Here is a 54457-nt window from a genome sequence, read left to right as displayed (position 1 = left end):
CCCACGCGTCCAGAAGCCGCGGCCCAACCCGCTGGATCAAGCGAAGATCACGTACATCGACTACAAGGACACGGAGTTGCTGCGCAAGTTCATCTCGGACCGGGGAAAGATCCGCTCACGGCGGGTCACCCGGGTCAGCGCCCAGCAGCAGCGACTCCTTGCCCGCGCGATCAAGAATGCGAGGGAGATGGCGTTGCTGCCGTACGGCTCGGCCCGCTGAAGCGTGCCGTCCCGAGAGACAGATCAGTAGGACGTCCCTGTTCACTCCACGGGGGACGTCCTACTTCTCGTTGTGCGGGCGCAGGACCAGATCCATCCGGCCCATTACCTGAACGTTGGAACACAAAGGGCGCGGTGTGCGTCCTTTCTTAGTACGTGAGCTATGTACGCGAGCCAAGTGCGCGAGCCAAGTGCGCGAGCTAAGTACGCGAACTTGGTGCGCCTACTTGGCTGGCTGGCTCGCGAAGCTTCGACCCAAAGGACACGCTCGACGACCCGTCCGACGACCCGTTCGCATGTCATGCGGGGACCTGGGCAGGTGCTGCCCGGGATGCTGACAGAACTGTAATCAAGGGAACACCCGGCGTGCACGTGCATCTGCCCATGCATCGGCATGTGAACACAGCTATGATCCGAGACAGTTGACCACTGCATCTAAGGCCACCACATCAGGCACTGCACCATCGGGGAGCGACTGTGCACCACGTGTTTAACGGCATGGCCGCCACGGAGCTTCACGGGGTGGTCTGGCAGAAGAGCAGTCACAGCAACTCGCAGGGAGCCTGCGTGGAGTTCGCGAAACTGCCGGGCGGCGACGTCGCCGTACGCAACTCGCGGTTCCCCGACGGTCCGGCGCTCGTCTACACGCGCGCCGAGATAGAGGCGATGCTGCTCGGGATGAAGGACGGGGATTTCGACCACCTGATAGGTGGTTGACGCCCGACGGCAGTTGGCCTGCCCCGCTGCTAAGCCAGCTGGAACAACGCCCACACGACCTTGCCCCGCAGCGCGCCCGCGAGCGGGTGCCAGCCCCAGCTGTCGCTGAACGAGTCCACCAGGAACAGACCGCGGCCCGACTCGGCGGAGAAGTCGTCGTCCGTCTCGCGTGCGACCGGACTGTCGTCACTGGGGTCGCGCACCGCGCACACCAGACGCGAGGTCCAGCGCATCAAGTGCAGCCGCACCGGCGGGCCCTGATTGCGCGGAGTGTCCGACGGCAGGGCATGCCGCAGGGCGTTGGTGACCAGTTCGGAGACGACGAGGGCGGTGTCGTCGAAGCGCTCTTCCAGTTCCCACTGGCACAGCGTCGAGCGGGTGAACTGCCGTGCGCTGCTCACCGCTTCATAGCGGGCGGGCAGGGAACAGGACGCCGCGCTGGAGACCGCTGAGGGGTCGAGTGGGGGAAGCCCCTGCCGTAACGGCTCGAGCATGGTTGATCCATTCGTCCCCATGCGAGGCACTCCCCGGTTTCGCGGTACATAGCGATGGAGCGGTGGTGCGGTGCAGCAGTGGTGCGGATCGAGCGGTGGTGCAAGTGGCGCAAGTGGTGCTGATGGTGCGGTCGGTCAGCAACGCCGCGTCGCATCGTTACAGCTCGTTCGGATCGATACAGCTCGGTCCGACGGTGATACAGCAACGTCGTGCAGGCCATGGTTCCGAATGCGTACAGCAGATGCAAGGGCAGATGCACGTGCACGCGCCGGACTTGCTAGTTCCCGTGCTACTTCTTGCCCATTTCTTCCTACGACTTCTTGTGGAGGACTTCCGAACTCTTTCCGTTTCTGTAACCGAACGAGTACCCCCTGAAGCGTTTAATGGCAGACTGCTGGCTTCCAAGTGATGGGGAGGGTTGAGCGAAGTGACCGCAGGGGAGTCGAGCGGCTCGGTCGTACGGCGCATGCTCCTTGGCTCGCAACTCAGGCGCCTGAGGGAATCGCGCGGCATTACCCGTGAAGCGGCCGGCTACTCGATCCGCGCATCCGAATCGAAGATCAGCCGCATGGAGTTGGGACGGGTGAGCTTCAAGTCCAGGGACGTCGAGGACCTGTTGACGCTGTACGGCGTCACCGACGATGCCGAGCGGGTCGCGCTGCTCTCGCTCGCCAGAGAGGCCAACCTCACGGGCTGGTGGCACAGTTATTCGGATGTCCTGCCCGGCTGGTTCCAAACATACGTGGGGCTCGAAGGCGCCGCCTCGCTCATCCGCGTCTACGAAGTCCAGTTCGTCAACGGCCTGTTGCAGACCGAGGCGTACGCGCACGCGGTCGTCTCGCGCGGCATGAAGGACGCGAGCAAGGCCGACATCGAGCGCCGCGTCGCCCTGCGCCTCGAACGCCAGAAGCTGCTCATCTCCGAGCGCGCGCCCGGCTTCCACTGTGTACTCGACGAAGCCGCGCTCCGACGTCCTTATGGAGACCGGGAAGTGATGCGCGGTCAGATTCAGCATCTGATCGACATCTCGGAACGGCCGAATGTCACCCTTCAGATCATGCCGTTCAGCTTCGGTGGGCACTCGGGCGAGAGCGGAGCGTTCACCATGCTGCGCTTCCCGGAATCGGACCTCTCGGACGTCGTGTACGTGGAACAGCTGACGGGAGCCCTGTACCTCGACAAGGCCGAGGAAGTCGGCCAGTACGAGCGGGTGGTCGGCGAGCTGCAGAGCGACAGCCCTAATCCGGCCGATAGTCGCGACCTTCTCCGTGGGCTGCTCCAACTCATCTGAGACGTCAGTACGATGACGAGAATTCTGATGTCTGCACAGACTGCGGCAAGGGGTCTCATGTCCTTCTTCACTGACCTGGCTCACCAATACATCGACGGTGAGTGGAAGGCCGGTACCGGCTCCTGGGACATCATCAACTTCAATCCGTACAACGGAGAGAAGCTGGCGTCGATCACCGTGGCGACGGCGGACGAGGTGGACCAGGCCTACCGAGCGGCCGACCGCGCGCAGAAGGAGTGGGGCAGGACCAGCCCTTACTCCCGCCGCGGAGTCTTCGAGCGTGCCCTGCGCATCATCGAGGACCGTGAGGAAGAGATAGCCGAGGCCATCGTCGCCGAGCTGGGCGGCACCCGGGTCAAGGCCGCCTTCGAGATCCACCTCACCAAGGAATTCCTGCGCGAGGCGGTCAACTTCGCGCTGCTTCCCGAGGGCCGCATCCTGCCGTCGCCCGGCGAGGGCAAGGAGAACCGTCTCTTCCGTGAGCCGGTGGGCGTGGTCGGGGTCATCAGCCCCTTCAACTTCCCGCTCCTCCTCTCCACCAAGACGATCGCCCCGGCGATCGCCCTCGGCAACGCGGTGGTGCTCAAGCCCCACCAGAACGCGCCGGTGACGGGCGGTGGCCTCCTTGCGAAGGTGTTCGAGGACGCGGGCCTTCCGGCCGGCGTGCTCAACGTGGTCGTCACCGACATCGCCGAGATCGGTGACGCGTTCATCGAGCACCCGGTGCCCAGCGTCATCTCCTTCACCGGCTCCGACCGCGTGGGCCGCCATGTCGCCACGGTCTGCGCCTCGCAGTTCAAGCGGTCGATCCTGGAACTCGGCGGCAACAGCGCCCTTGTCGTCCTGGACGACGCGGACGTCGACTACGCCGTGGACGCGGCGGTCTTCAGCCGCTTCGTGCACCAGGGCCAGGTCTGCATGGCCGCCAACCGCATCCTCGTGGACCGGTCCCTCGAGGCGGAGTTCACCGAGAAGTTCGTCGCCAAGATCGCGTCCCTGAATGTCGGCGACCCGGCGGACCCGGCGACCCACATCGGCCCGCTGATCAACTCCTCGCAGGCGGACGCGGTGACGAAGGTCGTCGACCAGGCGGTGGCCGGGGGCGCGAAGGCCCTCCTGCACGGCCGCACCAAGGGCAACCTGGTGGCGCCCACCGTCCTGACGGACCTGCCCGCCGACTCCCCGGCCCTGCGCCAGGAGATCTTCGGTCCGGTGGCGCTGGTCATGCCCTTCGACGGCGAGGAAGACGCCGTACGCATCACCAACGACACCCCGTACGGGCTCAGCGGCGCCGTCCACACCGCCGATGTCGAGCGCGGCGTGCGGTTCGCGCGGCGGATCAACAGCGGCATGTTCCACGTGAACGACGGCACCGTGCACGACGAGCCGATCGTGCCCTTCGGCGGCGAGAAGCACTCGGGCATCGGACGCCTCAACGGCGAGTCGACGGTGGAGGCGTTCACCACGCAGAAGTGGATCTCGGTGCAGCACGGACGCTCCCAGTTCCCCTTCTGAGCCTCCCGGACTCTCCCCGCCTCTCCGGACCCTTGCGGACAGAAGCTGACCGCAAGGGTCCGTAACGTCAGCGGTGTCGAAAAGCCGGAGAGCCGGAAAGCCCGGCAGGCTCCAGAGGCTCGGAGAGGCGGACCCCATGGTCACCCACGTCAACGCAGAGGCCCCCGGCGACGAGCGCGGCGCGCTGCTCGCCTTCCTCGACGCCGAGCGCGGCGGCATCCGGCGTGCCCTGCTCGGCCTGACCGACGAGCAGGCGGCCACCAAGCCGAGCGCCAGCGAGCTCTCGCTCTCCGGGCTGCTCAAGCATGTCGCGGAGGTCGAGGAGAGCTGGATCTCGCGGGCGAAGGGCGTCGATCCCGCGGTCGAGCGCACCGAGGCGAACTGGGACGAGTGCTTCCGCCTTGTCGGGGGCGAGGCGGTCGAGTCGGTCCTCGCGTACTGGGGTCAAGTGGCCGACCGTACCGAGGAGTTCATCCGCTCCCTGTCGACGCTCGACGAGACCTTCGCGCTCCCCGATCAGCCGTGGTTCCCGAAGGAGGACGTGTCGATGCGGTGGGTGCTGCTCCGCCTGATCTCCGAGATGTCCCGGCACTCGGGCCACGCCGACATCATCCGCGAGTCCCTCGACGGCAAGACGGCCTTCGAGCTGGTGGCCCTGGAGCGCGGCGAGAGCTGGGGTTAGGCCTGGTCCTGGGCCTGGTCCTGGGCCTGGGGCTGAAGCTCCTCGCCCAGCTGCGCGGCCATCTCCGCCCGCAGGGCGTGCAGCTCCTGGAGCTGTACGGGGGTGGGGGTGCCGTCGGCCGCGAGCGCGCGGTCGATGATGCGGAGGGCCGCGGCGTGGTCCTGCTTGGACTCGCCGAGGAGGGTGGCCTGGTGCAGGGCGCGCGCGTACCTCTCCCTCGGCACCGGCGCGTGCTCGAAGGAATCGGCGATGGGCTGCCCGATGCGGACGCAGTTGCCCGCCGGGTCCGTCATCAGGAACTGCCGCACCCCGTAACTCATGTCCTTCACGGTGCCTATCCGGGGCAGGCCGCGGGTCGGTATCCGCCCGAGCGTCTCCCGGAGTCCGGCCCGGAAGGCCTCGTGGAGGGTGTCCACGTCGTCGGTCACGACGTAACAGGTGCTGTAGGAGGCCTGTGGGTCGTATCCCTTGATCCGGAAGAACTGCAGCTCCATGTCGCCGCGCCGGACCACGGCGTACGGATTGGGTGCCTTCTGGTAGAAGGTCACCTCGAAGCCCAGGGCTTTGTAGAAGTCGAGGGTCTCGTCGAGTTCGTGGCAGGGGAACAGGGGGATCATTGTCTCGGCCATACCGACTACTCTAATCAAAGTTGATTAGAAGGAGGTGGCTTTTATGTCGGCGATCCGACTCCTCGTCCTCGGCGCCGTCCGTCAGCACGGACGGGCCCACGGCTATCAGGTGCGCAACGACCTGGAGTACTGGGGCGCCCATGAGTGGTCCAACGCGAAGCCCGGCTCGATCTACCACGCGCTGAAACAGATGGCCAAGCAAGGCCTGCTGCTCGCGCACGAGATCGCCCCGTCGACGGCGGGCGGCCCGCCGCGCACGGAGTACGAGATCACGGAGGCGGGCACCGGGGAGTTCCTGGACCTGCTCCGGTCCAACCTGGTCTCGTACGACCAGCGGCCGGACATGCTCACGGCGGCCATCGGGTTCATCGTCGAACTGCCCCGCGACGAGGTGATCGATCTGCTGAAGCAGCGGGTGCGGAGCATCGAGGACTGGCGCGGGTCCGTCACGGAGCACTACATCCCCGAGGACGGCCCGGAGCAGCTCGGGCACATCGGCGAGATCATGAACTACTGGGTGCACACGGCCGACGGGGGCGTGGAGTGGGCGCACGGCCTGATCCGGCGGATCGAGGGCGGGGCGTACACGTTCGCGGGGGAGGGTGATCCGTTCGTGGGGGTCCTCGCCGAGGGGGAGGAGAACCCGTATGCGACCGGGGAACCGCACGCGGAGGATGACCACTGAGGCGACCACTGACGCGATCGCTGATCAAGCGGTACGGCCACTGATCAAGTTTGACTAAAGCTGGATTCGGGGATACCTTCCTTCGCGTCGCCTCTGTAGTCAAGTTTGATTACAGAGATACAGGGCGGCAGCGGCTCGGAGGGGAGACGGATGACGGACGCGATCGTCGTCGAGGGCGCACGGAAGAGGTACGGCGAGAAGTGGGCGCTCGACGGTCTCGACCTGGCGGTCGGGCGCGGCACGGTGCACGGCGTGCTCGGCCCGAACGGCGCGGGCAAGACCACCGCGGTGCGGGTGCTCGCCACACTGCTGCGGGCGGACGAGGGACGGGTGGAGGTCGCCGGGTACGACGTGCGGCGCCAACCGGACGAGGTGCGCAAACGCATCGGACTGCTCGGCCAGCACGCGGCCCTGGACGAGGAGTTGAGCGGGCGGCAGAACCTGGACATGTTCGGGCGGCTCCACCACCTGGGTGCCCGGCGCGCGGGCGTGCGGGCCGATGAGCTCCTGGAGCGATTCGGGCTCGGGGACACCGGGCGCAAGGCGGTCAAGCAGTACAGCGGCGGCATGCGGCGCCGCCTCGACCTCGCCGCCTCGCTCATCACGGAACCCGCTGTGCTGTTCCTCGACGAGCCGACGACGGGCCTCGACCCGAGGGGCCGCACGGAGGTCTGGGACGCGGTGCGCTCACTGGTCGACGGCGGTACGACGGTGCTGCTCACCACGCAGTACCTCGAAGAGGCGGACCAGCTCGCCCACCGCATCTCGGTGATCGACAGGGGCCGGGTCATCGCGGACGGCACGGCGGACGAGCTGAAGTCGAAGACCGGCGGTGACCGGATCGACGTGGTGGTGCGGGACGCGGCCCAACTGGAGCTCGTGGCACGCCTGCTGCCCGGCGAGGCCACGCTGGACGCGGACCGGCGCCTGGCCAGCGCACCGGTGACGGACCGGATGGAGGCGCTCACCGAGGTCGTACAGGCCCTGCGGGACGCCGGTGTCGAGGCGGAGGACATCGCGGTGCGCAGGCCGACCCTGGACGAGGTGTTCCTGCGCCTGACGGGCCCCGCGGAGGACCGGACGGGCCGTGCCGAGGATCAGGAACGTACGAAGGAGACCGTGTGAGCACGATGACGACCAGTCCCGCGCCGGTGGCCGGCGGCAGGCCCGTCAAGTGGGCCGCGGTCGACTCCTGGACCATGACGCGCCGCGAACTCGCGCACTGGGCGCGGCAGCCCGTGCAGGTACTCGTCGGCCTGGTCTTCCCGGTGATGCTCCTTCTGATGTTCAACTACCTGATCGGCGGCGGAAAGGGCATCGCGGGCGACTACGCCGAGTTCCTGGTGCCCGGCATGTTCGCGCTGACCATGGCCTTCGGCCTCGACGCGACGATGGTCGCCGTCACGCAGGACCTCAACAAGGGCGTGGTCGACCGCTTCAGGTCCATGCCGATGACCAACGGGGCGGTCCTGGTGGGACGTTCGGTCGCGGACATGCTCCAGTCGCTCGCCTCGCTCCTCGTCATGATCGGCGTCGGGCTCGCGATCGGCTGGCGCTGGCACGGCTCGCTCGGTGCGGCCGTCGGCGCGGTCGGCCTGCTGCTCCTGCTGCGGTTCGCGATGCTGTGGATCGGCATCTACCTGGCCATGGTCGCGGGCAGGCCGGAGCTCGTCGTGACCGTGCAGATCCTGGTCTGGCCGGTCGGCTTCCTCTCCAACGCCTTCACGGTCCCGCAGAACATGCCGGGCTGGCTCGGCGCCACGGTCGAGTGGAACCCGATGTCGGCGACGGCCACGGCGGTACGCGACCTGTTCGGCAACGACCCCGGGGTGGTCGGCACTTCGTGGGCCGCCGAGCACGCGGGTCTGATGGCCGTGGTGTGGCCCGTGGTCCTTGTGGGGGCGTTCTTGCCGCTGGCGGTGCGGAGGTTCGGGGCGCTCAGTAAGTAATGACGCCACTGGGGCCCAGGGCCTCAGTGGTGGAACCCCGTCGCCGCGTCCTTGTCCCGGGTCATCGGGTGCGGCTGGTGGCGCAGTTCGGGCAGCAGGCTGCTCAGATCCGCCAGGAAGAGCTCCGCGAGGTCCGCCGTGAAGCCGTTGCGGCAGACCACGCGGAGGACCGCCAGATCCTCGCGATGGGCCGGGAAGGTGTACGCGGGCACCAGCCAGCCCCGCTCGCGAAGCCGCCGGGACACGTCGAAGACGTCGTACGCCTTCACGTCCTCCAGCGTCGTGAACGCGAACACCGGCAGCTCGTCGCCCCGGGTGATCAGCCGGAAGTCGCCAAGCGCCTCGATGCGTTCCGCGAGGCCGCGGGCGACGTTCCGTGCGGCCTGCTGGACGGCGCGGTAGCCCTCGCGGCCCAGGCGCAGGAACGTGTAGTACTGCGCGACGACCTGCGCGCCGGGCCGGGAGAAGTTCAGCGCGAACGTCGGCATGTCACCGCCGAGGTAGTTCACCCGGAAGACCAGCTCCTCCGGCAGCGCCTCCGCGTCCCGCCACAGCGCCCAGCCGACACCCGGATAGACCAGGCCGTACTTGTGGCCCGACGTGTTGATCGACGCCACCCTCGGAAGGCGGAAGTCCCACTCCAGGTCCTCGTCGAGGAAGGGCGCCACCATCGCGCCGGACGCGCCGTCGACGTGCACGGGGATGTCGAGCCCTGTGTGCTCCTGGAGGTCGTCGAGGGCCGCGCAGAGCTCGGCCACCGGCTCGTACGACCCGTCGAACGTGGAGCCGAGCACGGCCACGACACCGATCGTGTTCTCGTCGCAGAGCTCGGCGGCGGCCGCCGGGTCGAGGTGGAACCGGTCACCCTCCATGGGGACCTGGCGCGCCTCGACCTCCCAGAAGTTGCAGAACTTCTCCCAGCAGACCTGGACGTTGACGCCCATGACGAGGTTGGGGCGCGCGGTGGGCGACGGATAGCGGTCGATGTTCCGCTTGGCATTGGTCCAGCGGCGCTTGAGCGCCATCCCGGCGAGCATGCACGCCTCGCTCGACCCGGTCGTCGAACAGCCGACGGCGCCCGTCGGGTCCGGCGCGTGCCACAGGTCGGCGAGCATGGCCACACAGCGCCGCTCCAGCTCGGCGGTGTGCGGATACTCGTCCTTGTCGATCATGTTCTTGTCCCGGCACTCGGCCATGAGGACGCCGGCCTGCGGCTCCATCCACGTCGTGACGAAGGTCGCGAGGTTGAGGCGTGAGTTGCCGTCCAGCATCAGCTCGTCGTGCACCAGCTGGTACGCGGTCATGGGCGGCAGCGGCCCGTCGGGGAGGTGGTGCCTGGGCGGCGCCTCGGTCATGCCGCTGACCGGGTTGGCCTCCCCGTAGAAGGGGTTCACCGAGAGGGTGCGCTCGGTCGGCTGATCGGGGCCGGGGTGTTGGCGGGGCATGGGCGGTCTCCTCGTGGCTGAGGTTTTCTGTCCCTGTGTGTCCCTGTCCGTTCCTGTCTGGCTCTGTCCTTGCTGACGCGCACTCCGTGCCTGCTCCGTACTTACTGCGTACCTGCTGGCGAGAATATGGCCGGTCGCCGGGATCTGCACTTGCACCTCACGTGGCGTGAGGAATCAGGCTGAAACGCGTACCGAGAGAGAGGGCGGGAGCCATGAGCTACTCCGTGGGGCAGGTCGCCGGTTTCGCCGGAGTGACGGTGCGCACGCTGCACCACTACGACGAGATCGGCCTGCTCGTGCCCAGCGAGCGCAGCCACGCGGGCCACCGGCGCTACAGCGACGGAGACCTGGACAGGCTGCAGCAGATCCTGTTCTACCGGGAGCTCGGCTTCCCCCTCGACGAGGTGGCGGCCCTCCTGGACGACCCGGATGCGGACCCGCGCGCGCACCTGCGCCGCCAGCACGAGCTGCTGACCGCCCGGATCACGAAGCTCCAGGAGATGGCCGCCGCCGTCGAGACCGCCATGGAGGCGAAGAAGATGGGCATCAACCTCACGCCCGAGGAGAAGTTCGAGGTCTTCGGGGACCACGACCCCGACCAGTACGCGGAGGAGGTCGAGCGGCGCTGGGGCGACACCGACGCCTACAAGGAGTCGCAGCGCAAGGCCGCCTCGTACACCAAGGAGGACTGGCAGCGGATCAACGACGAGTTCACCGCCGTGCACGCGCGCATGGGCGACGCGCTCGCCCGGGGCCTGCCCGCGGACTCCGAGGAGGCGATGGACGTCGCGGAGGAACACCGCCTCTTCATCACGCGCTTCCACTACGCCTGCTCGCACGAGCTGCACAGCTGCCTCGGCGAGATGTACGTGGCGGACGAGCGGTTCACGGTCACCTACGAGTCCATCCGGCCCGGGCTCGCCGTCTACATGCGGGACGCGATCCTTGCGAACGCGGTGCGGAACAGCTGAGCGGTAGGGGAGCCGACCGGTAAGGGGCACCCGGCGATGGCGGGTGCCCCTTACTTTCGCCGAGCTGGCTGCCCAAGTGCCGGGAGCACACGGTGAGGCCGAAGACTTCACCGATAACCTGTTGTACGCGGCACACCCATGGCACACAGCTTTGTCCCAGATCCCGCACAGTGCACCCTGGGAAGGACAGTGGAACCTGGGCACGTCACCTCGCGTTGATAGCTTTGAGCGGCCGTCCCCGCCGCATCGCCCTCTTACCCTCAGGAGCCCGGAACCGTGACGACGCTTGCGCTCGGACCAAGCTGGCTGGACCCGGATTACCTCCTGAACACGTTCGGGGTCTGGGGTCTGCTCGCGATCGTCTTCGCCGAGTCCGGCCTGCTCATCGGCTTCTTCCTGCCGGGCGACTCGCTGCTGTTCACGACGGGTCTGCTGATCACGACGAAGCAGCTGGACTTCCCGCTCTGGCTCTGTGTGGTCCTCATCTGCATCGCAGCGATCCTCGGCGACCAGGCGGGCTATCTCTTCGGCAAGAAGGTCGGCCCCTCGCTCTTCAACCGCCCGGACTCCAAGCTGTTCAAGCAGGAGAACGTGGTCAAGGCGCACGAGTTCTTCGAGAAGTACGGCCCGAAGTCCCTGGTCCTGGCCCGCTTCGTGCCCATCGTGCGGACGTTCACGCCGATCATCGCGGGCGTCAGCGGCATGCGGTACCGCTCGTTCATCACGTTCAACATCATCGGCGGCGTCCTGTGGGGCGCGGGCGTGACGATGCTCGGCGCGTGGCTGGGCAACATCGACTTCGTGCACAAGAACATCGAGGCGATCCTCATCCTGATCGTCCTGATCTCGGTGGTGCCGATCGCGATCGAGTTCCTGCGGGCGCGCAGCAAGTCCAAGAAGGCCGCGGCGGCCGAGGGCGACGCCCCCGGTGGGGCCTCGGCGTCGCGCGGTCGGCACGCCAAGCGGTAGTTCGTTCTCCGGTCCGCGGTAGACCTCGGGTCCTCGGGCCCGGGGTCAGAACCCTCGGGTCCGCTTGGCCGCGCGGCGGTTCGCCGCCGTGGTGGCGCCCGGCACCTTGAGGATCAGGCGCGAGACCTCGCTGCCCAGGTTCACGCCGATCGCGATGGCCAGTGCCGTCGCCGCCGCCTTGGTGAGCGAGTTGATGCCCGTCGTCATGTCGTTCTGGGCGAGGGCGAGCAGGCCGAAGTACGTCGCGCTACCGGGCAGCAGCGGGCCGATGGCCGCGGTGACGTACGGCAGTGAAGAGGCGAAGCGGTAGCGCGAGAAGAGCTGCCCGAACAGACCCACGAGCCCGGCCGCGATGGCCGTCGACGCGACCGGCGAGAGCGCGAGCGACGTCTGCGCGAGTGCGCCGTACATGACCCAGGCGACGCCGCCGTTGAGGGTCACGATGAGCACGGTGTGACGTTCCTGCTGGAGCAGTATCGCGAAGGCGAGGCTCAGCGCCATCGACGCCAGGATCTGGATCACCGGGCGCGAGTCGACCTCTACGAACGTCGTCTCCGGCTGCAGGCTCGTCGCGTCCAGCATCACGCCGAGCGACAGCACGAGCAGCACGCCGCAGACGATGCCCACGACGAGGTAGCAGACCTCCAGGAGGCGGGCGGCCGCCGTGATGTAGTAGCCGGTCAGGCCGTCCTGGACACCGGCGACCAGGGCTCTTCCCGGGATCAGCGCGAAGAGGCCACCCGTGATCACCGCGGACGCGTTGACCTCCTGGGAGTGCACGAGGCTGAGCGTGACGCCCATCGCGGCGGGCGGCATCGCGGCCCCCACGAACTGGTAGAACTCCGGAAGCCCGCGGCCCGCGCACAGCCAGGCGAGACGGTCGCCGAGCATCGCGCCGACCGCCGCGATCACGAAGACCAGGGCGCCACCGCCGACGAGCACGGACGCCGATCCCGCGAGCAGCCCGCCGGCCGCTGTGAGCGCCCAGCCGGGGTAGGGGTGGCGGTTACGGCGGATGGCCGCCAGACGGCGGTAGGCCTCCTCCAGGGAGACCTCGATGTCCGTGTCGCTGATGTCGTCGACCAGCTGGAAGACGGCCGCCAGACGGGTGTAGTCGGTGCCCCGGCGGCGCACCGTCCTTGAGGCAGTGACCGGGTCGTCCACCAGGGACGGCTGATACGAGATCGAGAGCAGCGTGAATGTCACGGTCGGCTCGCAGCGGTCAAGGCCGTAGCTGCGGCAGACGGCGAACATCGCCGCCTCCACGTCCTCGGCGCCCTCGCCGCCCGCGAGCAGCAGCTCGCCGATACGCAGCGTCAGGTCGAGCACGCGCGGCACGGCGGGCCCGGTCTCGTCCTCGTGCTTCTGCGAGGCCTCAGGAGTGGGCCGCTCGGCCACCGGCATGCGCAGCATCGTGCGCATCTGGTCCTGCCAGGGCGTCTCCTTGGTGAGCTTCACCAGAGGGATGCCCTGCGGGGGAGTGAAGGCGGGCGGTGCGTTGCGGGAGCTGTAGGTGTTCGGGGTGGTGAACGCCGACTTCTCGGTTTCCTGGGTGGTCGCCGAGAGGTTCGGGGACGTGAGGTTCGGCAGACCGGTCGGGATCGCGAACTCGGAGGTCGTCTGCGACTCGTCCTCGGGTGCCGGTGGCTGCGCCAGCACGCCGGTGGGCTGAGTGAACGCACTCCGTGCCTCGTCCGACTGTGGCTTCTGGTCTTCGGCCTCCTGGTCAGCCACTTTCACTGCCTCGCTCCCACATACGTGCCTTGTGCACCTCCAGTACGAACAGTATGCGCACAGATACGCGAACGGGCCGCGTGGTCTCCGTGAAGATCACGCGGCCCGTCAGGGGAATTCAGAAGCAGGAGAGGGGCACTCTCAGTGACCCTGCGCCTCCGCGCGCTTGTACGACTTTTCGATTTCGGCCTCGGCGTCCGTGCGGCCGACCCAGTCGGCACCCTCGACGGACTTGCCGGGCTCCAGGTCCTTGTAGACCTCGAAGAAGTGCTGGATCTCCAGGCGGTCGAACTCGGAGACGTGGTGGATGTCGCGCAGGTGCTCCACGCGCGGGTCGGACGCCGGGACGCAGAGCAGCTTGTCGTCGCCGCCCGCCTCGTCGGTCATCCGGAACATGCCGATCACGCGGCACTTGATGAGGCAGCCCGGGAAGGTCGGCTCGTCCAGGATGACGAGGGCGTCCAGCGGGTCACCGTCCTCGCCGAGGGTGTTCTCGACGAATCCGTAGTCAGCGGGGTAGCTGGTCGACGTGAAGAGGCGACGGTCCAAGCGGATCCGGCCGGTCTCGTGGTCCACCTCGTACTTGTTCCGCGAACCCTTCGGAATCTCGATGGTGACGTCGAACTCCACGGGTGGCTCCTCCATGATCAGCACATACTTCGGGTGGTTAAGTGTCCCTCACGCAGATGTGTGATCGCGAAAGGGGCTGGTCGTCGTGCCTGAGCTCAAGCCTTGGCAGCAGACCCGGCAGCTTTGGAGGCGGCTTCCCAAGCCTCCGGCTCCCAAGATCCCTGCCGCTCTCAAGACTCCTTCGAAGCTCAAGACCTGGCAGCTCACGGCGGGTGCCGCCACCGTCGGACTCGCGGTCGCCGCCGGTGCGGTGGCCACGGCAGGACCCTGGGACTCCTCCGGTCAGCGTACGGCCGAGCGGGACTGGGCGGCTTCTCAGGAGGCCGGGGGTGGCGCAGATCACGGCGGTCGTACGTCCGGACGGGCGCCCGGGGCCGCCCCGAGCGCCCCCTCCGTGCTCAGGGGTCTCGACGCACCCGCGGGTTCCGCGCACGGCGGCTCCGTGCCCGTTCCGGACGGCAAGGCGGTCGCGGGTGTCCTCGATCCGCTCCTGAAGGACAAGGCGCTCGGCCCCGAGCGCTCGGCGGTCGTCATCGACGCGGGCACCGGGCGGCGGGTCTACGGCAAGGGCGGCGGCGACGCTCTGACGCCCGCGTCCACCACCAAGATCGCCACGGCGGTCGCGGCGCTGACCTCGGCGGGGGCCGACCACCGCATCACCACGAAGACGGTCATCGAGCCGGACTCGAAGGACGTCGTCCTGGTGGGAGGCGGCGACCCCACGCTCACCGCCCGCAAGGACGGCCCCTACGCGCGGAGCGCCGCGAGCCTGCGCGACCTGGCCGAGGACACCGCGCGCGCCCTGAAGGACCGCGGCGCCGACAAGGTGAACCTGTCGTACGACACCTCGCTGTACTCGGGGGAGCAGCAGCACCCCATCGGCCCGAACGAGAACCTCACCCTGGTCAGCGCCCTGATGGCCGACGAGGGCCGCCTCGACGACTCCTCCAGTGGCCCCGCGCCGCGCGCGGAGGACCCGGCGGCCGACGCGGCGAAGAAGTTCGCGGGGTTCCTGGAGGACGAAGGCATCGAGACGGGCGCGAACGGCAAGAGCAAGGACAAGGGCGAGAACAAGAAGAAGGACCCGGGGCCGTCCAAGGCGACCGACCGTGCCGAGTCCCTCGCCAAGGTCGAGTCCCCGCCGCTGTCCGCCCTCGTCGAGCGGATGCTGACGCACAGCGACAACGACATCGCCGAGGCGCTGGCCCGCCAGACGGCGCTCGCCTCCAAGGAGCCGGTGAGCTTCGACGGTGCGGGCAAGGCGATCGAGGCCCAGCTCAAGAAGGCCCAACTGCCGCTCGACGGAACGAAGTTCGCCGACGGAAGCGGCCTGGACCGGGCCGACCGCAGCTCCGCCGACCTGCTCGCCGCGCTCCTCGCCCGCGCCGCCGACCCCGCCCACCCCGAACTGCGCCCGGTGGTGACGGGCCTGCCCGTGGCCGGTTTCACGGGCACGCTGGTCGACCGCTACCCCAAGGACTCCCCGGGCACCGGCGTCGTACGCGCCAAGACCGGCACCCTGACGGGCGTGAACACCCTCGCGGGCACGGTCGTCGACACGGACGGCCGCCTCCTGGTCTTCGCTTTCATGACCACAGGCACCACGGACCCCAAGGCGGCCCAGGCGGCACTCGACCACATGGCATCGGCGGTGGCCGAGTGCGGGTGCAGGTGAGGCCGGGGGAGTGCCGTTGACCCCTACGGGCCCGGAGTAGGGCAATCTCGGGGCTCAACCCCCTCCGCAGGCGGAGCCGACCACGTACCGTTGACGCATGACGAGCATCGGTGGTGCGGAGATGGTCGACTGGAATCTCGCGGTGGCGACCGCGACCCGGCTCGTTCGGCCGGGTCCAGAAGTGAGCCGGGACGAGGCGCGGGCCATCGTCGCCGAGCTCCGCAAGCATGCGAAGTCCTCGGAGGAACATGTCCGTTCCTTCACCCGGATGGGCACGGAGGGCACCCACGACACCCCGGTGCTCGTCGTCGACCGCGCCGGGTGGGTCCGGGCGAACGTCGCCGGGTTCCGGGAGATCCTCAAGCCGCTCCTGGACAAGATGCAGGACCGGCGCAGCGGCCCCGGCGGCGCCGTGCTCGGTGCGGTCGGCGGCAAGGTGACGGGCGTAGAGCTCGGGATGCTGCTCTCCTTCCTCGCCTCACGCGTCCTCGGGCAGTACGAGACCTTCGCCCCGGCCGCCCGCGACCTCCCGGCAGGGCAGAGCGGCAGCGGCAGGCTGCTCCTCGTGGCGCCGAACATCGTGCACGTCGAGCGTGAACTCGACGTGGACCCCCATGACTTCAGGCTCTGGGTGTGTCTGCACGAGGAGACGCACCGCACGCAGTTCTCGGCTGTGCCCTGGCTGCGGGATCACCTCGAAGGTGAGATCCAGTCATTCCTCTCGGAGACCGAAGTCGACCCGATGACGGTCATCGAGCGCATCAGGGAGACGGCCCAGTCGCTCGCGGGGGGCCGCCCCGAGGGCGAGGAGGACGACGGCGGACGCTCCTTCGTGGAGCTGGTGCAGACCCCCGCACAGCGCGAGATCCTCGCCCGCCTCACAGCGGTCATGTCGCTCCTCGAAGGGCACGCGGACTTCGTGATGGACGGAGTCGGGCCCGACGTGGTGCCCTCCGTCGGCGAGATCCGGGAGAAGTTCAAGGAGCGCAGGGCGCGCGGGGCGAGCCGCCTCGACCAGGCCCTGCGCAAGCTGCTCGGCCTCGACGCGAAATTGCGCCAATACCGCGACGGCGAGCGTTTCGTACGTGCGGTCGTGGGCGAGGTCGGAATGGACGGCTTCAACCGGGTGTGGACTTCGCCGAACACACTCCCCACCAAGTCGGAGATCGCCAAACCGGCGGATTGGGTCGCGCGGGTGCACCGTAAGGGAGAGTGAGGACAGCAAGGGAGCGAGTTGCGGCCGACGGCAGAAGAACGCCTCCGCAATCACCCGTCCGAGGGACCGTGAGCCATGGGTAGGCGTGCAATGCTCGGGGAACGGCTCGGCTCTGTCACCATCGACACACTCTGAGTGACTAACCTCGTGGGATCTGCCTCAGGCCCGATCTCCCGAATGTGGTCCTGAGTGACAGGTCCGAGGCTCACCCCCGAACTTCATGAAGGGAACCGGACATGGGTCCCCATCCTGCGGTCGCGGCGATACGCCTGGCGGTCCGCCGCGTACTCCACGACGTACTGACAGACGTACAGCGCACCGAAGCCCACCGCGCCGATCCACGGCGCCCGGAAGCACAGCGCACCCCCGAGCACGTTCCCGCACGCCCCGCTCACACCCACCCTCCACGCGAGCAGGCTCCCCCGCCACTCGTCCTTGTCGCGTGCTCCGGCGGCGCCGATTCCATGGCGCTCGCCTCCGCCCTCGCCTTCGAGGCCCCCAAGCTCGGTATCCGCGCCGGCGGCGTCACCGTCGACCACGGACTGCAGGACGGGTCCGATCTGCGCGCCGCCGAGGTCGTCTCGCGGCTCACCGCCCTGGGCCTCGAACCCATCGATTCCGTCGCTGTCGACGTCGGCCGGGACGGCGGCCCCGAAGCCGCAGCCCGCGACGCGAGGTACGGCGCGCTCGACGCAGTCGCCGAACGCCACGGCGCCGCCGCGATCCTGCTCGGCCACACGCGTGACGACCAGGCGGAGACCGTCCTGCTCGGTCTCGCCCGCGGCTCCGGCATCCGTTCGCTGTCCGGGATGGCGGCGGTGTCCGGCGGACCCGGTGCCGATCGCCGCTACCGCCGCCCCTTCCTGCACATCGACCGGCAGACCGCCCGCAAGGCCTGCATGGTCCAGTCGCTGCCCGTCTGGGACGACCCGCACAACACCGACCCCGCCTACACGCGCTCCCGGCTGCGGCACGAAGGTCTGCCCGCCCTGGAGAAGGCACTGGGCAAAGGCGTCGTGGAGGCACTCGCCCGTACGGCCCAGTTGTCCCGGGACGACGCCGACGCCCTGGACCACTGGGCCGCACAGGCGGAAGCCTCTGTGCGCGATGCCGCGGGCCTCCTGGAGTGCGCCAAGCTCTACGCCCTGCCGCCCGCCGTGCGCCGCCGCATCGTGCGCCGCGCAGCCATCGACGCGGGCTCTCCGGCCGGTGCGCTGTTCGCCCGGCACCTCGAAGAGGTCGACCGGCTGATCACGGGCTGGCGCGGCCAGGGAGCCATCAATCTCCCGGGCAAAGTCGTCGCCCAGCGCCAGGGTGGCAGACTGGTCATCCGGCAAGGCTGTTGACCGAGGGGCTCCTGGTCCCCGCGCAGCCGGTGGGACGGACGACCGAAAGTGATGCGGGTGGACGCGAAAGACATGGGCACCGACCTTCAGTCGGTGCTCATCACCAAGGAAGAGATCGACGCCAAGCTGGCTGAGCTGGCCGCGAAGATCGACGCGGAGTACGCGGGCAAGGACCTGCTGATCGTCGGAGTGCTCAAGGGCGCAGTGATGGTCATGGCGGACCTGGCGCGTGCGCTGTCCACCCCGCTCACCATGGACTGGATGGCCGTGTCGTCTTACGGCGCGGGCACCCAGTCCTCCGGTGTCGTGCGGATCCTCAAGGACCTCGACACCGACATCAAGGGCAAGCACGTCCTGATCGTCGAAGACATCATCGACTCCGGTCTGACGCTGTCCTGGCTGCTCTCCAACCTCGGCTCGCGCGAGCCCGCGTCGCTGAAGGTGTGCACGCTCCTTCGCAAGCCCGAGGCGGCCAAGGTCGCGATCGACGTGGAGTGGGTCGGCTTCGACATCCCGAACGAGTTCGTCATCGGGTACGGCCTGGACTACGCGGAGAAGTACCGCAACCTGCCGTTCGTCGGCACGCTCGCTCCGCACGTCTACGGCGGCTGAGACCAGGCTCCCCGGCCAACTCCACGGAGGCGGCCGGGAACCCTCACCCGTTTCCCGGCGTTGAAGCATGCGAAGACGGGTTTGTCAGCCGTCCCGTGCGGCCTCGGGTGACAATGCTGGGGTACCGTCCGAAGAACAGTCTTTATCAAACTCACTATGGCAGGAGGGACGGGGCGTCATCGCTCCGTATGGATGGACGTGAAGCGATACTTCCGTGGGCCAGTCATGTGGATCGTGCTGGCCGTCCTTGCCGTGGTCGTGTTGATGCAGGTCGTCGGTTCGTCCGGCGGCTACAAAACGGTGGACACCGGCCAGGTTGTGCAGGCGATCAACGACGACAAGGTCGAATCAGCCAAGCTCACCACCGGTGATGAGTCGACCATCAAGGTCGAGCTCAAGGACGGCCAGAAGGTCAAGGACAGCAGCAAGATCCAGGCGAGTTACATCGGCAACCAAGGTGTTGCCATCGCCAAGACCTTGCAGGACAAGTACCAGGACAAGAAGATCCCGGACGGTTACACCGTCTCGCCGTCGAAGCAGAACCCGTTCGTCGGCATCCTGCTTTCCCTGCTCCCCTTCGTACTCATCGTCGTCGTATTCCTGTTCCTGATGAATCAGATGCAGGGCGGCGGCTCCCGGGTCATGCAGTTCGGGAAGTCCAAGGCCAAGCTGATCACCAAGGACACTCCGAAGACGACGTTCTCGGATGTGGCCGGATCGGACGAGGCCGTCGAGGAACTCCACGAGATCAAGGAGTTCCTCCAGGAGCCGGCGAAGTTCCAGGCCGTCGGAGCCAAGATCCCCAAGGGCGTGCTCCTGTACGGCCCGCCCGGTACGGGTAAGACGCTCCTCGCGCGTGCTGTCGCGGGTGAGGCCGGCGTCCCCTTCTACTCGATCTCCGGTTCCGACTTCGTCGAGATGTTCGTCGGTGTCGGTGCATCCCGTGTGCGTGACCTCTTCGAGCAGGCCAAGGCGAACGCCCCGGCGATCGTCTTCGTCGACGAGATCGACGCCGTCGGCCGGCACCGCGGTGCCGGTATGGGCGGCGGTCACGACGAGCGCGAGCAGACGTTGAACCAGCTGCTCGTCGAGATGGACGGCTTCGACGTGAAGGGCGGCGTCATTCTGATCGCCGCCACGAACCGCCCCGACATCCTCGACCCGGCGCTCCTTCGCCCCGGCCGTTTCGACCGTCAGATCGCGGTCGACCGTCCGGACATGCTGGGCCGTCTGGAGATCCTCAAGGTTCACCAGAAGGGCAAGCCGGTCGCCACGGACGTCGACCTCGGCGCGGTGTCCCGGCGTACGCCCGGGTTCACGGGTGCCGACCTGGCGAACGTGTTGAACGAAGCGGCGCTTCTCACGGCGCGCGGCGACAAGAAGCTGATCGACAACCACGCGCTCGACGAGGCGATCGACCGTGTCGTGGCCGGTCCGCAGAAGCGGACGCGGATCATGTCCGACAAGGAGAAGAAGATCACCGCGTACCACGAGGGCGGACACGCCCTGGTCGCGGCGGCGTCTCCGAACTCGGACCCGGTCCACAAGATCACGATCCTGTCGCGCGGCCGGGCCCTGGGTTACACCATGGTTCTGCCGGAGGAGGACAAGTACTCCACCACGCGCAACGAAATGCTCGACCAGCTCGCGTACATGCTGGGCGGGCGCGCGGCGGAGGAGCTCGTCTTCCACGACCCGACGACGGGCGCGGCGAACGACATCGAGAAGGCCACCGCGACCGCACGGGCCATGGTCACGCAGTACGGCATGACCGAGCGGCTCGGCGCGATCAAGTTCGGTGGCGACAACTCCGAGCCGTTCCTCGGCCGCGAGATGGGTCACCCGCGTGACTACTCCGAAGAGGTCGCCGCGCTGGTCGACGAAGAGGTCAAGAAGCTCATCGAGACCGCGCACAACGAGGCCTGGGAGATCCTCGTCGAGAACCGCGACGTTCTCGACAACCTGGTCCTCCAGCTCCTCGAGAAAGAGACCCTCAACAAGGAGCAGATCGCCGAGGTCTTCTCGGGCATCGTGAAGCGCCCGGCCCGCCCGGCGTGGACCGGTTCCTCGCGGCGCACGCCCTCGACCCGCCCGCCGGTGCTCTCCCCCCGGGAGCTGTCACTGACGAACGGTGCGAACGGCGCCACACCCGCGGTGACAGCGGGCCCGACGGATACGCCCGTCGATGTGACCAAGGAGGATCGCTCCGAGAGCTGATCCCCGGCGTCTCAGCAGGCCCGGAATGGAAGCTGCGCCCCCCTGGTTCTAGCCTGGGGGGCGCAGTTTTTCGTACGTACTGACGCATTGACGCGTGGAACGCTAGGAACGAGGCACAGATGACCGACCCCGTGACGCTGGACGGCGAGGGCACGATCGGCGAGTTCGACGAGAAGCGAGCCGAGAACGCCGTGCGCGAGCTGCTGATCGCGGTCGGCGAGGACCCGGACCGTGAGGGCCTGCGGGAGACCCCGGGGCGCGTGGCGCGGGCGTACAAGGAGATATTCGGCGGTCTGCGGCTGACGGCCGAGGATGTCCTGACGACGACGTTCGACCTCGGCCACGACGAGATGGTCCTGGTGAAGGACATCGAGGTCCAGAGCTCCTGTGAGCACCATCTGGTCCCGTTCCACGGCGTCGCGCACGTCGGCTACATCCCGTCGTCCGACGGGAAGATCACCGGCCTGTCCAAGCTCGCCCGTCTCGTGGACGTGTACGCGCGCCGTCCGCAGGTCCAGGAGCGGCTGACCACGCAGGTCGCGGACTCCCTGATGGAGATCCTCGAGCCGCGCGGCGTCATCGTGGTCGTCGAGTGCGAGCACATGTGCATGACCATGCGCGGGGTGCGCAAGCCGGGCGCCAAGACGATCACGTCGGCGGTGCGGGGTCAGCTCCGTGACCCTGCGACGCGGGCTGAGGCGATGAGCCTGATCATGGCGCGATAGCGAGCGCCTCAGGATCTCAGGTCCTCAGGGCCCCGCGCCCGTCGGCCGGACGGCCCCAGCCCTATGCGGCCGGGGCAGCCTCGCCGTTTTCGTCCTCGTCCTCCGGGAGACTGCAGACCCGCTCCATGAAGAAGGCTGCCGCTATCACCGCGATGCCCGCCAGGAGCGAGAGGCCGGCGTAGATCGCCTGGTCACGGCGGGGCGGGACGTCCATGTACTCCAGGAGGAAGGCGCCCGTGCCGCCGTACATCCCGGCGACCAGGGCGGCGACCAGGGCGCTCGCCTGGCCGAAGACGACGGCGCGTGCGGCCATCATCGGCTCGACGCCCTTCGCCCCGGGGCGCCGCTCGCGCTGGGCGCGCAGCCGGGAGCGCAGGGAGAGCGCCGTGGCGAGCAGCACCGCGGCGATCACCGCGAGCACGATGGGCGCGGCCAGCGGGACCCCCGGCAGTGTGCCGACGGAGTTCCACAGCCGGGCGCCCGCCCAGGACAGCACTCCGGCCACCACGAAGAGGCCCGCCAGTGTCCTGATGCGCAGGTGCTTCACGGATGACCCTTCGTCGCCTTCGTCGTCGTACGGACCCGCTTCTCGTCATGCGGGTCCGATAGACCCTAACGACTATTCGGGCAGCCTGAGTTCCAGGTCGACACGGGGCGTGACGCCGTCGCGGGTGACCTTTGCGAGCAGATCGGCGACCGCGCCGCGTCCTGCCAGCTGCGCCTCGGGCTCCACGTCGTGCCAGGGGGCGAGGACGAAGGCGCGCTCGTGCGCGCGCGGGTGGGGGAGCGTGAGGACCGGGTCGTCCGAGACGATGTCGGCGTACGACACGATGTCGACGTCGATCGTGCGGGCGGCCCAGCGCTCGTCCCGAACGCGGTGGAAGGCTTCCTCGATCGCGTGCGCCCGCTCCAGGAGCGAGGAGGGCGGCAGGGTCGTCTTCACCACGACGACCGCGTTGAAGTACGACGGCTGGGTGTCCGGGGCGACGCCCCAGGGCTCCGTCTCGTACACCGGAGAGACCGCCTTGACGCGCAGTCCGGGGGTGTCCTCCAGGGCGTCGATCGCGCCCTGCAGCGTCTCCAGGCGGTTGCCGAGATTGCTGCCGAGGGAGATCACGGCCCGTTTGGGGTTGGAGAGGGTGGTGTCGGCGGCGTCGACCTGTTCCACCACGGCGGTGGGCACCGGCTGGACGGTCGGGTCGCTCTGCCCTTGCGTGGAAAACGCGGTCATACTCGGCTCCGGGTGATGGTGACGGTCACATCGTCGAAGGGGACGGTGATCGGGGCGTCCGGTTTGTGGACGCACACCTCGACCTCCAGGACTCCGTCGTGCTTGAGACACGTCTGGGCGATGCGCTCGGCGAGCGTCTCGATGAGGTCCACGGGATCGCCCTCGACGGCGGCCACGACCTCCTCCGCCACGACGCCGTAGTGCACGGTCTTCGCCAGGTCGTCGTCGGCGGCGGCCGCACGGGTGTCCAGGCCAAGAACCAGGTCCACGATGAAGGTCTGGCCCTCTTCGCGTTCCCGCGGAAAGACACCGTGGTGCCCACGGGCCTTGAGGCCGCGCAGCGCGACACGATCCACGCGAATCACTCCTGCAATCGTCGGTATCGGCAGGCTGCACCGAGTGCGGTCGGCACACCAGCCTCGATCGAATCTACCTGCGCGCACTGACAGTCCTTGCCCGCGGGGGCTCTTGGAACCGCCCCTACCCACTCAGGAGGGTGACTCCTCGCCCTCTTCGTCGTCGGTTTCGGCGAGTACGGGTGAGGCGTGGTGTGACCAGAGCTTCCATCCGTCGACTGTGCGACGGAACACATTGGTGGCGACGACGAGCTGTCCGACGAGCGGGCCGAGTTCGCCGCCGCCCTCGGGGGGCGGGCCGCCGCTGAGGATGTTCTCGGTGCAGGTCACCAGGGCGGTGTCACCGGCTACCCCGACGTGCACATCGGTGAGGAAGAACTGGATGTACTCGGTGTTCGCCATGATCAGCGCGTACGACCTGAGGACCTCGCCGCGGCCCGTGAGGACCGGCCAGCCGGGGTGGACGCAGGAGATCGCGGCTTCGTCGCCGTCCTCCGCGATGTCCTCGTCGTCCCGGCCGTCGGGGTCGTCCGGTTCCGGTTCCGGTGCCGTGTCCGCGTCCAGCCAGAGGTCGGAGAGCTCGTCGAAGTCGCCGCGCTCCAGTGCTTCGTAGAAGGCCGTGTTGGCCGCTTCGACCTGTTCCGCGTCGGTCTTGGCCCCGGTCACTGAGGGCCGCCCGCCGCGCTGGTCACGGCGTGTGCGACGCGGACGGCGTCGGCGGTGGCCCGCACCTCGTGCACGCGGACCGCCCAGGCGCCCTGGTGCGCGGCGATCGCGGAGACCGCGGCGGTGGCCGCGTCGCGCTCGCGGGCGGGCGGCGGCGCGCCCTGGGGGCCCGCGAGGACGCGGCCGAGGAAACGCTTGCGGGAGGCGGCGACCAGGATCGGGTGGCCGAGCTCGCGGAGGCGGTCGAGGCGGCCCAGGAGCGCCAGGTCGTGCTCGACGTCCTTGGAGAAGCCGAGGCCCGGGTCGACGACGATGCGCTCGGGGGCGATGCCGCCCTCGATGGCGGCCCGCACGCGCGCGTGCAGCTCGTCGAGGACTTCGGCGACCACGTCTTCGTAGACGGGCTCGGCGTGGATGTCGGTGAGGAAGCCGCGCCAGTGCATCACCACGAAGGGCGCCCCGGCGGCGGCGACCGCGGGGACCATGCGCGGGTCGGCGAGGCCGCCGCTGACGTCGTTCACCAGGACGGCGCCCGCGGCGAGCGCCTGCTCGGCGACGCTGGCGCGCATCGTGTCCACGGACACCGTCACGCCCTCGGCCGCCAGGCCCCGCACGACGGGGATCACGCGCCGCAGCTCCTCGTCCTCGTCGACGCGCGGGGCGCCGGGACGGGTCGACTCGCCGCCCACGTCGACCAGGTCGGCGCCCTGGGCGACCAGGTCGATGCCGTGCTTGACGGCGGCCGTGGTGTCGAACCAGCGGCCCCCGTCGGAGAAGGAGTCGGGGGTCACGTTCACGACCCCCATGACCGCACAGCGGCCCCACTCCGGCAGCCCCTCGACCGTTCCCCGCCCGCGCAACGTACTCATGCCTCCAGCCTAGGCCCGTGCGGGCGGGCTCTATGCCGCCCGGACCTCGTGCTCTGCGGTCCCGTGCGGGCAGGGGCGGGGCTGCGCGCTCCCCCTGCGCAGGAAGCGGGGCAGCGCGAGGGTGACGAAGCCCTCGGCCTGCATGGCCGCGAAACCGATGCGGGGGAGGTCCTTGGAGGAGCGGTAGACGACGAAGCGGGGCTCCCAGCGGGGGCGGAACTTCGCGTTGAACTTGTACAGGGACTCGATCTGGAACCAGCGCGACAGGAAGACGAGCAGGCCGCGCCAGGCGCGGAGCACCGGGCCCGCGCCGATCTTCTCGCCGCGTGCGAGTGCCGCGCGGAACATCGCGAAGTTGAGCGAGACCCGGGCGATGCCGAGCTTGGGAGCGGCCTGGAGGGCGGCCACGATGAGCAGCTCGTTCATGCCGGGGTCGGCCGAGCGGTCGCGGCGCATGAGGTCAAGGGAGACGCCGTCCTTGCCCCACGGTACGAAGTGGAGGACGGCCTTGAGGTCTCCGTAGGGGCCCGGTTCGTCGTCCTGCTTGTGTGCGGTCGCGATCAGACAGTCGCCGTCGTCCGGGTCGCCGATGCGGCCGAGCGCCATGGAGAAGCCGCGTTCGGTGTCGGTGCCGCGCCAGTCGTCGGCGGCGCGCTGTATGCGCTCCAGTTCGCGCTCCCCGAGGTCACGCACGCGCCGTACGCGCGTCTCGTAGCCATTGCGCTCGATCCGCTTGACCATCTGGCGTACGTTGCGCATCGCACGCCCCGACAGGGAGAAATCCGCGACATCCACCACCGCCTCGTCGCCCAGTTCGAGGGCGTCGAGGCCGGTCTCGCGGGTCCAGACCTCGCCGCCCGTCTCGGAGCAGCCCATGACGGCGGGCGTCCAGGAGTGGGCCTTCGCCTCGTCCATGAAGCGCTCGATCGCGCCGGGCCAGGCCTCCACGTCGCCGATCGGATCACCGCTGGCGAGCATCACTCCGGAGACGACGCGGTAGGTGACCGCCGCCTTGCCGCTGGGGGAGAAGACGGCGCCCTTGTCGCGGCGGAGCGCGAAGTGGCCGAGCGAGTCGCGTGCGCCGTGCTTGTCGAGCAGGGCGCGCAGCTTCGTCTCGTCGTCCTCGGTGAGGCGCGCGGCCGGGTGTTCGGGGCGGAAGGCCAGGTAGATGGTGGTGAGGGCGGTGAGCATGCCGAGCGCGCCCAGGGAGTAGCCGACCGTCCAGGACGTCCGTCCGTAGTAGTCGACCGGGCCCTCGAAGCCGAACAGGCCGTACAGGACGTGCGCGAGGCGGTCCGTGATGCTCGGGTCCCCGATGACCTTGCCCGGGTGGACGCTGACGATCACCAGGCCGAGGAGGAGGGAACCGGCCCCGAGGAGCACGAAGTTGGCCACGGCCCGCCAGCGGCTGCGCGGGTCGGGCAGCGCGGCGAACTCACGGGGGTGGCGCAGAAGGAGTGCCAGGAGCGCGAGTGAGATCAGTACGCCGATGACCGAGTGCCGGTAGGCGAACTGGGCCACGGCGCCGGCCGGGAGCAGCACCACGGCGGCCCGCCAGGCCCGCCGTTTGCGGCGGCGCAGGCCGTGCGCGAGCAGCAGCAGGAGCACGCCCGTGCTGAGTGCGAGCGCGGCGGCGAAGGGGCCGAGCGCGCCGGGCAGGACCTCGGCGATAGCGTGCATGCGGCTGTTGCGGAAGCGCGGGAAGACACCGGCCGCGACATTCAGCAGGCCCACGAGGGTGCAGGCGCGGGCGACGATGGTCGGTACGGCCTCGGGGCGTGGGCCGCGGAGCAGCCGACTGAGTCTGCTGTGGATGCCGTCACGGAGCCCGCCGGTACGGCGCCGACCTTCGGGTCGGCTGCCCTCACTGCCCGGAACCCCGTTCGACATTTCCGCATCTATCCTGACAGACATCGCATCCCGTGGTTCTGCGAGAGACCTTGAATCCGGCACCAAAACGGCATCCGGCGACATTGCGCCCTCTAGGACGGTCCTTCTGGGAGTCGGGTTCCTCCCAAACGGAAAACCGCCGGAAAAGAACGCCGGAACAGGCAGAAAGCGTAGGCAGAACACCCCATGGGTCTGACGAGCAAAGCGGTCCTCGCGCTGGCGGTCCTCCTCGCCGTCATGCTGTTCATCGGCACGGTATGGCTCTGGCCGCGCCTGGCCAGACAGTCCTGGCGGGCCGTCACCGGCCGTATCGGACTCCTCATCGCCACCCAGCTGGCAATCTTCGCCTCGGTCGGCCTCGCCACCAACCAGGCCTTCGGCTTCTACGCCACGTGGGCGGACCTTTTCGGCCAGGAGACGAGCCCCGGTGTCGTCGTCGACCACGATCCCGCCAAAGGCGGAACACCCGTCGACGTACGCAGCACCAGGACCGTGAACGTGCCCGGTGGCGACAGGCCCCCGACCGGTGGTCAGATCCAGAAGGTCGTCGTCAGCGGGAAGGAGTCGGATATAGCGAGCCCCGCGTACGTCTACCTTCCGCCCGAGTATTTCCAGCCCCGGTACAAGGACCGCAGGTTCCCCGTGTCCGTGGTGCTCACCGGCTACCCCGGCACCGCCGAGGCGCTGGTCAAAGGCCTGCACTACCCGCAGACCGCCCATCTCCTCGCCAAGCGCGGCCAGATGCAGCCGATGATCCTGGTCATGATGCGGCCCACCGTGGCGCCGCCGCGGGACACCGAGTGCGTGGACGTCCCCGGCGGTCCGCAGGCCGAGACGTTCTTCGCCAAGGACCTGCCCGGTGCCATCTCGGCGCACTACAGGGCGGGCCTGACGGCCGGGAGCTGGGGCGCCATCGGCGACTCGACGGGCGGCTACTGCGCCCTGAAGCTCGCCGCGCACCATCCCGACGTGTACGCGGCGGGGGCGGGACTCTCCGCGTACTACAAGGCGCCGATCGACGTCACGACGGGCGATCTCTTCCAGGGCGACAAGGAGTTGGAGCAGCGTGCCGACCTCATGTGGTACCTCGACCGCATGCCGCCGCCCAAGACGTCTCTCCTTGTCACCACCAGCAAACAAGGCGAGGACAACTACGAGGAGACCAAGGCGTTCATCGGCAAGGTGAAGTCGCCGACGCGGGTCTCGTCGATCACGCTCGACAGCGGCGGGCACAACTTCAACACGTGGCGCCGTGAGATCCCCGCGGCGCTGGAGTGGATCAGCGGGCGCCTTGACGGCAAGTAGCGGCTGGCCGGCAAGCGGAGGGTCGGCTTCGGTGGCAGCGCCTCAGCTCTTGCCGATGGCCGTGATGGTCTCCAACTCGACGTCCCCGCGCGCGATGTCGCGTGCGTCCGCCGCCGTCGACCTGCGGAGCGCCTCGTGCAGCCGGGCCGGGGTGAGGATGCCGAGGAAGCGGCCCTCGCTGTCCTTGTCGATGACCGCGATCCAGCCCGCGTCGTGCTGGAGCATCGTCGCGAACGCCTGCTTCAGGGTCGCCCCCACCGGAAGCCACGCCTCCATGCGGCGCGCGTGGTCCCGGACCGTCCCCGGGCCGCCGTGTGCGTGCTCGGCGGCGATCCAGCCGTGCAGGTTGTTCTCGCCGTCGAGGACCACGGCCCAGCGGGCGTCGAGCTTCGCGGGCAGCGGGTCGTCCAGGTGCAGGACGGGCGGCTGCTCCAGGTCGCCCTCCTCGATGGGCGTCACGGAGAGGCGCTTGAGGCCGCGGTCCGCGCCGACGAAGTCCGCCACGTAGTCATTGGCCGGTGCGCCCAGGATCGTCGACGGGGTGTCGAACTGCTCGATGCGGCCGTTTCCGTAGACGGCCATGCGATCGCCGAGGCGGACCGCCTCCTCGATGTCGTGCGTGACGAAGAGAACGGTCTTGCGGACGGCCTGCTGAAGGCGGAGGAACTCGTTCTGCAGGTGCTCGCGCACCACGGGGTCGACGGCGCCGAACGGCTCGTCCATCAGGAGCACAGGCGGATCGGCCGCGAGGGCGCGGGCCACGCCGACGCGCTGCCGCTGGCCGCCGGAGAGCTGCTCGGGGTAGCGGTCGCCGAAGGTGGCGGGGTCGAGGCCGACCAGGTCGAGGAGTTCGGCGGCGCGCTCGCGGGCCTTGGCGCGCTTCACGCCGAGGAGGTGCGGGACGGTGGCCGTGTTCTCCAGGACCGTTTTGTGCGGGAAGAGACCGACTTGCTGGATGACATAGCCGATGCGGCGCCGGAGTTGGACCGGGTCGATGGTCGATATGTCATCGTCCTCGACGAATATCCGGCCCTCGCTCGGCTCGATGAGACGGTTCACCATCTTCATCGTCGTCGTCTTGCCGCATCCCGACGGGCCGACGAGCGTGACCAGTTCGCCCTCGTTGACCTCGAAGGACAGGTCGTCGACGGCCGTGGTGCCGTCCTCGTACCGCTTGGTGACGTGCTCGAACCGGATCATGATTCCCCATTGTTGCGGGCGATATGTAAAGCCCATGTTGCGCCAGTACGACGAGTCTCGGCGATTGTCAGTGCTGCGCGTTAAGGTCGCCAGACGGCCTCAGAAATCGGTACTCGGGGGGAGTGGGGCGCGATGAGCGAGCAGAACTGTCTGGTGACGAACGACTGGATCTGCGGGGAGTACGTGCGCTCACGCAGCCAGGAATTGATCGACGCCACCGTGCAGCACGTGGGCATCACCGCGGCCTCGGTCGCCATCGGCGTCGCCGTCTCGCTGCCGCTCGCACTGCTCGCGCGGCGCTGGCGCTTCCTCGCGGGCCCGATCCTCGGCCTGACGACCGTGCTGTACACGGTGCCCTCGCTCGCGATGTTCTCGCTCCTGCTGCCCTTCTTCGGACTCTCGGCCTCGCTGGTCGTCACGGGCCTCGTGCTGTACTCCCTGACGATCCTGGTCCGGAACATCCTGGCGGGACTCCAGGCCGTGCCGGAAGAGGCGCGGGAAGCGGCCAAGGGCATGGGGTACGGCCCGCTGCGGCTGCTGTGGGAGGTCGAGCTGCCGCTCGCGCTTCCCGCGCTGCTCGCCGGCGTCCGCATCACCACGGTCGCGACGGTGGCGCTGACGACCGTAGGGGCGATCGTCGACTACGGAGGCCTCGGTTCGCTCATCCTCGACGGCCTCGACACGACCTTCAAGGCGCAGGTCCTCACGGCTTCCGTGCTCTGTGTGCTCCTCGCCGTCGTCGCCGACCTGCTCCTCCTCGCCCTCCAGAGGTGGCTGACGCCCTGGACACGCGTCCATCGCATACGTACGAACCGTTCCGCCCGCGCGAAGCGCCCGGCCAAGGTGGCTGAACCTGCATGAACGCGATATCCGGCGCGTACGACTGGCTGACCACGGACGCCAACTGGCAGGGCGAGAAGGGGGTGTGGCACCGGCTCGCCGAGCACCTCTACTTCAGCGGTGTGTGTCTGGCCGTCGCGTGTGTGATCGCGCTGCCGATCGCCCTGTACCTCGGCCACATCGGCAAGGGCGGCGCCCTCGCGGTGAACATCTCGAACATCGGCCGTGCGGTGCCGACGCTCGCGGTGCTCGTGCTGCTCACGCTCACCCCGCTCGGCGAGCACGGGGACATACCGACACTGATCGCGCTCGTCCTTTTCGCGGTGCCGCCCCTGCTGACCAACGCGTACATCGGGATGAGCGAGGTCGACCGGTCGGTGGTGGAGGCCGCGCGGGGGATGGGCATGAGCGGCGGCCAGCTGTTCGCGCGGGTCGAGCTGCCCCTCGCGTACCCACTGATCATGACCGGAGTCCGGTCCGCGGGCGTGCAGGTCGTCGCCACGGCGACGCTGGCCGCCATGGCGGGCGAGGGGGGCCTCGGCCGGATCATCACGGCCGGGTTCAACCTGCAGAACACTCCTCAGGTGGTGGCGGGGGCGCTGCTCGTGGCGCTGCTCGCGCTCTTCGTGGAGGTGGTGCTCGTCGTGGTGGGGAAGGTCTTCAATCCCATGCGAGGGCGCTCGGGGGTCGCGCAGTGATCTCCGAGCGGCAGTTTGCGGCAGTTTTCAGTGTTTCCCAAGGCTTTCGAAATGGTGGTTCACCGATGAACAGCACAACGCGTCGCGCGCGACGGATGGCAGGGGCGGCCGTGGCCGTCGTGGCGCTGACCGCGGGGCTCACCGCGTGCGGCGGTGACAGCCTGGAGAAGGACGGCAAGGGCGGCGACAGCGCGGGCGATTCGGGTGGCAAGGGCAAGCTCGTGGTCGGCTCCGCCCGTTTCACCGAGCAGAAAGTGCTCGCCGAGCTCTACGTGGGAGTCCTCGAGGACGCCGGGTACGACGCCGAGGTCAAGACCGTCCAGAACCGCGAGGTCTACGAACCCGAGCTGAAGAAGGGCGCGATCGATGTCGCTCCCGAATACGCGGCGACGCTCGCGGAGTTCCTCAACCTCGGCAAGAACGGCCCGAAGGCGAAGCCGGTCGCCTCGAATGACGTGGACGCCACGGTGACCGCGCTGAAGAAGCTCGCCGAACCGCGCGGCCTGAAGATCCTTCCGGTCGGTGAGGCGGTCGACCAGAACGCGTTCGCGGTGAGCAAGAAATACGCGAAGGAGCACAACCTCAAGACCCTTTCGGATCTTGGTAAGTCCGGCGAGAAGGTCAAGATCGCCGCGAGTGACGAATGCGAGTCGCGGCCGTTCTGCGCTCCGGGGCTGAAGAAGAAGTACGGCATCGACGTCGCGGGAATCGACCCCAAGGGTGTCGGCACCACGCAGTCCAAGCAGGCCGTCAAGAACGGCACGGACCAGCTGGTGCTGACCACGACCACCGACGCGACGCTCGACAGCTTCGGCCTTGTGGCCCTTGAGGACGACAAGAAGCTGCAGAACGCGGACAACATCCTTCCGGTGGTGAACGCCAAGGACGCGGGCGGCAAGGCGATAGCCGACGCGCTCGGGAAGCTGACCAAGGCGCTGACGACGGAAGATCTCGCGGAACTCGACCGGAAGGTCGATGTGGAGCGGCAGAAGGAAGCCGATGTCGCCAAGGAGTATCTGGAGTCGAAGGGATTGATCAAGAAGTAGCGCGGCCGAAGGCGGCATCCTCGAAGTGGCTCGGCCGAAAATGGAGTTGAGTGGCCGAAGAGGAGCGACAAGAGTGCCGAAGAGGAGCGACAAGAGTGGGGAGTCGGCACTGTGGCGTTGTCATTTTGGCGGGCGGGGCACCAGAGTTCGCCCACGCGCGGTAAGTTTCTGGCCATGCCACGTGGACGTCACCGCCATTCCCCACCCTTGCACAGGCTGCTTCCTCCCTCGACGGTCGCAAGCCTCTCTCTTGTCTGCGCCGGTGGCGCCTGGCTGTTCGCGGAACCCATCGTGCTCCGCGGCCTCGCCGCCGCCGCGGCCGCGGCGACCGTCGTGGGCTCGGTCGTCATGCGCCGCTGGGACCTGGCGGCGGGCAAACGCGTCGCCGAGCTGGAGCGGGGCCGCAAGAGCGACGAGTGGCGCTACGAGGAACGCATAGCCGAGTGCGAGTCCGACCTCGACGAGTCCCGCGAGCTGCGGGGCCGCCTGGAGACGAAGCTGCGGTCCAAGCGGGCCGAGCTGGCCGCTCTGCGCAACGAACACGCGGCGCTGCTGCGGCGGTACGCGACGGCGGAGACCGAGCGGGCCAGCGCCCTCGAGGGGCGGCGGCTGCTTGCCATCGAGGCGTCCACGCCGGTCAGGGCGCTGCCGCCGGCTCCGATCCGTGCGCAGACTCCGCCTCCCGTACAGACCCCGGCCCGTGCCGAGGCACCGGCTCCCGTCGTGCGCCCGGGGGCGATCGCGCCTCCGTCGTTGTACGAGCGGGCGAACACCGCGCTCGACCGGATGACGCCGAGACCTTCCCGCGACGGTGGGATTTCCCGCCCGCGTGCGGACGGGGACGAAGCGCGGGGGAAGTCCGGGGCGGCCGAGGGGTACGGCGGGCATGAGCGCGCGGTCGCCGTCGCGCCGCCCGCGCAGAGGCTTCGTCCGGCCGTCCAGGGAGGCTTCGACTTCTTCGGTACGAAGAGCGAGGCGAGCGCCGGGGCGCTGGAGTCCGTACAGAACGTGGACCTCGCCGACGTGGTGGGCGAGGAGGCACTCGCCGTGCACAAGGCGGAGGCCGAGGCGGAGTTCAAGAGGGCGCCCGAAGGCGATGCCGAGCGGGGCGTGGGTCAGGTCATCGACCTGACGGCGCACGACGAGACCGAACAGATCGACGTGGCGGAGCTGCGGACCGCGTTGCGGGCGTAAGGCAGTCCCTGCGGGGCTCTCCCCAATCCCGCCCCTTCCCGAAACTGGGGCTCCGCCCCAGACCCCGTACAAGATGTCCTCAAACGCCGGACGGGCTGAACTAACCAGCCCGTCACGCCATCCACCGGTCAGGCCGCGCCGTTCTGCGGCCGGTGCGAGACCTCTCCGCCTGCGCGGAAAGCAGCGCGACCGCCTCCCCGGCGGGACGCAGCCGCGCCGTCACCGTCTTGTTCGCCCCCGTGTCCACCTGCACGTCCGCCACGCCCTTGAAGCGCTCCCAGGGCCCCTGCGTGAGCCGCACGCTCTGCACCTTCGCGTGCGGCACCAGGGACAGGCGGCGCCGCAACAGGCCGTGCCGTGCCGCGAACACCGTGTCCGTCACCGCGAGGCCGTACCCCTTCCACCACACAGGAAGGCACCAGGCGGCCCGCGCGGGAGGGCGGATCAGTTCGGCCGCGGCCGGTACCCGGACGCCCGGCAGGATCCGCGCGATCACGGAGTCCGCGACCTCCCGCGGCGCGACGGGGACCAGGACGCCGTTGGACGAGCCGGCCACATCCAGCTCGATGCGCACCCATCCGCGGCGCCGCCACAGCCATGGCTCCACGACGCGCACCGTCTGCACCCGCCCCGGAGGCACCGTCTCGTGCGCCTTGTCGAGCAGCCCGTGGTCGATGCGCAGGCCGTCGGGGGACTCGCCCACCTTCCAGTCGTACTCCGCGATGAACCGCCCCACGCTGCTGGCGAACGCGCCGCCCAGCATGGGGAGTCCGGTCGCAAGGACCGTCCACAGGTTGTGGGTGGCGAACCACAGGAAGGGCGGCACGACGAGCGTGGCGACGAGCATCCCCCACGTCGTGCCGGTCAGGAGCAGGGAGATCGCGAGCATGCGCGGCTGTACGTGCACCAGGTTGTTGACCGGCGCCTCACCGACCTCGCGGGCCGCGTCGGGCGCGAAACCGGCCGCGCGCGCGAGGAGTTCGGCCCGCAGGACAGAGGCCTCCTCCTGACCCAGATAGGCCAGTTCGTCCTTCTTCTCCGCCCCGACGACATCCAGCTTGAGCTTGGAGACGCCCGCGATACGGGCCGCGAGCGGCTGCGTCAGGTCCACCGCCTGGAGCCGGTCGAGCCGGATGTGCGCGGTGCGCCGGAAGATCAGCCCTGTGCGGATGCGCAGTTCGGTGTCGGTGACGGCGAAATGCGTGAACCACCAGCTCATGAAGCCGTAGAGGGCGCCGCCCAGGAGGACGACGGCGATCCCGGCGAGAATCTGGGTCACGGGGAGCTCGGACACCCGGCGCTGTGTGCCGCTCGGGTCGTGCACCGCGAGGCCCACGAGGACCGCCACCGGCGCCCAGGCCCTGCGCAGGGGAGTGACGGGGTGCAGACGCCGTTCTCGTACGTTCTCGGCGCCCGGGGCTGCTTCCTCCCCCGCCACCTCCTGTACGCCGGTCACAGCCCCGCCGAGCGGGCCTCGCCCAGCTCGGTGAGCCGGTCGCGCAGGCGCTCGGCCTCCTCGGGGATGAGGCCGGGGATCCGGGCGTCCGTGGCGGCGGCCGCCGTGTGCAGCTGCACGCTGGCCAGGCCGAAGTGCCGCTCCACGGGCCCCGATGTCACCTCGACGAGCTGCATCCGGCCGTACGGGACGATCGTCTCCTCGCGCCAGAGCACGCCCCGGCTGATCAGGAGGTCGTCGGCCCGCTCCGCGTACCGCCAGGAGCGCCAGTTGCGTCCCAGCATCGGCCAGCCCCAGGCCACGAGGGCCAGCGGAACGGCCGCGAAGGCCGCCCACCCGGGCCCGGCGAAGATCCCCAGGAGCACTCCGACGGCCACCGCGAGCGGCACGAGCCACACCACGAGGAGCAGCCGCCGCATGCGCAGCAGCCCTCGTGGCAGCCCGGTCCACACCGGCTCCGCCTGCGACTGTCCCGGCTGCCCGGGCCCTGCGGGTTGTGCCGGCTGTGCCGTCCCCGTTTCCATGCCTCAAGCGTACGTAGCCGAGGTGACAGTCGCGTAGGACCGCGCATACGAGAGAATGCGCGCATGAGCCCCACGACGGAGACCACGCTCGGCATCGGCGGCGCCGCGGAGAGCACCGACATGGTGCTCAACATCGGGCCCCAGCACCCGTCCACGCACGGCGTGCTGCGCCTGCGGCTCGTCCTCGACGGCGAGCGGATCCAGCAGGCGGAGCCGGTCATCGGCTATATGCACCGCGGCGCGGAGAAGCTCTTCGAGGCGCGTGACTACCGGCAGATCGTGGTGCTCGCCAACCGGCACGACTGGCTTTCCGCGTTCTCGAACGAACTCGGGGTCGTCCTTGCCGTGGAGCGGATGCTCGGCATGGAGGTGCCCGAGCGCGCCGTCTGGATGCGCACGCTCCTCGCCGAGCTGAACCGCGTCCTCAACCACCTGATGTTCCTCGGTTCGTATCCGCTCGAACTGGGCGGAATCACCCCGGTGTTCCACTCGTTCCGGGAGCGCGAGGAGCTCCAGAACGTGATGGAGGAGATCTCCGGCGGGCGCATGCACTACATGTTCAACCGCGTCGGCGGCCTCAAGGAGGACCTCCCCGCCGGATGGGCCACGCGCGCGCGTGCGGCGGTGGCATCGGTCCGCTCTCGCATGGACGTGTACGACAAGCTGGTGCTCGGCAACGAGATCTTCCAGGGCCGTACGCGCGGCGTCGGAGTGCTGTCCCCGGAGGCGGTGCACGCCTACGGAGTGAGCGGTCCCATCGCCCGCGCCTCCGGAGTCGACTTCGACCTGCGCCGCGACGAGCCCTACCTCGCGTACGGGGAGCTCCAGGACACCCTGAAGGTCGTCACGCGGCAGGAGGGCGACTGCCTGGCCCGCTTCGAGGTGCTCCTTGAGCAGACCCACAACGCCCTCGACCTCGCCGACGCCTGCCTGGAGCGGCTCGCCGAGCTGCCGCAGGGGCCGATCAACCAGCGCCTTCCGAAGGTGCTCAAGGCTCCCGAGGGCCACACGTACGCGTGGACCGAGAATCCCCTGGGCATCAACGGCTACTACCTGGTCTCCAAGGGCGAGAAGACCCCGTACCGCCTCAAGCTCCGCTCGGCGTCGTACAACAACATCCAGGCCCTCGCCGAACTGCTGCCGGGACAGCTGGTCGCCGACATGGTGGCGATCCTGGGGTCACTGTTCTTCGTGGTCGGCGACATCGACAAGTAGCGGGTCGACAAGTAGCGGGTCGCTGAGGAGCGGGTCGCTCAAGTCCATCGGCTGGATCAGCCACCCGAAGTCGCCGAGCCCGCCGGAAGCGGTCAGCTCGGCCGCCTCTCCCGCGCGCGTGAGGGCGTGTACGTACGCCACCGGATCGCTGGAGGCCAAGGAGAGGGGCGGGCGGCCACCGCTCACTCCCAGGGCGTGCAGGGCCGCCCGCTGGGTCAGCAGGGCCGCTCCGGGCCGCGCGCACGCGTCCAGTGCCACATGGGCCGTGATGTCGCACGTGCCGTCCGGCACGGGCGCCGTCTCACGGCCCGCGCGGAAGCCGGTCAGCGTGCCGAAGGGCGGCCGTCCGGCGCGGGCGTGCGCGTAGTCGGCCGCGACAGCGAGGCCGCGCGTCAGCGTCCCCGACGCGCTCGCCCACGCCTCGTCCCTGGGGCGGCCGATCTCTGCGCGCAGGCCCGGCTCCGGGGCGAGCGGCCACCAGCGCGCGAGCCACTCGGCGTCCGGCCCTTCGACAAGGGCGCCCAGCGATTCGGTGCCGTCGTCGCGTACGAGGACACGGCGCACCAGACCGTCGGGGGCCACCTCGACGACGTCCAGGGGAACGTTGTCCAGCCACTCGTTGGCGAAGAGCAGGCCGGTGACGTCGTCCGGCGCCCGGCCGCACCACTCGATGCGCGGGTCGAGCCCCTCCGGCCGCTCGGCCCGCTCGACCGCACAGGCACGCGCGCGTGCCGCCACGTCAGGGGGCAGGGCGGCGAGGACGCCCGCGGTCAACTCGCCTCGGCCCGCGCCAAGATCGACGAAGGCCAACTCGTCCGGGTGGTCGAGCGCCTCGTCCACGCGGCACAGCAGCCGGGCCACCGCGCCCGCGAAGAGGGGCGACGCGTGCACCGACGTGCGGAAGTGTCCCGCGGGTCCCTCGGGGCGCAGATAGAAGCCGTCAGGCCCGTAGAGGGCGGCCTCCATGGCCTCCTGCCAGCCGCGCCACGCGTCTTTCCGTTCACCCCGGACCTCGTTCGTCACACGAGAAGGCTAAGTGGCCTCCACCTTGGGGAGTACATGCGAGCGATACGGATCGGCCCTCCGGTTGACCCCGGAGGGCCATAGCGCTGCCTACGCTGGGTTACGTGCAACGCGTCTATGACTTCTTCCGCAGACACCCGACCGGGGTCGACGGCTTCTGGGCCCTCGCCCTGATCGGGATCTCCGGCATCGGTCTCGTCTCCAATGCCGAGGGGACGGGCGATGACCCGGCGGTCATGGCTGCCGTCATCATCCTCGGAATGTCCGTGGTGGTGGCGCTGCGCCGCAAGTACACCGAGAAGATGCTGGTGCTCGCCGTCGTCCTCGGCGTCGCCCAGCTGATCTTCGGCATCCAGACGATGCCGGCCGACTTCGCGATGCTGGTGATCATCTATACGGCGTCGGCCGACGGCGCCAAGTGGGCCTCGCGGTTCGCCCTGATCGGCGGTCTGTGCGCGGCTCCGCTTTCGTCGATGCGCTGGCCGGTGGAGTCCATAAGCGTCTTCGGCAACGTCCTCTACTCGGTCTTCCAGATGGTCCCCTTCGCCCTCGCCTGGGTGCTCGGCGACTCCATCCGCACCCGTCGCGCCTACTTCGCCCAGCTGGAGGAGCGCGCCGACCGCCTGGAGAAGGAGCGGGCCGCGCAGTCCAAGGTCGCGGTGGCGGCCGAGCGGGCCAGGATCGCCCGCGAGCTGCACGATGTCGTCGCGCACAACGTCTCGGTGATGGTCGTCCAGGCCGATGGCGCCGCGTACGTCCTCGACGCGGCCCCTGAGCAGGCCAAGCAGGCGCTTGAGACCATCTCGGGCACCGGGCGCCAGGCGCTCGCCGAGATGCGCAGGCTCCTCGGTGTGCTGCGCACCGGCGAGCACCAGGAGAGCGGTGAGTACGTCCCGCAGCCCGACGTCCAGCAGCTCGACGAGCTCATCGAGCAGGTGCGCACGGCCGGTCTTCCGGTCGACTTCAAGGTCGAGGGCACTCCGCGCCCGCTGCCGAGCGGCGTGGAGCTCACGGCGTACCGCATCGTGCAGGAGGCGCTCACCAACACCCGCAAGCACGGCGGCGAGAACACCGGCGCGAGCGTGCGCCTCGTCTACTTCGACGACGGCCTGGGGCTGCTCGTCGAGGACGACGGCAAGGGCGCGCCGCACGAGTTGTACGAGGACGGCGGCGCCGACGGCAGCGGGCACGGCCTGATCGGCATGCGGGAGCGCGTCGGCATGGTCGGCGGCACGCTGGACGCGGGTCCGCGCCCGGGCGGCGGCTTCCGCATCAGCGCGCTGCTCCCGCTCAAGCCCGCAAATTGACACCTGTCACCGATTCGTCCACGCCCTACGCTCGTGACCACACCTATTCGCTCGTCAGTACATCCAGAACACATTCAGGAGAGGGCCTTTGATGTCGATCCGCGTCATGCTCGTCGACGACCAGGCGCTGCTGCGCACAGGGTTCCGCATGGTGCTCGCCGCACAGCCCGACATGGAGGTCGTCGCCGAGGCGGGCGACGGGGTCGAGGCGCTTCAGGTGCTGCGGACGACCGAGGTCGACGTGGTGCTCATGGACGTACGTATGCCGAAACTGGACGGCGTGGAGACGACCCGGCGCATCTGCCAGGACGAGAACCCGCCGAAGGTGCTGATCCTGACCACCTTCGACCTCGACGAGTACGCCTTCTCGGGGCTGAAGGCGGGTGCGTCCGGCTTCATGCTGAAGGACGTGCCTCCGGGGGAGCTGCTCGCCGCGATCCGCTCCGTGCACAGCGGTGACGCGGTGGTCGCGCCGTCCACGACCCGGCGCCTCCTCGACCGTTTCGCGCCGATGCTGCCGAACGCGGGCGGGCAGCCGCAGCACAAGGAGCTCGAGCGGCTCACGGGCCGCGAGCGCGAGGTCATGATCCTGGTCGCCCAGGGGCTTTCGAACGGGGAGATCGCGGCGCGGCTCGTCCTGTCGGAGGCCACGGTGAAGACGCACGTGGGGCGCATCCTGACCAAGCTCGGCCTTCGGGACCGGGTGCAGGTGGTGGTCCTCGCGTACGAGACGGGTCTGGTGCGGGCGGGCGGCGGCACGGGCTGACGGCCTTTCGAAGCCGCGGAGTCAGCGCAGGATGCCCTCCAGGAAGTCGCTGCCGAGGCGGGCCACCACGGTGACGTCCAGCTGGTGCATCACGTACCGGCCACGCCGAACCGTGGTGACCAGGCCCGCCTTCTTCAGGAGCGTGAGGTGCCGGGAGACCTCCGGCGCCGTGAGCCCGGTCGCGTGGGCCAACTCGCCGGTGCTGAAGGGCGCGCGGGCCATGTCGCGGCACAGCCGCAGGCGCACGGGGTGCGCGAGGGCCGTGAGCCGCCGCTCCAGGGTCTCCACGGAGGTGGGCTTGGCCAGGTCCGGGGCGGACACGGGGTAGTGGATCACCGGGCGCCAGCCCGGAGCGTGCAGGACCATCAGGTGCGGCCAGGCGAAGTGCGAGGGCACGAACGTGAGCCCCGCGCCCAGGGTGTGGTCCAGGGCCGTCGTGGTGCCAGGAACCAGCTTGTCCGCGGTGATGCGGCGTCCTTCCGCGTCCACCGAGAGCGCCGCCGACACCGAGGTGAGGACCTCGGCGAGGCCCTTGTGGCGCAGTATCTCGGTCTTGTGCCGGGCGTCGGCGGCCAGTTGGACGCGCACCCGCCGCCAGGTGTCGGCGAAGAACGCCTCGTCGCAGTCCTCCAGAAGGCGGCGCAGCCAGGCCCGGACGGCGTGCGGGTCGGTCAGGAGCCGCTCGGCGAAGTTCAGCTGCCGGGTGCCGCGCGTGGCGGCGATCTCCAGGGCACGGGCGCCCCTGACGGGGTCGGTGAGCGGCGAAGGGCCGCCTTCGTCGTACGTCGTGCCGCAGGTGAACTCCAGGGCCGCCATGACGAATCGCTCGTCGTCCAGGCGGTCGAGGAGGTCCAGCTCCTCGACGAGGGTGGCCCCCGGCCTGCCGTCGCCGTCGACAAGGCCCGCGAACGGCATGAAGACGTCCGAGAACGAGTTCCGCCACAGGAAGTCGGCCTCGCACAGCCGGTCGGCGAGGTCCGGCTTGAGGCAGGCGGTGGTAGCGGTGGCCCAGCCGTGCAGACCCGGATGGTGTCCCGGCTCGGACAGCGCGTGCAGGGCAACGCCCAGCTCCGCCAGGGGCGAAGGGTCGAAGAAGATCCGCTCCTGCGGCAGGCCCGCGATCTCGATGTGCACGCTCATGGACCCATCGTGCACCGCGCCACTGACATCCCGGCCGCCGATTGACGCCCGGTGTCAATCGGCGCGACGGCGGCTCGGTGGCGGGCGCAGTCTGTGGTGACCGGGTCGGCATCCACAGCGGCCCACCACAACCCACTCCTGCACCGACTCTGTCTTCCCGTCGGCCCACGTGTGCCCGATAAGTACTATTTGCCTTGAAAGGCGAACCCATCATGAGCATCACGCAGCAGTACCTGCTCGACAGCTACCGCGCCGCCCAGCACGACGAACGGACCCCGCCCGCCCCCGGCAAGCAGGACTGGCAGGTCATCCGCGAGGTGCGCGACTACGGACGCTTCCGTGCCGTCGTCGAGGAACGCCCCGCCCACGGGCGGTTCCGCGCCGCCCTGGCCGGGATCGTCGTCCGCGCCCGGCTCAGCCGGGGATCCGCCGTACGAACTCCGCGACCGCATCATTGACGTCGTCGGGCGTCCACTCCAGGCCCGCCTCGGTCACGGTGACCTCCGTGACCGAGAGGCCGGGCGGCCCGTCGGGGAACCAGCGGCCGAACAGATGGGTCTTGGTCTCCTCGGCCTGCCCGAGTGCCGCCTCGGTCAGGACCTCGGCGTCGTACGGCAGCCAGACCTGGAACTGATGGGTGTGCGGCTGCTCGGGGTGCACGCGTGACCAGGGCACCCCGGCGGCCGTGAACCCTTGGTGGAGTGCGTCGGCGACCACGCGCGCGTGGGCGACGTAATCCGGCAGGCGCGGAAGCGTGTTCTTCAGACCGAGCAGGGCGGCGACGGCGGCCGGGTACTGCTGGAAGACCTGGCCGCCGTAGCGGTGCCGCCAGGTCCTGGCCTCGTCGATCAGGGTGCGCGGACCCGCGAGCACCGCGCCGCTCAGTCCGTCCAGGGACTTGTAGAACGACACGTACACGGTGTCCGCGAGCCCGGCGATCTCCGCGAGCGAGCGGCCGAAGTGCGCCGTGCACTCCCACAAGCGCGCCCCGTCGAAGTGCACCACGGCGTCGCGTTCGCGTGCCGCCTCCACGACCTCCTCGAGCTCCTCCCAGGACGGCAGGACAAAACCGGCGTCCCGGAGCGGCAGTTCGAGCATCAGCGTCCCGAAGGGCTCCTCGAAGTCCCGCACTTCCTGGGCCGTCGGCAGCCGCGGCTCCTTCGTCGGATGCACCGTGCGCAACCCGCTCACCGTGTACAGGGCGCCGCCTTCGTGGACCTCGGGGTGGGCCTTCGGGTGCAGGGCGACGGTCGCGTTGCCCGTACGGCTCGCCCAGCAGCGCAGGGCGACCTGCTGAGCCATCGTGCCGGTCGGGAAGAAGGCGGCGGCCTCCTTGCCGAGCAGCCGCGCGACCTCGCCCTCCAGGCGTGCGACGACCGCGTTGCCGTAGATGTCGACGGGCTCGTCCGGGCCCACGACCTCGGAGGCCGCGTCCGCGAGTGCCGAGAGCCGCGTGGCGAGCGGGGCGTGCGCGGACCAGCGGTGGAGGCTCCGGTCGGCACCCAGGGCGGCGGCCCGGCGGCGGGCGGCCGCCAGATCCTGCTCGCTCACCTCGGCCTCTTCGTCGTGTGAAGTCATCCTCCGAGGATGCCCTGCGGTCGGCCGCCGGTCATATGAATACCCACAGCCTGTGGACAGCCAAGGACGCGGCGCGGACCAATCGCGTTAGCATGACGAGAAATCGTCCGGTACCCCGAGCGGACTGGAACGGGAAGGCGTCATCACGTGAACGCACCTCATCAGCCAGACCCGCGGGACCGCCCCGCGAGGCTCACGGTGGGCGTCGTGGGAGCGGGCCGTGTCGGCCCCGCGCTCGCCGCGGCACTCCAGCTCGCCGGGCACCGCCCGGTCGCCGCGTCAGGAGTCTCCGAGGCGTCCGTCAGACGCGCGGCGCTCCTGCTGCCCGACGTCCCCCTCGTCACCCCCGCCCAGGTCCTGGAGCGCGCCGACCTGGTCCTCCTGACCGTGCCGGACGACGCCCTGCCGAGCCTCGTGGAAGGCCTCGTCGAGACCGACGCGGTCCGCCCCGGCCAGCTCATGGTGCACACGTCGGGGCGGTACGGCACCAAGGTGCTCGAGCCCGCGCTGCGAGCCGGCGCCCTGCCGCTCGCCCTGCACCCCGCCATGACGTTCACCGGCACCGCCGTCGACGTGCAGCGCCTGGCGGGCTGCTCCTTCGGCGTGACCGCCCCCGAGGAGCTGCGCCTCGCCGCCGAGGCCCTGGTCATCGAGATGGGCGGCGAGCCCGAGTGGATCGCCGAGGAGTCCCGCCCGCTCTACCACGCGGCGCTCGCGCTCGGCGCGAACCACCTGGTCACGCTGGTCGCCGAGTCCATGGACCTGCTCCGGGACGCGGGCGTGGAGGCCCCCGACAGGATGCTCGGCCCGCTGCTCGGAGCCGCCCTGGACAACGCGCTGCGGTCCGGCGACGCCGCCCTCACCGGACCCGTCGCGCGCGGGGACGCGGGCACCGTCGCCGCGCACGTCGCCGAGCTGCGCAAGCACGCGCCGCAGACCGTCGCCGGATATCTGGCGATGGCCCGCGCGACCGCCGACCGTGCGCTCGCCCACGGACTGCTCAAGCCCGAGCTCGCCGAGGACCTCCTGGGGGTCCTGGCCAACGGCGGAGGCCCGGCCGACGGCGCCGGGGGAGGCACCCGATGACCAGCCTGGTGCACACCGCCGAACCCTTGCGCACGCGCGCGCGTGGCGGCCGCCGCGTCGTCGTCATGACCATGGGAGCCCTGCACGAGGGCCACGCCACGCTGATCCGCACCGCACGCCGCATAGCGGGCGACGAGGGCGAAGTCGTGGTCACGGTCTTCGTGAACCCCCTCCAGTTCGGCGCGGGCGAGGACCTCGACCGCTATCCCCGCACACTGGACGCCGATGTCAAGATCGCCGAACAGGAAGGCGCGGACTTCGTGTTCGCCCCGTCCGTCGACGAGGTCTATCCGGGCGGCGAACCGCAGGTCCGGATCAGCGCGGGCCCCATGGGCGCACTCCTCGAAGGGGCCACGCGCCCCGGGCACTTCGACGGCATGCTCACGGTCGTCGCCAAGCTGTTGCACCTCACACGCCCCGACGTGGCGCTGTACGGACAGAAGGACGCCCAGCAGCTCGCCCTCATCCGCCGCATGGTGCAGGACCTGAACTTCGGCGTCGAGATCGTCGGCGTACCCACCGTGCGCGAGGACGACGGCCTGGCCCTCTCCAGCCGCAACCGCTATCTCTCCCCGGCCGAGCGGCGCACCGCACTCGCGCTCTCCGGGGCCCTCTTCGCGGGCCGCGACCGGCACGCCGCCCAAGAGGCCCTGCACGCGCGGGCGGCGCTCGCCCCCGTCACGCACGCACGCGCCGACGCCCTGAACGCCCTGGGGGAGTCCCGCGCAGCGGCCGACACCCACGCCCTCGCCCAGTCCGTCACGCCGACCGTGCCCGGCGGCCCCGCGGCCGTCCGCGCCGCCGCCCGGCAGGTCCTCGACGAGGCGGCCCGCCGCCGACCCCCGTTGCAGCTGGACTACTTGGCGCTCGTCGACCCGGCCGACTTCACGGACGTACAACCGGGCCACATCGGTGAGGCCGTCCTCGCCGTGGCGGCCAAGGTCGGCGCGACCCGTCTGATCGACAACATTCCGCTCACGTTCGGAGCCACCGCATGAGTGCCACCGGAATACGTCTGCACGCCCCCGCCCCCGGCTGGTCCCTGGCGGCCGACATCGTCGTCGTCGGCTCCGGAGTGGCCGGGCTGACCACGGCCCTGCGCTGCTCGGCAGCGGGCCTGAAGACCGTCGTGGTCACCAAGGCCAACCTGGACGACGGCTCCACGCGCTGGGCCCAGGGCGGCGTCGCCGCGGCACTCGGCGAGGGCGACACCCCCGAACAGCACCTGGACGACACCCTCGTGGCGGGTGCGGGCCTGTGCGACGAGGAGGCCGTGCGCACCCTGGTCACCGAGGGCCCCGACGCCGTGCGCCGCCTCATCGAGACCGGCGCCCACTTCGACACAGGACCCGAGGGCGACATCGAGCTGGCCCGCGAGGGCGGCCACCACCGCCGCCGCATCGCGCACGCGGGCGGCGACGCGACCGGCGCGGAGATCTCCCGTGCCCTGGTCGAAGCGGTACGCGCGCGTGGCATACCGACCGTGGAGAACGCCCTGGTCCTCGACCTCCTCACGGACGCCGAAGGACGCACGGCCGGTGTCTCCCTGCACGTCATGGGAGAGGGCCAGCACGACGGCGTGGGCGCGGTCCACGCCCCCGCGGTCGTCCTCGCCACCGGCGGCATGGGCCAGGTCTTCTCGGCGACCACGAACCCGTCCGTGTCGACGGGCGACGGCGTCGCGCTCGCCCTGCGCGCAGGCGCCGAGGTGAGCGACCTGGAGTTCGTGCAGTTCCACCCCACCGTGCTCTTCCTGGGCGCCGACGCGGAGGGCCAGCAGCCGCTGGTCTCCGAGGCGGTGCGCGGCGAGGGAGCCCACCTCGTGGACGCCGACGGCGTGCGCTTCATGGTCGGCCAGCACGAACTCGCGGAGCTCGCGCCCCGGGACATCGTCGCCAAGGGCATCACGCGGCGCATGCAGGAGAAGGGCGCCGAGCACATGTACCTGGACGCCCGGCACTTCGGCGCCGACATGTGGGAGAACCGCTTCCCGACGATCCTCGCCGCCTGCCGCGCCCACGGCATCGACCCGGTGACCGAGCCCGTCCCCATCGCCCCGGCCGCGCACTACGCCTCCGGCGGCGTCCGCACCGACCCGCACGGCCGCACCACGATCCCGGGCCTGTACGCCTGCGGCGAGGTCGCCTGCACCGGCGTCCACGGCGCCAACCGCCTCGCGTCCAACTCCCTCCTGGAGGGCCTGGTCTACGCCGAGCGCATCGCCGCGGACATCGCGGCACAGCACGCGGAGAAGGCCCTCCCCGCGCTCTACGCAGCCGTTCCCGTCCCCGTGCCGCCGCCCGCACCGGTGCCCCACCCCGACACCCCCGCGCACCCCCTGCTGCCCCCCGAGGCCCGCTTCGCCATCCAGCGCGTGATGACCGACGGCGCCGGAGTGCTCAGGTCCGCCGACTCCCTCTCCGATGCCGCGGCCCGCCTCGCCCGCATCCACGCCGAGGCGGCAGGCGCGCTCGCCGATGACGGCAAGACCGCCGAGCCCGGCGTCGACACCTGGGAGACCACCAACCTCCTGTGCGTGGCCCGCGTCCTGGTGGCCGCCGCACAGCGCCGCGAGGAGACCCGCGGCTGCCACTGGCGCGAGGACCACCCCGACCGCGACGACGAGGCCTGGCGGCGCCACATCGTCGTACGCCTCAACGCGGACCGGACCCTGGCAGCGCACACGACCGAAACCGCAGACTTCCCCCCGACCGCCAGCCTTCAGGAGAAGTGACCGTGAGCACCCCCGACGACCTCCCTCTCGCCCCCACCGGCGGCGGCTGCGGCGATGCCTGCGGCTGCGGCGCGGACGACGCGTACGACCCCCTGGAGTGCGGCCTCGACCCCGCTCTCGCGCAGCTCCTGACCGACGCGGGGCTCGACCCCGTGCAGGTCGAGGACATCGCGCACATGGCGATCGAGGAGGACCTGGACGGCGGCGTGGACGTCACCTCGGTCGCCACGATCCCCGAAGAGGCCGTCGCCACCGGCGACTTCACCGCGCGTGAGGCCGGCACGGTCGCGGGCCTGCGCGTCGCCGAAGCCGTGATCTCCCTCGTCTGCACGGACACCTTCGAGGTCGAGCGGCACGTCGAGGACGGCGACCGGGTGGAGTCGGGCGCCAAGCTGCTCAGCGTCACCACCCGCACCCGTGACCTGCTCACCGCCGAGCGCACCGCGCTCAACCTCCTGTGCCGCCTCTCCGGCGTGGCGACGGCCACGCGCGCGTGGGCCGACGCACTGGAGGGCACGAGCGCCAAGGTCCGCGACACCCGCAAGACGACGGCCGGGCTCCGCGCCCTGGAGAAGTACGCGGTGCGCATGGGCGGCGGCGTGAACCACCGCATGTCGCTCTCCGACGCGGCGCTGGTGAAGGACAACCACGTAGTGGCGGCCGGAGGCGTGGAGCAGGCCTTCAAGGCCGTCCGCGCGGCCTTCCCCGACCTGGCCGTGGAGGTCGAGGTCGACACCCTCCACCAGCTGCGCGAGGTGGTGGACGCGGGCGCCGACCTGATCCTCCTGGACAACTTCACGCCGGGCGAGACCGAGGAGGCCGTGGCCATCGTGGCGGGCCGCGCGATCCTGGAGTCCTCGGGTCGCCTCACCCTGGAGAACGCCCGCGCGTACGCGGACACGGGCGTCGACTTCCTCGCCGTGGGCTCCCTCACCCACTCGTCGCCGATCCTGGACATCGGCCTCGACCTGCGCGCGGCGGAGTGACGACGACATGCTGCTGACCATCGACGTCGGAAACACCCACACCGTCCTCGGCCTCTTCGACGGCGAAGAGATCGTCGAGCACTGGCGCATCTCCACCGATGCCCGCCGCACCGCGGACGAACTCGCCGTGCTCCTCAACGGCTTGATGGGCATGCACCCGCTCCTCGGGGACGAGCTCGGCGACGGGATCGACGGCATCGCCATCTGCTCGACGGTCCCCTCTGTCCTGCACGAACTGCGCGAGGTCACCCGTCGCTACTACGGAGACGTGCCCGCCGTCCTCGTGGAGCCCGGCATCAAGACCGGCGTGCCGATCCTCATGGACAACCCCAAGGAGGTCGGCGCCGACCGCATCATCAACGCGGTCGCGGCGGTCGAGCTCTACGGAGGCCCGGCCGTCGTCGTCGACTTCGGCACGGCGACGACGTTCGACGCGGTCTCCGCACGCGGGGAGTACACCGGCGGCGTCATCGCCCCCGGCATCGAGATCTCCGTCGAGGCACTCGGTGTGCGGGGCGCCCAGCTCCGCAAGATCGAGCTGGCACGGCCGCGCAGCGTCATCGGCAAGAACACCGTGGAGGCCATGCAGTCGGGCATCCTGTACGGATTCGCGGGCCAGGTCGACGGCGTCGTGCAGCGCATGGCCCGCGAACTGGCGGGCCCGGGCGGCGACCCCGACGACGTCACGGTCATCGCGACCGGCGGCCTCGCGCCCATGGTGCTCGGCGAGGCCTCGGTCATCGACGAGCACGAGCCGTGGCTGACCCTCATCGGCCTGCGCCTGGTCTACGAGCGGAACATCGCCCGGAGTTGAACACTCCGGTCGCGGCCCCCGAGGCCGGCGGCTCATAACTGGCGGCTCAGAAGCGGGGCTTGCGCACACAACCCCGCGCCCCATACAAGAGTCTGCGCAGGGACGGGACTTGGGCAGGTTCGAGCGGGCGTGGAGATAATGGGGCGTAGGGGACGACTGGTCGCGACGTTGGCGGCCGGGGTGCTGGCCGGGCTCGCCGGACCGGCCACGGCGGCGAGCGCGGTCACCGGGTTCGGCGTCGGATTCGACGGCGGGTTCGAGGGTGGTCGTGCGGCGCACGTGGTGACGTACGCGGTGGACGACTCCACCGGCGGCGCGACCGCGACGGCATCCCCGTCCGTCGTCCCCACCGCGTCCGCCACCTCCAGCACGTCGTCCGACGCCGAGGACCCCGCCCCCGGCGGCACCATCGCGGACACCGGCGCGGGCGTGCTCCCCTGGATCGCGGCAGGGGCGGCAGGCGCCCTCGGGGTCGGCGCGGTCGTCTTCGCGATGATCCGCCGCCGCTCGGAGTGAAGCGGTAGCCCCGCAAGCGGTAGCCCCGCAAGCGGTAGCCACACGAGCCGTAGCCACGCCACAGATTGGCGATAAGCGGATTTTGTCCGTTTAACACGTATCTTCGGCTCATGCCCACGCCATATGGATCTCGCGGCGGCATGGCCTTCGGTACGGAGGAGCTGCGTGTGCTCCGCCGCGCTCTGGCCCTCGCCCTGCATCCAAGACCCGCCTCCGACGAAGACGTCCAGGACTGCCACCGCCTCGCCGACGCCGTCGACGAGGCGGTGAGCGAAGGCGCCAGGCTCCGCGCCTTCCTCCTTGCCGACCTCGCCCGCTACCGGGCGGCCCTGCCCGGCACCGCAACCGGCTACCTCGCGCTCCTGGAGGACGTCCTCGCCTCCGGCTACCATCCGGGCCCCGACGACCTCGCCGCGCTGCGCGCCCTGCGCGGCAACCCGGTCGCCGCCGCCCTCCTCGACCGCTGCCGGACCGTCGCCGAACAGGTCGTACGCGCCCGCCTCGCGGGCCGGTCCCATACGTCCGCCTCGTCCGTCCCGGCGCCCCGCCCCCTGGTCCCCGCCTCACGCACACGCCTGCTCGCCCTCCCCGGCGGCCGGAGCGAGCGCGACGAACGGGCGGCGCCCAAGCCCGGTACGCCGAGCGCCCCGCCGACCAAGCCGGCCGCTCCCGAGCCGCCACGCCCCGTGCCGACCCCGGCCGAGGTCTTCCCGCCCAAGCGCCGCCCGACGGACCCGCCGCACCAGCTCGCCGCGGGCTAGCTACTCTGGGGGGCATGGAATACGTCTCCGCGCTCCTGCCCCCCGTAGTGATGGCCGTGTTCTTCGGCGGTCTCATCGTGACGATCGTGAAGACCCAGGGCGGCGCCAACAAGGCCAAGGAGGACGCGGCCGTCGACGCCGTGCTCGCCCGCGCCGAAGGCGCCCAGCAGACACCCAAGGCCTGATCGAGGCCTGATCAAGGCCTGACCAGGCGCGGCTTCCGTTTGCCTGGCCCCGGTGACCTGAGGTCACCACCCGCACACTCTTGGCGTGCGACTCGCTCACATTCCGAGTCGTACGCCCTTTTTGTTGGGGAAATGACCCCTCCGCCACGTCCGTCATGGCATTAGTGACTTCTCCCACTATTGTTCTGGTGTGCCTCGCCCCTTGGGAGAACTCGAAGACTCAGTCATGACACGGGTGTGGAAGTGGAACCGCCCCGTGACCGTTCGAGAAGTCCTGGAAGACCTTCAGCAGGAACGGTCCATCGCTTACACCACCGTCATGACCGTTTTGGACAATCTTCATCAGAAGGGCTGGGTGCGCCGTGAAGCGGAAGGCCGTGCCTATCGATATGAGGCGGTCTCCACTCGGGCCGCCTACGCCGCCGCACTGATGAACGAAGCGTGGTCGCGGAGTGACAACCCGGCCGCCGCTCTCGTCGCCTTCTTCGGGATGATGTCGGCGGAACAGCGCGAGGCACTCAGTGACGCGATGCGCATCATCGGCCCGGCCGCGGGGGCCCCCATCTCTCAAGTCCCGATCTCCGAAGACGCCGTCACTCAAGCCCCGGAGAACCCCGGCGCGGCTGAGCCTCAAGCAGAGCGATAGCGTCCGCTCATGCCAGCAGAACCCCCTGAACTCAGCGCTAAAGCAGTCTCCGTACGCCGGGCGCGCACCGCTGATGTGCCGGTCGTACGCAACCTCCTCGACTCCTACGCACGCCAGGGGATCCTGCTCGACAAAGCGACGGTCGCTCTTTACGAGTCCATCCAGGAGTTCTGGGTGGCGGAACGCGACGACAACGCCGACGTCGTCGCCTGTGGCGCCCTCCATGTGATGTGGGAAGACCTCGCGGAAGTACGCACACTCGCGGTGAACCCCGACGTCAAGGGCGCCGGAGTGGGGCATCAGGTGTTGGGGAAGTTGCTGCAGACAGCTCGCTGGCTCGGAGTCCGGCGGGTTTTCTGTCTCACCTTCGAAGTCGACTTCTTCGCGAAGCACGGCTTCGTGGAGATCGGTGAGACACCTGTCGACGGAGATGTCTACAGCGAGCTGCTGCGTTCCAAAGACGAGGGTGTCGCGGAGTTCCTCGGCCTCGAACGAGTGAAACCGAACACCTTGGGCAACAGTCGGATGCTTCTGCATCTGTGATCGTCGCCGGTATTTCGGGCTGCCTGCTGCCCGGGTTCCCTATGTCCGAAACGCGCACGTTTCCTGGGTTCCCGTGGTCACCGGTCTCTCCCAGGGGTTTGTGTTTTCCCAGCAAAAGCGGTTTGCTTTCCGACGTACTGCAGTACTGCATATAACAGGGGGCGGAGATTCAGCGGCTAGCGCCGTGCGATCCGGCCCAAAGTTATCGATGAAAGGAAATCCGGTGGCACAGAAGGTTCAGGTCCTTCTTGTCGATGACCTCGACGGTGGCGAGGCAGACGAGACCGTGACGTTTGCGCTGGACGGCAAGTCGTACGAGATCGACCTCACCACGGCGAACGCGGACAAGCTCCGTGGTCTTCTTGAGCCGTACCTCAAGGGTGGTCGTCGTACCGGTGGCCGTGGTTCGGCCGGGCGTGCCAAAGCCCGCGCCTCTGCCGCGAGCGGCGGTCAGGACACCGCGGCGATCCGTGCCTGGGCGAAGGACAACGGTTTCGAGGTCAACGACCGCGGCCGCGTCCCCGCTTCCATTCGCGAGGCCTACGAGAAGGCCAACGGCTGACGACGGGTTCGTCGCAGCCGGACCCGGTGGACTTGCGTTGCCGCCGTGTCCACAAGTCGTACGAGACCGGAGCCCACGGCGGGGTCGCTGTGGGACACCGTGCCACCCCCCACGCAGGACAGGGAAGGCAGTGCCGGCAGCGTCGGCTCCACCTCGCACCCGGGCTCCGGGGGTCGCAGCCATACGGCGGCCCCCTGCGTGCCGGACCACCCCGGGGGCGTGGGCGCGTCCAGCAGCCCGCCCGCCCCGATGGCCGTGAGATCCAGCGCGATGTCACCCCATTCGAGCCACTCCAGGAGCCCCGGCAGCTCGTCCGCGCTCCCCGCGGCCACGAAGAGCCGCATCGAATCGCCCCGCAGAGCCACCGGAGCCTTCGGCCCGACATGCCGCAGGGCGGCGAATCCGGCTTCGGCGGGCAGCTGCAGTACATCGAAGCGGAGCCCCGTCAGGAGCTGCACCGGAAGACCGGGGCGGCGCTCGGCCGTCGCCCAGCCGAGCTCGTTCTCGTACCACTGCCGGACCGGGTCGCTCTGCTCGACCGGTACACGAGGCTGGGGAACGGTGATGGTCATGTCCGGAGCAACCGGCCGGAAGGGCTTCGGGTTACGCAGCGTGGCTCGGCAGATGCGCACGGTGGCCGGAAAAGAGGCGTGCGGACATGTTCGGCGGCGCAAGGGTGTTCGCCCGTAGCGGAGGGAACCGGCGCGCGCCGCATGGAGTGTCAGTCCTTACGGGTAAGACATCCCTAGTGGGGAGGGGCGACACACGCGCGAGGCCGTCTCACGTTCGCCATCGGCGTAGCTGAGGTGAGGGTAAGTGCTTGGCCTGCGGGAACATCGTCTCGCACCATCGGGTTGGAGCAGTTGTCGGCGTTCGGGGTCAGGAGGCACCTCTTGTTCTCGGCCGGGTGTCGGCAGTTGGAATGAGCGGTCCCCGCTTGCGGGACTAAGCTGCGGAAGGACAGGGAGGGGACAGCCCCCTTACTGCCTGACCGCTCTGAGGAGCGATTAACGATGTTCGAGAGGTTCACCGACCGCGCGCGGCGGGTTGTCGTCCTGGCTCAGGAAGAAGCCCGGATGCTCAACCACAACTACATCGGCACCGAGCACATCCTCCTGGGCTTGATCCACGAGGGCGAGGGTGTCGCCGCTAAGGCCCTGGAGAGCCTCGGGATTTCGCTCGAGGCGGTCCGCCAGCAGGTGGAGGAGATCATCGGTCAGGGCCAGCAGGCCCCGTCCGGCCACATCCCCTTCACCCCCCGTGCCAAGAAGGTGCTGGAGCTTTCGCTCCGCGAGGCCCTTCAGCTGGGCCACAACTACATCGGCACGGAGCACATCCTGCTCGGCCTGATCCGCGAGGGCGAGGGCGTCGCAGCCCAGGTCCTCGTGAAGCTGGGCGCCGATCTCAACCGGGTGCGGCAGCAGGTCATCCAGCTGCTCTCCGGCTACCAGGGCAAGGAGACCGCCACCGCAGGCGGTCCTGCGGAGGGCACGCCCTCCACGTCCCTGGTGCTCGACCAGTTCGGCCGGAACCTCACCCAGGCCGCTCGTGAGTCCAAGCTCGACCCGGTCATCGGGCGCGAGAAGGAGATCGAGCGGGTCATGCAGGTGCTGTCCCGCCGTACGAAGAACAACCCCGTGCTCATCGGCGAGCCCGGCGTCGGCAAGACCGCCGTCGTCGAGGGCCTTGCGCAGGCCATCGTCAAGGGCGAGGTGCCCGAGACGCTGAAGGACAAGCACCTCTACACGCTTGACCTCGGCGCGCTGGTCGCCGGCTCCCGCTACCGCGGTGACTTCGAGGAGCGCCTGAAGAAGGTCCTCAAGGAGATCCGCACCCGCGGCGACATCATCCTGTTCATCGACGAGCTCCACACCCTGGTGGGTGCCGGCGCCGCCGAGGGCGCGATCGATGCCGCGTCGATCCTCAAGCCGATGCTGGCGCGAGGCGAGCTGCAGACCATCGGTGCCACGACGCTCGACGAGTACCGCAAGCACCTGGAGAAGGACGCGGCCCTCGAGCGCCGCTTCCAGCCCATCCAGGTCGCGGAGCCGTCGCTGCCGCACACCATCGAGATCCTCAAGGGTCTGCGCGACCGTTACGAGGCCCACCACCGGGTCTCCATCACGGACGAGGCCCTTGTGCAGGCCGCCACCCTGGCCGACCGGTACATCTCGGACCGCTTCCTGCCGGACAAGGCGATCGACCTGATCGACGAGGCCGGTTCCCGGATGCGCATCCGCCGGATGACCGCGCCGCCGGACCTCCGCGAGTTCGACGAGAAGATCGCGGGCGTGCGTCGCGACAAGGAGTCGGCCATCGACTCCCAGGACTTCGAGAAGGCGGCCTCTCTCCGCGACAAGGAGAAGCAGCTGCTCGCGGCGAAGGCCAAGCGCGAGAAGGAATGGAAGGCCGGCGACATGGACGTCGTCGCCGAGGTCGACGGCGAGCTCATCGCCGAGGTCCTCGCCACGGCGACGGGCATTCCGGTCTTCAAGCTGACTGAGGAGGAGTCCTCGCGTCTGCTGCGCATGGAGGACGAGCTCCACAAGCGGGTCATCGGCCAGAAGGACGCCATCAAGGCGCTTTCGCAGGCGATTCGTCGTACGCGTGCGGGTCTGAAGGACCCGAAGCGTCCCGGTGGTTCGTTCATCTTCGCCGGCCCGTCCGGTGTCGGTAAGACGGAGCTTTCCAAGACGCTCGCCGAATTCCTCTTCGGTGACGAGGACGCCCTGATCTCTCTCGACATGTCGGAGTTCAGCGAGAAGCACACGGTCTCGCGTCTCTTCGGTTCGCCGCCCGGATATGTCGGTTACGAAGAGGGCGGTCAGCTGACGGAGAAGGTCCGCCGCAAGCCGTTCTCGGTCGTTCTCTTCGACGAGGTCGAGAAGGCCCACCCCGATATCTTCAACTCGCTGTTGCAGATCCTTGAGGACGGTCGTCTGACCGACTCCCAGGGCCGGGTCGTGGACTTCAAGAACACGGTCATCATCATGACGACCAACCTCGGCACGCGTGACATCTCCAAGGGCTTCAACCTCGGATTTGCCGCCGCGGGTGACGTCAAGACGAACTACGAGCGCATGAAGACCAAGGTCAACGACGAGCTGAAGCAGCACTTCCGCCCGGAGTTCCTGAACCGTGTCGACGACACGGTGGTCTTCCACCAGCTCACCGAGGAAGACATCATCCAGATCGTCGACCTCATGATCGCCAAGGTGGACGAGCGTCTCAAGGACCGCGACATGGGCATCGAGCTCAGCGGTGACGCGAAGAAGCTCCTGGCCAAGAAGGGTTACGACCCCGTCATGGGCGCCCGGCCGCTGCGCCGGACGATCCAGCGCGAGGTCGAGGACATCCTGTCGGAGAAGATCCTCTTCGGCGAGCTCCGCCCCGGCCACATCGTGGTCGTCGGCACGGAGGGTGAGGGCGAAGAAGCCAAGTTCACCTTCCGCGGCGAGGAGAAGGCGGCGCTTCCGGATGTCCCGCCGATCGAGCAGGCGGCTGGTGGCGCCGGGCCCAACCTGAGCAAGGAGGCGTAAGCCTCCGGCTTACAGCCGCAGTACAGGCTCAAAGGGGCTGGCCCCGGACCGTGAGGAAC

55 protein-coding genes (1 of these 55 cut by a window edge) are annotated in these 54457 nt (G+C 69.5%); 37 read left to right on the top strand and 18 right to left on the bottom strand.

Annotated features, from left to right (window positions below; all coding sequences use genetic code 11):
* Together rpsR and ACFQ7F_RS08105 are read left to right on the top strand one after the other, a co-directional pair.
* Positions 1-220, top strand: partial view of a 30S ribosomal protein S18 gene (gene rpsR / locus ACFQ7F_RS08110; RefSeq protein WP_383267860.1) — the 3' portion only. Its footprint begins 20 nt before the window's first position; only the last 220 of its 240 coding nucleotides appear in the window; the start codon falls outside the window, past its left edge; it ends in the stop codon at positions 218-220.
* Positions 221-696: 476 nt separating this feature from the next.
* Positions 697-936 carry a DUF397 domain-containing protein gene (locus ACFQ7F_RS08105; protein WP_383267857.1) on the top strand — a complete coding sequence of 80 codons (240 nt, stop codon included), beginning with the start codon at positions 697-699 and terminating at the stop codon, positions 934-936.
* A 29-nt stretch (positions 937-965) separates the two neighbouring features.
* Here the strand turns inward: ACFQ7F_RS08105 and ACFQ7F_RS08100 are convergent, their stop codons facing one another.
* Positions 966-1451 carry an ATP-binding protein gene (locus ACFQ7F_RS08100; RefSeq protein WP_383267854.1) on the bottom strand — a complete coding sequence of 162 codons (486 nt, stop codon included), beginning with the start codon at positions 1449-1451 and terminating at the stop codon, positions 966-968.
* Positions 1452-1858: 407 nt separating this feature from the next.
* Between ACFQ7F_RS08100 and ACFQ7F_RS08095 the strand changes: the two genes are divergently transcribed.
* From ACFQ7F_RS08095 to ACFQ7F_RS08085, 3 genes are all read left to right on the top strand, one after another.
* Positions 1859-2722 (top strand): helix-turn-helix domain-containing protein, encoded by an 864-nt coding sequence (locus ACFQ7F_RS08095; RefSeq protein WP_383267851.1) that lies wholly within the window; start codon positions 1859-1861, stop codon positions 2720-2722.
* A 57-nt stretch (positions 2723-2779) separates the two neighbouring features.
* Positions 2780-4237, top strand: a complete 1458-nt coding sequence (locus ACFQ7F_RS08090; RefSeq protein ID WP_383267848.1) for an aldehyde dehydrogenase family protein — start codon at positions 2780-2782, stop codon at positions 4235-4237.
* A 136-nt stretch (positions 4238-4373) separates the two neighbouring features.
* Complete coding sequence (locus tag ACFQ7F_RS08085) at positions 4374-4919, top strand: DinB family protein (protein ID WP_383267845.1); 546 nt, start codon at positions 4374-4376, stop codon at positions 4917-4919.
* Here ACFQ7F_RS08085 and ACFQ7F_RS08080 read toward each other — a convergent pair.
* Positions 4916-5548, bottom strand: coding sequence for a bleomycin resistance protein (locus ACFQ7F_RS08080; protein ID WP_383267842.1), 633 nt, complete (start codon positions 5546-5548; stop codon positions 4916-4918). The two genes, ACFQ7F_RS08085 and ACFQ7F_RS08080, sit on opposite strands and share 4 nt — an antisense overlap.
* 43 nt (positions 5549-5591) lie before the next feature.
* On the opposite strand from ACFQ7F_RS08080, the gene ACFQ7F_RS08075 reads away from it, so the two are divergent.
* From ACFQ7F_RS08075 to ACFQ7F_RS08065, 3 genes are all read left to right on the top strand, one after another.
* Positions 5592-6233, top strand: a complete 642-nt coding sequence (locus tag ACFQ7F_RS08075) for a PadR family transcriptional regulator (RefSeq protein ID WP_383267839.1) — start codon at positions 5592-5594, stop codon at positions 6231-6233.
* 150 nt (positions 6234-6383) lie between these two features.
* The gene (locus ACFQ7F_RS08070) at positions 6384-7358 is read left to right on the top strand and encodes an ATP-binding cassette domain-containing protein (protein WP_383267836.1); all 975 of its coding nucleotides are present in this window, start codon (positions 6384-6386) and stop codon (positions 7356-7358) included.
* Positions 7359-7363: 5 nt separating this feature from the next.
* Positions 7364-8182, top strand: coding sequence for an ABC transporter permease (locus tag ACFQ7F_RS08065; protein WP_383267991.1), 819 nt, complete (start codon positions 7364-7366; stop codon positions 8180-8182).
* A 23-nt stretch (positions 8183-8205) separates the two neighbouring features.
* On the opposite strand, the gene ACFQ7F_RS08060 is transcribed toward ACFQ7F_RS08065, so the two are convergent.
* Positions 8206-9627 (bottom strand): glutamate decarboxylase, encoded by a 1422-nt coding sequence (locus ACFQ7F_RS08060; RefSeq protein WP_383267834.1) that lies wholly within the window; start codon positions 9625-9627, stop codon positions 8206-8208.
* Between the two features lie 212 nt (positions 9628-9839).
* On the opposite strand from ACFQ7F_RS08060, the gene ACFQ7F_RS08055 reads away from it, so the two are divergent.
* Entirely contained in the window at positions 9840-10598 is a 759-nt protein-coding gene (locus ACFQ7F_RS08055; RefSeq protein ID WP_383267831.1) for a MerR family transcriptional regulator, read from the top strand.
* 276 nt (positions 10599-10874) lie between these two features.
* Positions 10875-11567, top strand: a complete 693-nt coding sequence (locus ACFQ7F_RS08050; protein ID WP_383267828.1) for a DedA family protein — start codon at positions 10875-10877, stop codon at positions 11565-11567.
* 45 nt (positions 11568-11612) lie between these two features.
* Here ACFQ7F_RS08050 and ACFQ7F_RS08045 read toward each other — a convergent pair whose 3' ends face one another.
* Together ACFQ7F_RS08045 and ACFQ7F_RS08040 are read right to left on the bottom strand one after the other, a co-directional pair.
* Positions 11613-13301, bottom strand: coding sequence for a threonine/serine exporter family protein (locus ACFQ7F_RS08045; RefSeq protein WP_383267825.1), 1689 nt, complete (start codon positions 13299-13301; stop codon positions 11613-11615).
* A 141-nt stretch (positions 13302-13442) separates the two neighbouring features.
* Positions 13443-13931 (bottom strand): inorganic diphosphatase, encoded by a 489-nt coding sequence (locus ACFQ7F_RS08040; protein WP_383267988.1) that lies wholly within the window; start codon positions 13929-13931, stop codon positions 13443-13445.
* An 85-nt stretch (positions 13932-14016) separates the two neighbouring features.
* On the opposite strand from ACFQ7F_RS08040, the gene dacB reads away from it, so the two are divergent.
* The 6 genes from dacB to folE all read left to right on the top strand — a co-directional run bounded on the left by dacB (position 14017) and on the right by folE (position 21722).
* Positions 14017-15606 carry a D-alanyl-D-alanine carboxypeptidase/D-alanyl-D-alanine-endopeptidase gene (dacB, locus tag ACFQ7F_RS08035; RefSeq protein WP_383267822.1) on the top strand — a complete coding sequence of 530 codons (1590 nt, stop codon included), beginning with the start codon at positions 14017-14019 and terminating at the stop codon, positions 15604-15606.
* A gap of 97 nt (positions 15607-15703) precedes the next feature.
* Positions 15704-16822, top strand: a complete 1119-nt coding sequence (locus tag ACFQ7F_RS08030) for a zinc-dependent metalloprotease (protein WP_383267819.1) — start codon at positions 15704-15706, stop codon at positions 16820-16822.
* Positions 16823-17058: 236 nt separating this feature from the next.
* A complete protein-coding gene (gene tilS / locus ACFQ7F_RS08025) occupies positions 17059-18168 on the top strand; it encodes a tRNA lysidine(34) synthetase TilS (RefSeq protein WP_383267816.1) in 1110 nt (369 codons plus the stop codon).
* Between the two features lie 51 nt (positions 18169-18219).
* Entirely contained in the window at positions 18220-18780 is a 561-nt protein-coding gene (hpt, locus tag ACFQ7F_RS08020) for a hypoxanthine phosphoribosyltransferase (RefSeq protein ID WP_135330538.1), read from the top strand.
* A gap of 192 nt (positions 18781-18972) precedes the next feature.
* Positions 18973-20997 (top strand): ATP-dependent zinc metalloprotease FtsH, encoded by a 2025-nt coding sequence (gene ftsH, locus ACFQ7F_RS08015; RefSeq protein WP_383267985.1) that lies wholly within the window; start codon positions 18973-18975, stop codon positions 20995-20997.
* Positions 20998-21116: 119 nt separating this feature from the next.
* Complete coding sequence (gene folE / locus ACFQ7F_RS08010; protein WP_383267812.1) at positions 21117-21722, top strand: GTP cyclohydrolase I FolE; 606 nt, start codon at positions 21117-21119, stop codon at positions 21720-21722.
* 61 nt (positions 21723-21783) lie between these two features.
* Here the strand turns inward: folE and ACFQ7F_RS08005 are convergent, their stop codons facing one another.
* From ACFQ7F_RS08005 to ACFQ7F_RS07980, 6 genes are all read right to left on the bottom strand, one after another.
* On the bottom strand, positions 21784-22269 hold the full coding sequence (locus ACFQ7F_RS08005; protein WP_383267809.1) for a DUF3180 domain-containing protein: 486 nt from the start codon (positions 22267-22269) through the stop codon (positions 21784-21786).
* 72 nt (positions 22270-22341) lie between these two features.
* Entirely contained in the window at positions 22342-22953 is a 612-nt protein-coding gene (folK, locus tag ACFQ7F_RS08000; protein WP_383267806.1) for a 2-amino-4-hydroxy-6-hydroxymethyldihydropteridine diphosphokinase, read from the bottom strand.
* Positions 22950-23309, bottom strand: a complete 360-nt coding sequence (gene folB, locus ACFQ7F_RS07995; protein ID WP_383267804.1) for a dihydroneopterin aldolase — start codon at positions 23307-23309, stop codon at positions 22950-22952. The genes folK and folB overlap by 4 nt, the downstream gene beginning before the upstream one ends.
* A gap of 132 nt (positions 23310-23441) precedes the next feature.
* Positions 23442-23975: a nuclear transport factor 2 family protein gene (locus ACFQ7F_RS07990; RefSeq protein WP_383267801.1), complete on the bottom strand. Its 534-nt coding sequence runs from the start codon at positions 23973-23975 to the stop codon at positions 23442-23444.
* Entirely contained in the window at positions 23972-24844 is an 873-nt protein-coding gene (folP, locus tag ACFQ7F_RS07985; protein ID WP_383267798.1) for a dihydropteroate synthase, read from the bottom strand. Before folP ends, ACFQ7F_RS07990 begins: the two co-directional genes overlap by 4 nt.
* A gap of 30 nt (positions 24845-24874) precedes the next feature.
* Positions 24875-26758 (bottom strand): phosphatidylglycerol lysyltransferase domain-containing protein, encoded by a 1884-nt coding sequence (locus tag ACFQ7F_RS07980; protein WP_383267795.1) that lies wholly within the window; start codon positions 26756-26758, stop codon positions 24875-24877.
* Between the two features lie 162 nt (positions 26759-26920).
* On the opposite strand from ACFQ7F_RS07980, the gene ACFQ7F_RS07975 reads away from it, so the two are divergent.
* Positions 26921-28039 carry an alpha/beta hydrolase gene (locus tag ACFQ7F_RS07975; protein WP_383267792.1) on the top strand — a complete coding sequence of 373 codons (1119 nt, stop codon included), beginning with the start codon at positions 26921-26923 and terminating at the stop codon, positions 28037-28039.
* A gap of 42 nt (positions 28040-28081) precedes the next feature.
* Here the strand turns inward: ACFQ7F_RS07975 and ACFQ7F_RS07970 are convergent, their stop codons facing one another.
* Positions 28082-29239: an ABC transporter ATP-binding protein gene (locus ACFQ7F_RS07970; RefSeq protein ID WP_383267789.1), complete on the bottom strand. Its 1158-nt coding sequence runs from the start codon at positions 29237-29239 to the stop codon at positions 28082-28084.
* Positions 29240-29371: 132 nt separating this feature from the next.
* Between ACFQ7F_RS07970 and ACFQ7F_RS07965 the strand changes: the two genes are divergently transcribed.
* The 4 genes from ACFQ7F_RS07965 to ACFQ7F_RS07950 all read left to right on the top strand — a co-directional run bounded on the left by ACFQ7F_RS07965 (position 29372) and on the right by ACFQ7F_RS07950 (position 33017).
* Positions 29372-30100, top strand: coding sequence for an ABC transporter permease (locus tag ACFQ7F_RS07965; RefSeq protein WP_383267787.1), 729 nt, complete (start codon positions 29372-29374; stop codon positions 30098-30100).
* Positions 30097-30777, top strand: coding sequence for an ABC transporter permease (locus ACFQ7F_RS07960; RefSeq protein ID WP_383267785.1), 681 nt, complete (start codon positions 30097-30099; stop codon positions 30775-30777). The genes ACFQ7F_RS07965 and ACFQ7F_RS07960 overlap by 4 nt, the downstream gene beginning before the upstream one ends.
* A gap of 65 nt (positions 30778-30842) precedes the next feature.
* Positions 30843-31823, top strand: coding sequence for an ABC transporter substrate-binding protein (locus tag ACFQ7F_RS07955; protein ID WP_383267782.1), 981 nt, complete (start codon positions 30843-30845; stop codon positions 31821-31823).
* A gap of 174 nt (positions 31824-31997) precedes the next feature.
* On the top strand, positions 31998-33017 hold the full coding sequence (locus ACFQ7F_RS07950; RefSeq protein WP_383267780.1) for a hypothetical protein: 1020 nt from the start codon (positions 31998-32000) through the stop codon (positions 33015-33017).
* Positions 33018-33129: 112 nt separating this feature from the next.
* On the opposite strand, the gene ACFQ7F_RS07945 is transcribed toward ACFQ7F_RS07950, so the two are convergent.
* The gene (locus ACFQ7F_RS07945; RefSeq protein ID WP_383267778.1) at positions 33130-34473 is read right to left on the bottom strand and encodes a PH domain-containing protein; all 1344 of its coding nucleotides are present in this window, start codon (positions 34471-34473) and stop codon (positions 33130-33132) included.
* The gene (locus tag ACFQ7F_RS07940) at positions 34470-34997 is read right to left on the bottom strand and encodes a PH domain-containing protein (RefSeq protein WP_383267775.1); all 528 of its coding nucleotides are present in this window, start codon (positions 34995-34997) and stop codon (positions 34470-34472) included. The genes ACFQ7F_RS07945 and ACFQ7F_RS07940 overlap by 4 nt, the downstream gene beginning before the upstream one ends.
* 63 nt (positions 34998-35060) lie before the next feature.
* Between ACFQ7F_RS07940 and ACFQ7F_RS07935 the strand changes: the two genes are divergently transcribed.
* Positions 35061-36212 carry an NADH-quinone oxidoreductase subunit D gene (locus ACFQ7F_RS07935; protein WP_383267773.1) on the top strand — a complete coding sequence of 384 codons (1152 nt, stop codon included), beginning with the start codon at positions 35061-35063 and terminating at the stop codon, positions 36210-36212.
* On the opposite strand, the gene ACFQ7F_RS07930 is transcribed toward ACFQ7F_RS07935, so the two are convergent.
* A complete protein-coding gene (locus ACFQ7F_RS07930) occupies positions 36177-37178 on the bottom strand; it encodes an SAM-dependent methyltransferase (RefSeq protein ID WP_383267982.1) in 1002 nt (333 codons plus the stop codon). The two genes, ACFQ7F_RS07935 and ACFQ7F_RS07930, sit on opposite strands and share 36 nt — an antisense overlap.
* 161 nt (positions 37179-37339) lie before the next feature.
* Between ACFQ7F_RS07930 and ACFQ7F_RS07925 the strand changes: the two genes are divergently transcribed.
* Both ACFQ7F_RS07925 and ACFQ7F_RS07920 read left to right on the top strand, forming a co-directional pair.
* Positions 37340-38542 carry a sensor histidine kinase gene (locus ACFQ7F_RS07925; protein ID WP_383267770.1) on the top strand — a complete coding sequence of 401 codons (1203 nt, stop codon included), beginning with the start codon at positions 37340-37342 and terminating at the stop codon, positions 38540-38542.
* 91 nt (positions 38543-38633) lie between these two features.
* Entirely contained in the window at positions 38634-39308 is a 675-nt protein-coding gene (locus tag ACFQ7F_RS07920) for a response regulator (protein WP_383267767.1), read from the top strand.
* A gap of 21 nt (positions 39309-39329) precedes the next feature.
* Here ACFQ7F_RS07920 and ACFQ7F_RS07915 read toward each other — a convergent pair whose 3' ends face one another.
* Positions 39330-40442 carry a DUF5937 family protein gene (locus ACFQ7F_RS07915; RefSeq protein ID WP_383267979.1) on the bottom strand — a complete coding sequence of 371 codons (1113 nt, stop codon included), beginning with the start codon at positions 40440-40442 and terminating at the stop codon, positions 39330-39332.
* Between the two features lie 218 nt (positions 40443-40660).
* Here ACFQ7F_RS07915 and ACFQ7F_RS07910 point away from each other — a divergent pair, with 218 nt between their 5' ends.
* Complete coding sequence (locus ACFQ7F_RS07910) at positions 40661-40906, top strand: hypothetical protein (protein WP_383267764.1); 246 nt, start codon at positions 40661-40663, stop codon at positions 40904-40906.
* Here ACFQ7F_RS07910 and ACFQ7F_RS07905 read toward each other — a convergent pair.
* On the bottom strand, positions 40863-42026 hold the full coding sequence (locus ACFQ7F_RS07905; protein ID WP_383267761.1) for a threonine aldolase family protein: 1164 nt from the start codon (positions 42024-42026) through the stop codon (positions 40863-40865). The two genes, ACFQ7F_RS07910 and ACFQ7F_RS07905, sit on opposite strands and share 44 nt — an antisense overlap.
* 147 nt (positions 42027-42173) lie before the next feature.
* On the opposite strand from ACFQ7F_RS07905, the gene ACFQ7F_RS07900 reads away from it, so the two are divergent.
* The 11 genes from ACFQ7F_RS07900 to ACFQ7F_RS07850 all read left to right on the top strand — a co-directional run bounded on the left by ACFQ7F_RS07900 (position 42174) and on the right by ACFQ7F_RS07850 (position 50859).
* Entirely contained in the window at positions 42174-43112 is a 939-nt protein-coding gene (locus ACFQ7F_RS07900) for a Rossmann-like and DUF2520 domain-containing protein (RefSeq protein ID WP_383267758.1), read from the top strand.
* Entirely contained in the window at positions 43109-44110 is a 1002-nt protein-coding gene (gene panC, locus ACFQ7F_RS07895; protein WP_383267754.1) for a pantoate--beta-alanine ligase, read from the top strand. The genes ACFQ7F_RS07900 and panC overlap by 4 nt, the downstream gene beginning before the upstream one ends.
* Positions 44107-45846 (top strand): L-aspartate oxidase, encoded by a 1740-nt coding sequence (locus tag ACFQ7F_RS07890; RefSeq protein ID WP_383267751.1) that lies wholly within the window; start codon positions 44107-44109, stop codon positions 45844-45846. Before panC ends, ACFQ7F_RS07890 begins: the two co-directional genes overlap by 4 nt.
* 2 nt (positions 45847-45848) lie before the next feature.
* Positions 45849-46832 carry a carboxylating nicotinate-nucleotide diphosphorylase gene (gene nadC / locus ACFQ7F_RS07885; protein WP_383267748.1) on the top strand — a complete coding sequence of 328 codons (984 nt, stop codon included), beginning with the start codon at positions 45849-45851 and terminating at the stop codon, positions 46830-46832.
* Positions 46833-46839: 7 nt separating this feature from the next.
* A complete protein-coding gene (locus ACFQ7F_RS07880) occupies positions 46840-47646 on the top strand; it encodes a type III pantothenate kinase (protein WP_383267745.1) in 807 nt (268 codons plus the stop codon).
* 138 nt (positions 47647-47784) lie between these two features.
* Positions 47785-48162 (top strand): hypothetical protein, encoded by a 378-nt coding sequence (locus tag ACFQ7F_RS07875; RefSeq protein ID WP_383267742.1) that lies wholly within the window; start codon positions 47785-47787, stop codon positions 48160-48162.
* A gap of 110 nt (positions 48163-48272) precedes the next feature.
* Positions 48273-48923, top strand: a complete 651-nt coding sequence (locus ACFQ7F_RS07870; protein ID WP_383267740.1) for a hypothetical protein — start codon at positions 48273-48275, stop codon at positions 48921-48923.
* A gap of 14 nt (positions 48924-48937) precedes the next feature.
* The gene (locus ACFQ7F_RS07865; protein WP_383267737.1) at positions 48938-49108 is read left to right on the top strand and encodes a hypothetical protein; all 171 of its coding nucleotides are present in this window, start codon (positions 48938-48940) and stop codon (positions 49106-49108) included.
* A 190-nt stretch (positions 49109-49298) separates the two neighbouring features.
* A complete protein-coding gene (locus ACFQ7F_RS07860) occupies positions 49299-49754 on the top strand; it encodes a BlaI/MecI/CopY family transcriptional regulator (RefSeq protein WP_383267734.1) in 456 nt (151 codons plus the stop codon).
* A 9-nt stretch (positions 49755-49763) separates the two neighbouring features.
* Positions 49764-50297: an amino-acid N-acetyltransferase gene (locus ACFQ7F_RS07855; RefSeq protein ID WP_383267731.1), complete on the top strand. Its 534-nt coding sequence runs from the start codon at positions 49764-49766 to the stop codon at positions 50295-50297.
* A gap of 223 nt (positions 50298-50520) precedes the next feature.
* Positions 50521-50859 carry an Lsr2 family protein gene (locus ACFQ7F_RS07850; RefSeq protein ID WP_383267728.1) on the top strand — a complete coding sequence of 113 codons (339 nt, stop codon included), beginning with the start codon at positions 50521-50523 and terminating at the stop codon, positions 50857-50859.
* Here ACFQ7F_RS07850 and ACFQ7F_RS07845 read toward each other — a convergent pair.
* Positions 50838-51431, bottom strand: coding sequence for an SCO3374 family protein (locus tag ACFQ7F_RS07845; protein ID WP_383267726.1), 594 nt, complete (start codon positions 51429-51431; stop codon positions 50838-50840). The two genes, ACFQ7F_RS07850 and ACFQ7F_RS07845, sit on opposite strands and share 22 nt — an antisense overlap.
* 441 nt (positions 51432-51872) lie before the next feature.
* Between ACFQ7F_RS07845 and ACFQ7F_RS07840 the strand changes: the two genes are divergently transcribed.
* Entirely contained in the window at positions 51873-54398 is a 2526-nt protein-coding gene (locus tag ACFQ7F_RS07840; RefSeq protein ID WP_383267724.1) for an ATP-dependent Clp protease ATP-binding subunit, read from the top strand.
* The last annotated feature ends 59 nt before the right edge of the window (positions 54399-54457 follow it).

It is taken from the genome of Streptomyces sp. NPDC056486, from assembly GCF_042795295.1.
Taxonomy (GTDB): Bacteria; Actinomycetota; Actinomycetes; order Streptomycetales; family Streptomycetaceae; genus Streptomyces.
The sequence above is the reverse complement of the archived record's forward strand: the minus strand, read 5'-3'. Positions and strand labels throughout refer to the sequence as shown.

What these genes read in the sequence shown, in the direction of transcription:
- ACFQ7F_RS08090 (WP_383267848.1), top strand. Translation starts at nt 2,780, where the DNA reads ATGTCCTTCTTCACTGACCTGGCTCACCAATACATCGACGGTGAGTGG.
- ACFQ7F_RS07875 (WP_383267742.1), top strand. Translation starts at nt 47,785, where the DNA reads ATGGGGCGTAGGGGACGACTGGTCGCGACGTTGGCGGCCGGGGTGCTG.
- ACFQ7F_RS07870 (WP_383267740.1), top strand. Translation starts at nt 48,273, where the DNA reads ATGCCCACGCCATATGGATCTCGCGGCGGCATGGCCTTCGGTACGGAG.
- ACFQ7F_RS07910 (WP_383267764.1), top strand. Translation starts at nt 40,661, where the DNA reads ATGAGCATCACGCAGCAGTACCTGCTCGACAGCTACCGCGCCGCCCAG.
- ACFQ7F_RS07935 (WP_383267773.1), top strand. Translation starts at nt 35,061, where the DNA reads ATGAGCCCCACGACGGAGACCACGCTCGGCATCGGCGGCGCCGCGGAG.
- ACFQ7F_RS07970 (WP_383267789.1), bottom strand. Translation starts at nt 29,239, where the DNA reads ATGATCCGGTTCGAGCACGTCACCAAGCGGTACGAGGACGGCACCACG.
- ACFQ7F_RS08075 (WP_383267839.1), top strand. Translation starts at nt 5,592, where the DNA reads ATGTCGGCGATCCGACTCCTCGTCCTCGGCGCCGTCCGTCAGCACGGA.
- ACFQ7F_RS07845 (WP_383267726.1), bottom strand. Translation starts at nt 51,431, where the DNA reads ATGACCATCACCGTTCCCCAGCCTCGTGTACCGGTCGAGCAGAGCGAC.
- ACFQ7F_RS07855 (WP_383267731.1), top strand. Translation starts at nt 49,764, where the DNA reads ATGCCAGCAGAACCCCCTGAACTCAGCGCTAAAGCAGTCTCCGTACGC.
- ACFQ7F_RS08070 (WP_383267836.1), top strand. Translation starts at nt 6,384, where the DNA reads ATGACGGACGCGATCGTCGTCGAGGGCGCACGGAAGAGGTACGGCGAG.
- ACFQ7F_RS07940 (WP_383267775.1), bottom strand. Translation starts at nt 34,997, where the DNA reads ATGGAAACGGGGACGGCACAGCCGGCACAACCCGCAGGGCCCGGGCAG.
- ACFQ7F_RS07890 (WP_383267751.1), top strand. Translation starts at nt 44,107, where the DNA reads ATGAGTGCCACCGGAATACGTCTGCACGCCCCCGCCCCCGGCTGGTCC.
- ACFQ7F_RS08030 (WP_383267819.1), top strand. Translation starts at nt 15,704, where the DNA reads ATGACGAGCATCGGTGGTGCGGAGATGGTCGACTGGAATCTCGCGGTG.
- ftsH (WP_383267985.1), top strand. Translation starts at nt 18,973, where the DNA reads ATGGACGTGAAGCGATACTTCCGTGGGCCAGTCATGTGGATCGTGCTG.
- ACFQ7F_RS07965 (WP_383267787.1), top strand. Translation starts at nt 29,372, where the DNA reads ATGAGCGAGCAGAACTGTCTGGTGACGAACGACTGGATCTGCGGGGAG.
- ACFQ7F_RS08065 (WP_383267991.1), top strand. Translation starts at nt 7,364, where the DNA reads ATGACGACCAGTCCCGCGCCGGTGGCCGGCGGCAGGCCCGTCAAGTGG.
- ACFQ7F_RS08060 (WP_383267834.1), bottom strand. Translation starts at nt 9,627, where the DNA reads ATGCCCCGCCAACACCCCGGCCCCGATCAGCCGACCGAGCGCACCCTC.
- ACFQ7F_RS07865 (WP_383267737.1), top strand. Translation starts at nt 48,938, where the DNA reads ATGGAATACGTCTCCGCGCTCCTGCCCCCCGTAGTGATGGCCGTGTTC.
- ACFQ7F_RS07950 (WP_383267780.1), top strand. Translation starts at nt 31,998, where the DNA reads ATGCCACGTGGACGTCACCGCCATTCCCCACCCTTGCACAGGCTGCTT.
- folE (WP_383267812.1), top strand. Translation starts at nt 21,117, where the DNA reads ATGACCGACCCCGTGACGCTGGACGGCGAGGGCACGATCGGCGAGTTC.
- folP (WP_383267798.1), bottom strand. Translation starts at nt 24,844, where the DNA reads ATGAGTACGTTGCGCGGGCGGGGAACGGTCGAGGGGCTGCCGGAGTGG.
- ACFQ7F_RS07880 (WP_383267745.1), top strand. Translation starts at nt 46,840, where the DNA reads ATGCTGCTGACCATCGACGTCGGAAACACCCACACCGTCCTCGGCCTC.
- ACFQ7F_RS07930 (WP_383267982.1), bottom strand. Translation starts at nt 37,178, where the DNA reads ATGGAGGCCGCCCTCTACGGGCCTGACGGCTTCTATCTGCGCCCCGAG.
- ACFQ7F_RS07955 (WP_383267782.1), top strand. Translation starts at nt 30,843, where the DNA reads ATGAACAGCACAACGCGTCGCGCGCGACGGATGGCAGGGGCGGCCGTG.
- ACFQ7F_RS07980 (WP_383267795.1), bottom strand. Translation starts at nt 26,758, where the DNA reads ATGTCTGTCAGGATAGATGCGGAAATGTCGAACGGGGTTCCGGGCAGT.
- ACFQ7F_RS08085 (WP_383267845.1), top strand. Translation starts at nt 4,374, where the DNA reads ATGGTCACCCACGTCAACGCAGAGGCCCCCGGCGACGAGCGCGGCGCG.
- ACFQ7F_RS08080 (WP_383267842.1), bottom strand. Translation starts at nt 5,548, where the DNA reads ATGGCCGAGACAATGATCCCCCTGTTCCCCTGCCACGAACTCGACGAG.
- folK (WP_383267806.1), bottom strand. Translation starts at nt 22,953, where the DNA reads ATGACCGCGTTTTCCACGCAAGGGCAGAGCGACCCGACCGTCCAGCCG.
- ACFQ7F_RS08055 (WP_383267831.1), top strand. Translation starts at nt 9,840, where the DNA reads ATGAGCTACTCCGTGGGGCAGGTCGCCGGTTTCGCCGGAGTGACGGTG.
- ACFQ7F_RS07920 (WP_383267767.1), top strand. Translation starts at nt 38,634, where the DNA reads ATGTCGATCCGCGTCATGCTCGTCGACGACCAGGCGCTGCTGCGCACA.
- hpt (WP_135330538.1), top strand. Translation starts at nt 18,220, where the DNA reads ATGCGGGTGGACGCGAAAGACATGGGCACCGACCTTCAGTCGGTGCTC.
- ACFQ7F_RS07840 (WP_383267724.1), top strand. Translation starts at nt 51,873, where the DNA reads ATGTTCGAGAGGTTCACCGACCGCGCGCGGCGGGTTGTCGTCCTGGCT.
- ACFQ7F_RS07960 (WP_383267785.1), top strand. Translation starts at nt 30,097, where the DNA reads ATGAACGCGATATCCGGCGCGTACGACTGGCTGACCACGGACGCCAAC.
- ACFQ7F_RS08100 (WP_383267854.1), bottom strand. Translation starts at nt 1,451, where the DNA reads ATGGGGACGAATGGATCAACCATGCTCGAGCCGTTACGGCAGGGGCTT.
- ACFQ7F_RS07975 (WP_383267792.1), top strand. Translation starts at nt 26,921, where the DNA reads ATGGGTCTGACGAGCAAAGCGGTCCTCGCGCTGGCGGTCCTCCTCGCC.
- tilS (WP_383267816.1), top strand. Translation starts at nt 17,059, where the DNA reads ATGGGTCCCCATCCTGCGGTCGCGGCGATACGCCTGGCGGTCCGCCGC.
- ACFQ7F_RS07905 (WP_383267761.1), bottom strand. Translation starts at nt 42,026, where the DNA reads ATGACTTCACACGACGAAGAGGCCGAGGTGAGCGAGCAGGATCTGGCG.
- panC (WP_383267754.1), top strand. Translation starts at nt 43,109, where the DNA reads ATGACCAGCCTGGTGCACACCGCCGAACCCTTGCGCACGCGCGCGCGT.